At 62.2% G+C, this 55,178-nt stretch carries 55 protein-coding genes, 2 tRNA genes and 1 pseudogene (1 of these 58 cut by a window edge); 38 read left to right on the forward strand and 20 right to left on the reverse strand.

What is annotated here, in order from left to right:
* Positions 1 to 16 precede the first annotated feature (16 nt).
* From gyrA to ASD83_RS21090, 10 genes are all read left to right on the forward strand, one after another.
* Positions 17 to 2,740, forward strand: coding sequence for a DNA gyrase subunit A (gene gyrA, locus ASD83_RS02445; protein ID WP_156385856.1), 2,724 nt, complete (start codon positions 17 to 19; stop codon positions 2,738 to 2,740).
* A 135-nt stretch (positions 2,741 to 2,875) separates the two neighbouring features.
* Positions 2,876 to 3,493: a LysE family translocator gene (locus ASD83_RS02450; protein ID WP_056307612.1), complete on the forward strand. Its 618-nt coding sequence runs from the start codon at positions 2,876 to 2,878 to the stop codon at positions 3,491 to 3,493.
* Positions 3,493 to 3,987: a GNAT family N-acetyltransferase gene (locus ASD83_RS02455; RefSeq protein WP_056307614.1), complete on the forward strand. Its 495-nt coding sequence runs from the start codon at positions 3,493 to 3,495 to the stop codon at positions 3,985 to 3,987. Before ASD83_RS02450 ends, ASD83_RS02455 begins: the two co-directional genes overlap by 1 nt.
* 50 nt (positions 3,988 to 4,037) lie before the next feature.
* Positions 4,038 to 5,243 carry an MFS transporter gene (locus tag ASD83_RS02460; protein WP_056307616.1) on the forward strand — a complete coding sequence of 402 codons (1,206 nt, stop codon included), beginning with the start codon at positions 4,038 to 4,040 and terminating at the stop codon, positions 5,241 to 5,243.
* Positions 5,244 to 5,276: 33 nt separating this feature from the next.
* Positions 5,277 to 5,771: a pantetheine-phosphate adenylyltransferase gene (gene coaD / locus ASD83_RS02465; RefSeq protein ID WP_056307619.1), complete on the forward strand. Its 495-nt coding sequence runs from the start codon at positions 5,277 to 5,279 to the stop codon at positions 5,769 to 5,771.
* Positions 5,771 to 6,355: a peptidylprolyl isomerase gene (locus ASD83_RS02470; protein WP_056309801.1), complete on the forward strand. Its 585-nt coding sequence runs from the start codon at positions 5,771 to 5,773 to the stop codon at positions 6,353 to 6,355. Before coaD ends, ASD83_RS02470 begins: the two co-directional genes overlap by 1 nt.
* 227 nt (positions 6,356 to 6,582) lie before the next feature.
* A complete protein-coding gene (locus ASD83_RS02475) occupies positions 6,583 to 7,095 on the forward strand; it encodes a peptidylprolyl isomerase (RefSeq protein ID WP_056307621.1) in 513 nt (170 codons plus the stop codon).
* Between the two features lie 138 nt (positions 7,096 to 7,233).
* Positions 7,234 to 7,683, forward strand: a complete 450-nt coding sequence (locus ASD83_RS02480; RefSeq protein ID WP_156385703.1) for a DMT family transporter — start codon at positions 7,234 to 7,236, stop codon at positions 7,681 to 7,683.
* An 80-nt stretch (positions 7,684 to 7,763) separates the two neighbouring features.
* Positions 7,764 to 8,846, forward strand: coding sequence for a tRNA preQ1(34) S-adenosylmethionine ribosyltransferase-isomerase QueA (queA, locus tag ASD83_RS02485; RefSeq protein ID WP_056307623.1), 1,083 nt, complete (start codon positions 7,764 to 7,766; stop codon positions 8,844 to 8,846).
* Complete coding sequence (locus ASD83_RS21090; protein WP_056307625.1) at positions 8,843 to 9,469, forward strand: exopolysaccharide biosynthesis protein; 627 nt, start codon at positions 8,843 to 8,845, stop codon at positions 9,467 to 9,469. Before queA ends, ASD83_RS21090 begins: the two co-directional genes overlap by 4 nt.
* 109 nt (positions 9,470 to 9,578) lie before the next feature.
* Here ASD83_RS21090 and ASD83_RS02495 read toward each other — a convergent pair whose 3' ends face one another.
* Complete coding sequence (locus ASD83_RS02495) at positions 9,579 to 10,016, reverse strand: hypothetical protein (RefSeq protein ID WP_056307628.1); 438 nt, start codon at positions 10,014 to 10,016, stop codon at positions 9,579 to 9,581.
* Between the two features lie 169 nt (positions 10,017 to 10,185).
* Between ASD83_RS02495 and tgt the strand changes: the two genes are divergently transcribed.
* The 3 genes from tgt to map are packed head-to-tail and all read left to right on the forward strand — an operon-like array spanning position 10,186 to position 13,746.
* Positions 10,186 to 11,325 (forward strand): tRNA guanosine(34) transglycosylase Tgt, encoded by a 1,140-nt coding sequence (gene tgt, locus ASD83_RS02500; RefSeq protein ID WP_056307630.1) that lies wholly within the window; start codon positions 10,186 to 10,188, stop codon positions 11,323 to 11,325.
* Between the two features lie 21 nt (positions 11,326 to 11,346).
* Complete coding sequence (gene pgi / locus ASD83_RS02505; RefSeq protein ID WP_056309804.1) at positions 11,347 to 12,987, forward strand: glucose-6-phosphate isomerase; 1,641 nt, start codon at positions 11,347 to 11,349, stop codon at positions 12,985 to 12,987.
* 3 nt (positions 12,988 to 12,990) lie between these two features.
* On the forward strand, positions 12,991 to 13,746 hold the full coding sequence (map, locus tag ASD83_RS02510; protein ID WP_056307632.1) for a type I methionyl aminopeptidase: 756 nt from the start codon (positions 12,991 to 12,993) through the stop codon (positions 13,744 to 13,746).
* Between the two features lie 203 nt (positions 13,747 to 13,949).
* Here the strand turns inward: map and ASD83_RS02515 are convergent, their stop codons facing one another.
* The 4 genes from ASD83_RS02515 to ASD83_RS02525 all read right to left on the reverse strand — a co-directional run bounded on the left by ASD83_RS02515 (position 13,950) and on the right by ASD83_RS02525 (position 15,761).
* Positions 13,950 to 14,477: a hypothetical protein gene (locus ASD83_RS02515; RefSeq protein WP_156385707.1), complete on the reverse strand. Its 528-nt coding sequence runs from the start codon at positions 14,475 to 14,477 to the stop codon at positions 13,950 to 13,952.
* A gap of 61 nt (positions 14,478 to 14,538) precedes the next feature.
* A complete protein-coding gene (locus ASD83_RS20865; protein ID WP_156385708.1) occupies positions 14,539 to 14,694 on the reverse strand; it encodes a hypothetical protein in 156 nt (51 codons plus the stop codon).
* Positions 14,695 to 14,822: 128 nt separating this feature from the next.
* Positions 14,823 to 14,897: transfer RNA gene (locus ASD83_RS02520), tRNA-Lys, on the reverse strand.
* 108 nt (positions 14,898 to 15,005) lie between these two features.
* Positions 15,006 to 15,761 carry a hypothetical protein gene (locus ASD83_RS02525; protein WP_156385710.1) on the reverse strand — a complete coding sequence of 252 codons (756 nt, stop codon included), beginning with the start codon at positions 15,759 to 15,761 and terminating at the stop codon, positions 15,006 to 15,008.
* 140 nt (positions 15,762 to 15,901) lie between these two features.
* Here ASD83_RS02525 and glmU point away from each other — a divergent pair, with 140 nt between their 5' ends.
* Positions 15,902 to 17,263 carry a bifunctional UDP-N-acetylglucosamine diphosphorylase/glucosamine-1-phosphate N-acetyltransferase GlmU gene (glmU, locus tag ASD83_RS02530; protein WP_056307640.1) on the forward strand — a complete coding sequence of 454 codons (1,362 nt, stop codon included), beginning with the start codon at positions 15,902 to 15,904 and terminating at the stop codon, positions 17,261 to 17,263.
* Position 17,264: 1 nt separating this feature from the next.
* The gene (gene glmS, locus ASD83_RS02535) at positions 17,265 to 19,091 is read left to right on the forward strand and encodes a glutamine--fructose-6-phosphate transaminase (isomerizing) (protein ID WP_056307642.1); all 1,827 of its coding nucleotides are present in this window, start codon (positions 17,265 to 17,267) and stop codon (positions 19,089 to 19,091) included.
* Positions 19,092 to 19,223: 132 nt separating this feature from the next.
* Here the strand turns inward: glmS and recG are convergent, their stop codons facing one another.
* On the reverse strand, positions 19,224 to 21,332 hold the full coding sequence (recG, locus tag ASD83_RS02540) for an ATP-dependent DNA helicase RecG (RefSeq protein WP_056307644.1): 2,109 nt from the start codon (positions 21,330 to 21,332) through the stop codon (positions 19,224 to 19,226).
* A gap of 329 nt (positions 21,333 to 21,661) precedes the next feature.
* On the opposite strand from recG, the gene ASD83_RS02545 reads away from it, so the two are divergent.
* From ASD83_RS02545 to ASD83_RS02555, 3 genes are all read left to right on the forward strand, one after another.
* Positions 21,662 to 21,940 carry a succinate dehydrogenase assembly factor 2 gene (locus ASD83_RS02545; RefSeq protein WP_200946445.1) on the forward strand — a complete coding sequence of 93 codons (279 nt, stop codon included), beginning with the start codon at positions 21,662 to 21,664 and terminating at the stop codon, positions 21,938 to 21,940.
* Entirely contained in the window at positions 21,937 to 25,422 is a 3,486-nt protein-coding gene (gene mfd / locus ASD83_RS02550; protein WP_056307648.1) for a transcription-repair coupling factor, read from the forward strand. Before ASD83_RS02545 ends, mfd begins: the two co-directional genes overlap by 4 nt.
* Before the next feature lie 236 nt (positions 25,423 to 25,658).
* Entirely contained in the window at positions 25,659 to 26,390 is a 732-nt protein-coding gene (locus ASD83_RS02555) for an invasion associated locus B family protein (RefSeq protein ID WP_082560914.1), read from the forward strand.
* 208 nt (positions 26,391 to 26,598) lie between these two features.
* On the opposite strand, the gene ASD83_RS02560 is transcribed toward ASD83_RS02555, so the two are convergent.
* From ASD83_RS02560 to ASD83_RS02570, 3 genes are read right to left on the reverse strand one after another with little or no spacing between them, the layout of a single operon-like run.
* A complete protein-coding gene (locus ASD83_RS02560) occupies positions 26,599 to 27,762 on the reverse strand; it encodes an FAD-dependent monooxygenase (protein ID WP_056307651.1) in 1,164 nt (387 codons plus the stop codon).
* Positions 27,759 to 28,229, reverse strand: coding sequence for a DUF6691 family protein (locus tag ASD83_RS02565; RefSeq protein WP_056307653.1), 471 nt, complete (start codon positions 28,227 to 28,229; stop codon positions 27,759 to 27,761). The genes ASD83_RS02560 and ASD83_RS02565 overlap by 4 nt, the downstream gene beginning before the upstream one ends.
* Positions 28,229 to 28,681 (reverse strand): YeeE/YedE family protein, encoded by a 453-nt coding sequence (locus ASD83_RS02570; RefSeq protein WP_056307655.1) that lies wholly within the window; start codon positions 28,679 to 28,681, stop codon positions 28,229 to 28,231. Before ASD83_RS02570 ends, ASD83_RS02565 begins: the two co-directional genes overlap by 1 nt.
* Before the next feature lie 240 nt (positions 28,682 to 28,921).
* Here ASD83_RS02570 and ASD83_RS02575 point away from each other — a divergent pair, with 240 nt between their 5' ends.
* The 5 genes from ASD83_RS02575 to ASD83_RS02600 all read left to right on the forward strand — a co-directional run bounded on the left by ASD83_RS02575 (position 28,922) and on the right by ASD83_RS02600 (position 33,388).
* Positions 28,922 to 29,824: a TerC family protein gene (locus ASD83_RS02575; protein ID WP_082560915.1), complete on the forward strand. Its 903-nt coding sequence runs from the start codon at positions 28,922 to 28,924 to the stop codon at positions 29,822 to 29,824.
* The gene (locus ASD83_RS02580) at positions 29,821 to 30,792 is read left to right on the forward strand and encodes a quinone oxidoreductase family protein (protein ID WP_056307656.1); all 972 of its coding nucleotides are present in this window, start codon (positions 29,821 to 29,823) and stop codon (positions 30,790 to 30,792) included. The genes ASD83_RS02575 and ASD83_RS02580 overlap by 4 nt, the downstream gene beginning before the upstream one ends.
* Before the next feature lie 124 nt (positions 30,793 to 30,916).
* Positions 30,917 to 31,006 (forward strand) — tRNA-Ser (locus ASD83_RS02585).
* 824 nt (positions 31,007 to 31,830) lie between these two features.
* Positions 31,831 to 32,337, forward strand: a complete 507-nt coding sequence (locus ASD83_RS02595; protein WP_056307659.1) for a GNAT family N-acetyltransferase — start codon at positions 31,831 to 31,833, stop codon at positions 32,335 to 32,337.
* 226 nt (positions 32,338 to 32,563) lie between these two features.
* Positions 32,564 to 33,388 (forward strand): AraC family transcriptional regulator, encoded by an 825-nt coding sequence (locus ASD83_RS02600; RefSeq protein WP_056307661.1) that lies wholly within the window; start codon positions 32,564 to 32,566, stop codon positions 33,386 to 33,388.
* A gap of 172 nt (positions 33,389 to 33,560) precedes the next feature.
* Here the strand turns inward: ASD83_RS02600 and ASD83_RS02605 are convergent, their stop codons facing one another.
* On the reverse strand, positions 33,561 to 34,079 hold the full coding sequence (locus ASD83_RS02605; protein WP_162249115.1) for a GNAT family N-acetyltransferase: 519 nt from the start codon (positions 34,077 to 34,079) through the stop codon (positions 33,561 to 33,563).
* 132 nt (positions 34,080 to 34,211) lie between these two features.
* Between ASD83_RS02605 and ASD83_RS02610 the strand changes: the two genes are divergently transcribed.
* From ASD83_RS02610 to ASD83_RS02635, 6 genes are all read left to right on the forward strand, one after another.
* Positions 34,212 to 34,652: a VOC family protein gene (locus ASD83_RS02610; RefSeq protein ID WP_056307663.1), complete on the forward strand. Its 441-nt coding sequence runs from the start codon at positions 34,212 to 34,214 to the stop codon at positions 34,650 to 34,652.
* Positions 34,653 to 34,716: 64 nt separating this feature from the next.
* Positions 34,717 to 34,953 carry a hypothetical protein gene (locus tag ASD83_RS02615; protein WP_056307667.1) on the forward strand — a complete coding sequence of 79 codons (237 nt, stop codon included), beginning with the start codon at positions 34,717 to 34,719 and terminating at the stop codon, positions 34,951 to 34,953.
* 217 nt (positions 34,954 to 35,170) lie between these two features.
* Positions 35,171 to 35,347, forward strand: coding sequence for a hypothetical protein (locus ASD83_RS02620; protein ID WP_156385712.1), 177 nt, complete (start codon positions 35,171 to 35,173; stop codon positions 35,345 to 35,347).
* Positions 35,348 to 35,491: 144 nt separating this feature from the next.
* Positions 35,492 to 36,157 carry a 5-oxoprolinase subunit B family protein gene (locus ASD83_RS02625; RefSeq protein ID WP_056307669.1) on the forward strand — a complete coding sequence of 222 codons (666 nt, stop codon included), beginning with the start codon at positions 35,492 to 35,494 and terminating at the stop codon, positions 36,155 to 36,157.
* A complete protein-coding gene (locus ASD83_RS02630) occupies positions 36,158 to 37,066 on the forward strand; it encodes a biotin-dependent carboxyltransferase family protein (RefSeq protein WP_056307672.1) in 909 nt (302 codons plus the stop codon).
* Positions 37,063 to 37,887: a LamB/YcsF family protein gene (locus ASD83_RS02635; protein WP_056307673.1), complete on the forward strand. Its 825-nt coding sequence runs from the start codon at positions 37,063 to 37,065 to the stop codon at positions 37,885 to 37,887. Before ASD83_RS02630 ends, ASD83_RS02635 begins: the two co-directional genes overlap by 4 nt.
* A gap of 185 nt (positions 37,888 to 38,072) precedes the next feature.
* On the opposite strand, the gene ASD83_RS02640 is transcribed toward ASD83_RS02635, so the two are convergent.
* The 5 genes from ASD83_RS02640 to ASD83_RS02660 all read right to left on the reverse strand — a co-directional run bounded on the left by ASD83_RS02640 (position 38,073) and on the right by ASD83_RS02660 (position 43,326).
* Positions 38,073 to 38,825 carry an ABC transporter ATP-binding protein gene (locus tag ASD83_RS02640; protein WP_056309805.1) on the reverse strand — a complete coding sequence of 251 codons (753 nt, stop codon included), beginning with the start codon at positions 38,823 to 38,825 and terminating at the stop codon, positions 38,073 to 38,075.
* Positions 38,826 to 38,839: 14 nt separating this feature from the next.
* Complete coding sequence (locus ASD83_RS02645; RefSeq protein ID WP_056307675.1) at positions 38,840 to 39,604, reverse strand: ABC transporter ATP-binding protein; 765 nt, start codon at positions 39,602 to 39,604, stop codon at positions 38,840 to 38,842.
* A gap of 12 nt (positions 39,605 to 39,616) precedes the next feature.
* Positions 39,617 to 40,759, reverse strand: a complete 1,143-nt coding sequence (locus ASD83_RS02650; protein ID WP_056307677.1) for a branched-chain amino acid ABC transporter permease — start codon at positions 40,757 to 40,759, stop codon at positions 39,617 to 39,619.
* Position 40,760: 1 nt separating this feature from the next.
* Positions 40,761 to 41,792: a branched-chain amino acid ABC transporter permease gene (locus ASD83_RS02655; RefSeq protein ID WP_056307679.1), complete on the reverse strand. Its 1,032-nt coding sequence runs from the start codon at positions 41,790 to 41,792 to the stop codon at positions 40,761 to 40,763.
* 175 nt (positions 41,793 to 41,967) lie between these two features.
* Positions 41,968 to 43,326 carry a substrate-binding protein gene (locus ASD83_RS02660; protein WP_056307681.1) on the reverse strand — a complete coding sequence of 453 codons (1,359 nt, stop codon included), beginning with the start codon at positions 43,324 to 43,326 and terminating at the stop codon, positions 41,968 to 41,970.
* Positions 43,327 to 43,512: 186 nt separating this feature from the next.
* Between ASD83_RS02660 and ASD83_RS02665 the strand changes: the two genes are divergently transcribed.
* The 4 genes from ASD83_RS02665 to ASD83_RS02680 are packed head-to-tail and all read left to right on the forward strand — an operon-like array spanning position 43,513 to position 48,494.
* Entirely contained in the window at positions 43,513 to 45,135 is a 1,623-nt protein-coding gene (locus ASD83_RS02665; RefSeq protein WP_056307683.1) for a helix-turn-helix domain-containing protein, read from the forward strand.
* 55 nt (positions 45,136 to 45,190) lie between these two features.
* Positions 45,191 to 45,574 carry a response regulator transcription factor gene (locus tag ASD83_RS02670; RefSeq protein ID WP_056307685.1) on the forward strand — a complete coding sequence of 128 codons (384 nt, stop codon included), beginning with the start codon at positions 45,191 to 45,193 and terminating at the stop codon, positions 45,572 to 45,574.
* Positions 45,558 to 45,791, forward strand: coding sequence for a hypothetical protein (locus ASD83_RS02675; RefSeq protein WP_056307687.1), 234 nt, complete (start codon positions 45,558 to 45,560; stop codon positions 45,789 to 45,791). The genes ASD83_RS02670 and ASD83_RS02675 overlap by 17 nt, the downstream gene beginning before the upstream one ends.
* On the forward strand, positions 45,792 to 48,494 hold the full coding sequence (locus ASD83_RS02680) for a sensor histidine kinase (RefSeq protein WP_056307689.1): 2,703 nt from the start codon (positions 45,792 to 45,794) through the stop codon (positions 48,492 to 48,494).
* A gap of 148 nt (positions 48,495 to 48,642) precedes the next feature.
* On the opposite strand, the gene ASD83_RS02685 is transcribed toward ASD83_RS02680, so the two are convergent.
* Together ASD83_RS02685 and ASD83_RS02690 are read right to left on the reverse strand one after the other, a co-directional pair.
* Positions 48,643 to 49,437: an ion channel gene (locus ASD83_RS02685; protein WP_056307691.1), complete on the reverse strand. Its 795-nt coding sequence runs from the start codon at positions 49,435 to 49,437 to the stop codon at positions 48,643 to 48,645.
* Positions 49,438 to 49,494: 57 nt separating this feature from the next.
* Positions 49,495 to 50,271, reverse strand: a complete 777-nt coding sequence (locus ASD83_RS02690) for a FecR domain-containing protein (protein WP_162249116.1) — start codon at positions 50,269 to 50,271, stop codon at positions 49,495 to 49,497.
* 188 nt (positions 50,272 to 50,459) lie between these two features.
* Between ASD83_RS02690 and ASD83_RS02695 the strand changes: the two genes are divergently transcribed.
* The 4 genes from ASD83_RS02695 to ASD83_RS02710 all read left to right on the forward strand — a co-directional run bounded on the left by ASD83_RS02695 (position 50,460) and on the right by ASD83_RS02710 (position 53,755).
* Positions 50,460 to 51,203: a glycosyltransferase family 2 protein gene (locus ASD83_RS02695; RefSeq protein WP_056307696.1), complete on the forward strand. Its 744-nt coding sequence runs from the start codon at positions 50,460 to 50,462 to the stop codon at positions 51,201 to 51,203.
* An 89-nt stretch (positions 51,204 to 51,292) separates the two neighbouring features.
* Positions 51,293 to 52,816, forward strand: a complete 1,524-nt coding sequence (locus ASD83_RS02700; protein ID WP_056307698.1) for a flagellar hook-length control protein FliK — start codon at positions 51,293 to 51,295, stop codon at positions 52,814 to 52,816.
* Positions 52,813 to 53,115 carry an EscU/YscU/HrcU family type III secretion system export apparatus switch protein gene (locus tag ASD83_RS02705; RefSeq protein WP_056307700.1) on the forward strand — a complete coding sequence of 101 codons (303 nt, stop codon included), beginning with the start codon at positions 52,813 to 52,815 and terminating at the stop codon, positions 53,113 to 53,115. Before ASD83_RS02700 ends, ASD83_RS02705 begins: the two co-directional genes overlap by 4 nt.
* Before the next feature lie 76 nt (positions 53,116 to 53,191).
* Positions 53,192 to 53,755, forward strand: a complete 564-nt coding sequence (locus ASD83_RS02710) for a DUF2076 domain-containing protein (protein WP_244489084.1) — start codon at positions 53,192 to 53,194, stop codon at positions 53,753 to 53,755.
* Here the strand turns inward: ASD83_RS02710 and ASD83_RS02715 are convergent.
* A pseudogene (locus tag ASD83_RS02715) lies at positions 53,755 to 54,126 on the reverse strand (cell wall hydrolase); the annotation flags it as partial. The gene ASD83_RS02710 and the pseudogene ASD83_RS02715 overlap by 1 nt on opposite strands.
* A gap of 188 nt (positions 54,127 to 54,314) precedes the next feature.
* Entirely contained in the window at positions 54,315 to 54,638 is a 324-nt protein-coding gene (locus ASD83_RS02720) for a hypothetical protein (RefSeq protein ID WP_056307703.1), read from the reverse strand.
* 116 nt (positions 54,639 to 54,754) lie between these two features.
* On the opposite strand from ASD83_RS02720, the gene ASD83_RS02725 reads away from it, so the two are divergent.
* On the forward strand, positions 54,755 to 55,081 hold the full coding sequence (locus ASD83_RS02725) for a hypothetical protein (protein WP_056307705.1): 327 nt from the start codon (positions 54,755 to 54,757) through the stop codon (positions 55,079 to 55,081).
* Here ASD83_RS02725 and ASD83_RS02730 read toward each other — a convergent pair.
* Positions 55,071 to 55,178, reverse strand: partial view of a 5'-methylthioadenosine/S-adenosylhomocysteine nucleosidase gene (locus tag ASD83_RS02730; RefSeq protein ID WP_056307707.1) — the final stretch only. The gene runs 501 nt beyond the window's last position; the window shows 108 of its 609 coding nt (coding positions 502-609); its start codon lies off the right edge, out of view; it ends in the stop codon at positions 55,071 to 55,073. The genes ASD83_RS02725 and ASD83_RS02730 overlap by 11 nt on opposite strands.

Here is a 55,178-nt window from a genome sequence, read left to right on the forward strand (position 1 = left end):
AGGTGCAGCCGGCTCGATGCCAGGCGGCGACATCGCTCCGATCTATATCACCGACGAAATGCGCAAGAGCTACCTCGATTACGCCATGAGCGTGATCGTCAGCCGCGCGCTTCCCGATGTTCGCGACGGTTTGAAGCCCGTGCACCGCCGCATTCTGTTCTCGATGAGCGAGAACGGCTACGAGTACAACAAGCCCTTCCGCAAGTCGGCGCGTGTCGTCGGCGATGTGATCGGTAAATATCACCCGCATGGCGACAGCGCCGTCTATATGGCGCTCGTCCGCATGGCCCAGGAATTTTCCATGGGCGAGATGCTGGTGCAGGGCCAGGGCAACTTCGGTTCGGTCGACGGCGATATGCCGGCGGCCATGCGTTATACCGAAGTGCGCATGCAGAAGATCACGAACTTCATGCTCGATGATCTCGACAAGGACACGGTTGATTTCCGCGACAACTATGACGGTTCGGAACACGAGCCGACCGTCTTGCCGGCGCGCTTTCCGAACATGCTGGTCAATGGCGGCGGCGGCATCGCCGTGGGCATGGCGACCAATATTCCGACGCATAACCTCGCCGAGACGATCAATGCGGCGCTGGCGGTGTTGGACAATCCCAGTGTCACGACCGAAGAGCTGCTCGAGCACCTGCCGGGTCCGGATTTTCCGACCGGCGGCATTATTCTGGGCCGTGCCGGCATCCGGCAGGCCTATGAGACCGGTCGCGGTTCGATCATCGTGCGCGGGCGTTCCACTGTCGAAGAGGTGCGCAAGGAACGCGAAGCCATCGTCATCACCGAGATTCCCTATCAGGTGAACAAGGCTTCCATGGTGGAACGCATCGCCGAATTGGTGCGCGAAAAGCGGATCGAGGGCGTCGCGGATCTGCGCGATGAATCGAGCCGCGAAGGCATGCGCGTCGTTGTCGAGGTCAAGCGCGATGCGCTGCCCGAAGTGGTGCTGAACCAGCTCTACCGGTTCACGGCGCTGCAGTCCTCGTTCGGTTGCAACTTCGTGGCGCTCAATGGCGGCAAGCCGGAGCTGATGAATCTCAAGCAGATTCTCGATGCCTTCATCGCCTTCCGCAAGGAAGTGGTGACGCGTCGCGCCCGGTTCCTTCTGAACAAGGCCAGAGATCGCGCCCATATCCTGGTTGGTCTGGCTGTTGCGGTGGCCAATATCGACGAAGTTATCGCGCTCATTCGCACCGCGCCCGATCCGGCGACGGCGCGCGAGCAATTGATGACACGCCGTTGGCCGGCTGCTGATGTGGCGCCGCTGATTGCGCTGATCGATGATCCGCGTCACCGCATCAATGAGGACGGCACGTTCAACCTTTCGGAAGAGCAGGCCCGCGCCATTCTCGAACTGCGTCTGGCGCGTCTGACCGCGCTTGGCCGTGATGAAATCGGCGAAGAGCTCAATGGGCTCGGGGCCGAGATCGAGGATTATCTGGATATCCTGCGCTCGATCGACCGCGTGCGGCAGATCATTCGCGAAGAACTCGAAGCGGTGCGCGAGGAGTTTGGCTCGAAGCGCCGGACCGAGATCTCCGATCACGTCGCCGATTTCGACGACGAAGACCTGATCGCCCGCGAAGACATGGTCGTGACCGTCAGCCATGCCGGCTATATCAAGCGCGTGCCGCTTTCGACCTATCGGGCGCAGAACCGCGGCGGCAAGGGCCGTTCGGGCATGTCGACGCGCGAGGAAGATTTCGTGGCGCGGCTATTCGTCGCCAATACGCATACGCCGGTGCTGTTCTTCACCAGCCGCGGCATTGCCTACAAGCTCAAGGTTTGGCGCCTGCCGCTATCGGCGGCCAATGCCAAGGGCAAGGCGATCATCAATATCCTGCCGCTCGAGCAGGGTGAACGCGTCACCTCGATCATGCCGCTGCCAGAGGATGAAACCTCGTGGGGCAATCTCGACATCATGTTCTCAACGACGCGCGGCACCGTGCGCCGCAACTCGCTGGCCGACTTTGTCGAAGTGCGCCAGAACGGCAAGATCGCCATGAAGCTCGATGAAGGCGACGAGATCGTCGGGGTCGAGACGTGTACGGTCAACAATGACCTGCTTCTCACCACGGCTTTGGGTCAGGCGATCCGCTTCAAGGTGGATGATGTGCGCCTGTTCAAGGGCCGCGACTCCATGGGTGTGCGCGGCATTCAGCTGGCCGATGGCGACAAGGTCATTTCCATGGCCGTGATCAACCATTCCGACGCCGACGCCGAACAACGCGCTGCTTATCTCAAGATGAGCCGTGCGGTGCGCGGGGAAGCCGAGAGCGAAGAGCCGAGCACGGACGAGGCCGATGTGGTGGCGGGCGCGCTGAGCCCGGAACTCTATGCCTCTATGAGCGCGACCGAACAGTTCATTCTCGCCATTTCCGAGAATGGCTATGGCAAGCGGACCTCCAGCCACGAATACCGGATCACCGGGCGCGGCGGTAAGGGCATCGTCGCCATGGCGGTCAACAAGCGCAACGGCAATCTGGTCGCGAGCTTCCCGGTGGAAGACGAAGACCAGATCATGCTGATCAGCGATGGCGGCCAGACCATTCGCCTGCCGGTGGGCGGCGACAAGCCGATCCGCATCGTCAGCCGCGGCTCTCAGGGTGTTATCGTGTTCGATACGGCCGAGGACGAGAAGGTCGTGTCGGTGGAGCGCATCAGTGAACCTGAAGGCGAAGAGGGCGAGGGTGATGCGCCTGAGGCTCCGGAAACACCTTCCAGCGAATAATAAATAGAAGGGCGCCTCGGCGCCCTTCTTGTTTTTGGGTGGGTTGCTGACCATACAACCCCTTGCACTTTCTTCCGCGCGATGGCTTGCTTGCTGCCGGTAGGAGTCCATCGCCGGCTCCTGTGAGGAGCTGTCATGATCGACCCCGCAATCATTTTGCCTTACGTTCTGGCCTGCCTGCTGTTTTCCATCATCCCGGGGCCGTCGGTCTCCATCGTCATCGCCAATTCGCTGGCGGGCGGAACGAGGGCAGGGCTCTTCACTATTCTGGGCACTGAATTGGGCATGCTCAGCATGGTGCTCATTGTTGCCGTGGGCCTTGAGGCGGTGATGAATGTCGTTTCGGGCGCCTTCGAAATCATCAAGCTGGTGGGCGCCACCTACCTGATCTGGATCGGCTGGAAAATGTTCCGATCCTCCGGTCAGCTCAATTTCGCCAATGGCGTGCGCCTGCCGATCGGCCGCTATCTCTGGCAGGGGGCGCTGACCAATTGGGCCAATCCCAAGACGCTGCTGTTCCTTAGCGCCTTCCTGCCGCAGTTTGTCGACGTGAGCCGGCCCGCCTTCGGCCAGATCCTGATCCTTGGCCTTATCGTCATGGCCGTCGCGACCGCCAGCGACTGCATCTATGCTGTGGCGGCGGGGCGGGCGCGGCACCTGCTGACCGCGGCCCGTGTGCGGATGGTCAACCGGGTTTCCGGCGTCATTCTGATGGCCGGCGGGGTCTGGCTGGCACTGCAGAAGCGGGCCTGATGGGGCAAGCGACAGGGGACGATCGCGGGGCCGCCGTCGAAATCCATGATCTGCGCGCGGCCATGACGCATCGGTCCGTCGTGGCCGATCGCATCTGGCGCGCATGGTGGGAGCCTTATGGCGAGCCACTTTCGGACGTGGACGCTGCGCTCGATACCGTGCTGTCCGCAACGAAATTTCCATTTACGCTGGTCGCGATCCGGGGTGGCGCGTTTGCCGGGACGGCCACAAGCATCATGGCGGATATCGATGCCCGGCCCGGCCTCGGCCCATGCCTCGCGGCCCTGTGGGTCGAGCCGGAGGCGCGCGGCCACGGGGTGGCGGGAATGCTGATTTCCGCGGTTTTGGAGCTGTTGTCGATCCAAGGGTGTCGACAAGTGTACCTTTCGGCAAAGCCGCATTTGCGGGGCTTTTATGAAAAGAACGACTGGACACTGGTTGAGAGCAATATCGATGGGGACAAGCAGGACGTCTTTGTGCGCGCTTTGACTTGATTTACGAGCCGTGGCAAAGCTTTAGCAACTGACAGAGACCGGGATTGAGAATGAGCAAGGCAAACTACGCCGCGCTGTTGCGTCTGCCGATACCGCGTCGGCTCGCCGCTGCCAGCATTCCGGCGGATTTTGCCGATTGGCTCGACTATGCGGCGGTCGTGGCGCTGGTGGTTTTTGCCTGGGGCCAGGGGCCTTTTGCGCTGGCGATGTTCGCGCTGGCGCTGAGTTTGCCTTACATTCTGGTTGGCCCATTCGTGGCCGTGGTGGTCGATCGGGTGCCGATCCGTGCCGTGCTGGTGGTCAGCAATCTGGGGCGGGGGCTGGCGACGCTGGGCTTTGCCTTTGCCGGCGATACGAGCGTGCTGCTGGCGCTGGTTTTCCTGCGGGGTTGCATTGATTCCGCATTCACGCCGGCGCGGCAGGCGGCGATCCAGGCGAGTACGCCCGAAGAGTTGCGCGGCGTGGCGAACGGGCTGCATCAGGCGATCAACCAGACCTCCAAGATTGCAGGACCGGCTTTGGGCGGATTGTTGCTGGCCTTCTGGCCGGCGCAGAATATTTTCATGCTCAATGCCGGGCTGTCGCTGGTGGCGGCGCTGATTGCGGTGAGCGTGATATTGCCGCCGCGGCCGACCCCGAGCGAGGAGAGGGGCAAATTTTTTACCGAGTCGCTCAAGGGGATCGGTGAATTCAGGCGCAGCCGGCGGTTGATGGTGGCGCTGATCTTTTCGGCCTGCGCCTATTTTGCGTTCTTTCTCTATGACGCGCTGATTGCGCTGTTGGCGGAGGGATTTGGCTTTGGTGCCACAGCGTTTGGCCTCTCCATTTCGGCATCGGGGCTGGGTGGCCTTGTCGGGGCACTGGTGGCCGGGAGCATGGCGGGCAAGCGGCCGATGTTGACCATGTCGCTGGCGGCGGTGATTTCGGGCGTAACGACCTGTGCCGTCGCTCTTGCGGCGGTCATGGGCTGGTCCGTTCAATTGCCGGCATTCCTCCTGGTACTGTGTTTCATGGGCGGGGCGACCGCCTTCATGCAGGTGCCCTATCGCACCATCGTGCAGGCCGATGCGCCGCCCGATCGGATCGCGCGGGTATTTGCCGCGGGCGAAGCGGTGATCACCATGACCATGCTGTCCGCGCCGCTGATCGGCAGCTTCATTGCCAGCCAGTGGGGCACGCCAGTGGCTTTTCTTGCCGGCGGGGCCGTGCTGGTGCTGCTCGGGGCCGTTACGCTTGCCTCACATCGCGGCCCGTGACAAAAACCAAATAAATACAAGAGGGAGGGGCCGATGAACGGTCTGGTTGGGTTTTATCCCGGTTCGTTCGATCCGCTGACCAATGGGCATCTCGACGTGATCGAGCGGGCCTGCAAGCTGGTGGATGTTCTGGTGGTTGGGGTCGGCGTCAGCGCCACCAAGAAAAATCCAATGTTTTCGCATGCCGACCGGCACGCGATTTTGCAGCAGGTGTTGGGGCCGGTTGGCATTCGGACCAATACCGAATTCAGAATTGTCGATTTCTCGGGGCTAATGGTCAATGCGGCGCGCGAGCATGGCGCCAAGCTGATCATTCGGGGCCTCCGCGACACGACCGACTACAATTACGAAATGCAGATGGTGGGGATGAATGCGCAGATGGCGCCCGACCTGCAGACGGTTTTCCTGCCATCGAGCCCGCCCGTGCGGCATATCTCGGCCACATTGGTGCGTCAGATCGCCGAGATGGGTGGTGATATTTCCGCCTTCGTTCCGCCAATCGTCCTCAAGGCCTTGAAAGCATCATGATGACCTTTTCCCGCCGCCTGTTCTCCGGCCTCGCCATTGCCGCCCTTGCCCTCTCCGCCGTGCCGGCGATGGCGCAGACCGGCAAGCCGCATCTGATCCTGACGCTCGAAGACGGCACGGTCGATATCGAACTGCTGCCCGAACTCGCGCCCAAGCATGTCGAGCGCGTCATCGCGCTGACCGAAGCGGGCTCCTATGACGGCGTGGTGTTTCACCGCGTGATCGACGGTTTTATGGCCCAGACGGGCGATGTGCAGTACGGAAAGTCGGATTCGCCTGGTTTCAACCTGGCGCAGGCCGGCATGGGCGGTTCGGACCAGCCTGATGTCCAGGCCGAGTTCAATTCGGAAAGCTTCCAGCGCGGCGTGGTCGGCGCGGCCCGTTCGCAGGACCCGAACTCGTTCAATTCGCAGTTCTTCATCACCACGGGCGATGCCAGCTTCCTTGATGGCCAATATACCGTGTTCGGCAAGGTCGTGTCGGGCATGGAAGCCGTCGATGCGCTCGAAAAGGGTCCGCAGAGCGCCAATGGCGCGGTGGCCAATCCCGACAAGATCGTGGATGCGGCGATCGAATATAAGTAGGGGCGCGCTGGCGTTTGCCGGGTCACCCCCTCCCGGCCTCCCCCATCTATGGGGAGGTGTCGGGCCGGTGTATTGGGCAAGCAACCTGCCCCAAACTCGATACAGCACCTCCCCCTTGATGGGGGAGGCTGGGAGGGGGTGGAGCCACGTGCTCGATCCTCCAACCTTGCACTCCCCGCTCATTAGCCCTAAATCCGGGCCACTTCATTCTCAAGAAAGCGAAAATCATGGCCGATTACGCCGATCCCGAAAACACCCTCGTCATCGAAACCACCAAGGGCAATGTCGTCATCGCGATGCGTCCCGACTTGGCTCCCGGCCATGTCGACCACATCAAGAAGCTGGCCCGCGAAGGCGCATATGATGGCGTGGTGTTTCACCGCGTGATCGACGGCTTTATGGCCCAGACCGGCGACGTCAAGTTCGGCAATTCCACGACGCCCGACTTCAACCCCTCGCGCACCGGCACGGGTGGTTCGCAGTATCCAAACATCAAGCAGGAATTCTCGGCCGAGCCGCACGTTCGCGGCACCGCGTCGATGGCCCGTTCGCAGGATCCCAACAGCGCCAACTCGCAGTTCTTCATCTGCTTTGGCGATGCGCGCTTCCTCGACCGCCAGTATACGGTCTGGGGCAAGGTCATCGAGGGCATGGAATTTGTCGACCAGATCAAGCGCGGCGAGCCCGTCACCGATCCCGACAAGATGGTTTCAGTCAAAGTGGCTGCGGATATCGTCTAAGTCTTTGCTGGCGGCTACGGCCGCCAGCCTTTTGCTCGCCGCGCTGCGAGTGCTGGACCTGAGCGGTCCATCCGGGTGATCCTGACCCGCCGAGACGGCTGATTCCGTGCCTTCGCATTCAGGACCAAGATTTTGAAAATGGATACTCTGCTCTGGGCGCTGATGGGCGTCTTCGCGGGCGCTTGCATTGCCGTGCAGGCGCCGATCAATGCCAGCCTTGGCCGGGCGCTCGAAGTGCCGATTGCGGCGGCGGCTGTGTCGTTTCTCGCCGGCGGCGTGGTGCTCTGGGCGCTGGCGTTTCTCTTCAGCCATCTTAGCGCGACGCCGATCAATTTTGCGGCGCCCGCGCAATGGACGCTGGTGGCCGGCGGGCTGCTGGGGGCGTTTTATGTGTTCTCCAATATTACGCTGACGCCGATGGTGGGCGCGGCGGCGGTGATGGCGCTTTCGGTGGCGGGGCAACTTATGGCGGGGCTGGTGCTCGACAAGGTTGGCTTCATGGGCATGGCGGTGCGCGAGATCACCATGGGCCGCGTCGTTGGAGCGCTGTTGCTGATTGTTGGTGCGGTGATGATCCGGGTGCTTTAGGGCAACTTTGCTGCCTTTTCTCCGTTTCCGCTGGGCCTGCAATCTACGCATTCCGCAGAACTCATGCTAACGAGCCTTCCATGCGTGTTTCCGAATTCGACTTTGAACTGCCCGAAAACCTGATCGCCCTGCATCCGGCCGAGCCACGCGACTCGGCGCGCCTATTGCTGGTGCGTCCGGGCGAAGCGCTGGAAGACCGGCATATTCCGGACTTGTTGGAAATCCTGCAGCCGGGCGATGTGCTTGTCGTCAACGATACGCGGGTTTTGCCGGCGGAACTGCGAGGAACGCGGGTTCGGGGCGAGACGCGGGCCAATGTGTCGTTCAACCTCCACAAGCGGGTCGATGCCCATACCTGGCGCGCCTTTGCGCGGCCGGCGAAGAAGCTGGCGCTGCTCGACGAGCTGGAACTGGGCAATGGAGAGGCCGATGCGCTGAAGGCGCGGGTGGCCGGCAAGGGCGATACGGGCGAAGTGACGCTGGAATTCGCCCTCGGCGGCGCGCGACTCGATGAGGCGATCAAATCGCATGGCGCCATGCCGCTGCCGCCCTATATCGGAGCCAAGCGGGCGGTCGAAGAGCGCGACAAGGTGGATTATCAGACGGTTTATGCCGCCGAGGATGGCGCCGTGGCGGCGCCCACTGCGGGGCTGCATTTCACCGAAAAACTGCTGCAGCAATTGAGCGATCGTGGCGTGACCATGGAGCGCGTGACGCTTCATGTGGGTGCCGGAACGTTTCTGCCGATGAAGGTGGATGACACGGAAGACCATGTCATGCATTCGGAATGGGGCGATATCGACCAGGCGACCGTCGAGCGGATCAATGCCAAGCGGGCGCTGGGCGGGCGAGTGATTGCGGTCGGGACGACGAGTTTGCGGCTATTGGAAACGGCGTCGCGGGCAAGTGGACGGCTGCAGCCTTTCAGCGGCGACACGGATATCTTCATCACGCCGGGGTTCAAGTTCCGGACGGTCGATGTGCTGATGACCAATTTTCATTTACCGAAATCGACGCTTTTCATGCTGGTCAGCGCCTTTTCGGGGCTCGAGCAGATGAAGGCCGCCTATCATCACGCGATATCGAGTGGTTACCGGTTTTATTCCTATGGCGATTCTTCGCTGCTGTTCCGCGCGGGCGGAAACGAGGACGACGCGGCGTGAGCCGGGGCACACCGCCCATCGTTCGCTACACCAATCGGATCGTCCTGGGACTAAGGACTGTTGCTGCCAGCGGCGATGAAAAGCTGACGTTTCGGCGGCTGATCGAGGCGATGGGACCGGGCGCACATCGCCTGCTGATCCTGATGCTGACGCTGCTCAACATGATCCCTGGGCCACCGGGATTTGGCGGAACGATTGCCTGGACGACGTTTGCCGTGGCGCTGGCCATGGTGCTCGGAAAACCTATTCGGCTGCCCGGCATCATCGGCAATCGCAAGCTGCCGGTGACGCCGCTCCTCAAGGCGAGCGAGCAGGTGGTGCGGGTAACGGGGATTATCGCGCGGTTTTCGCGGCCGCGGATGCGATGGCTGACGGGCGCAGCGGCGACGGTTCCCTACGGCATTTTCACCATGGTGCTCAGCGTGGCGATGACGGTGCCGATCCCGTTTATCAACGCGGTGCCCAATGCCGGGCTGTGCGTGCTGGCGTTTTCGATGCTGAACCGGGATGGGGTAGGGGCGGTGATCGGGACGGTGATTTGCCTTGTGGGGTTGGGGATTGAGATCGCGCTGATTTTCGGGGCGGTCAATCTGGGGATGCATGCGGTCGAGGCGGTGTTTTAGGCCCTAGACCTCACCTCCACTCGCGCGACCTCGTGGTTCGAGGCTCCGCTGCGCTCCGCACCTCACCATGAGGTCTCTTGGAGTGGGCAGCGGAGCAAAAGAGAGATGCCTAAATCCCCGCTGCGTCGTGGAGTAGCGTGCCGGAAAAACCGCAGGAGGCGCCGTGGTATTCGAGGCAGCCGTCGCGCTCTTCGAGCGTTACGCCGCCTGCGCCGTCAAAGATGAGGCCGATTTCGCAATAGCGCTGGTTGAGCGGCGAGTCGTCTTCGGGATCGTACATTTCGTTTTCGACGAAGAAATTGCCGCCCTTCTTGTCGAGCAGAACTTCGCCATCGATGCCGCCGGCGCAGCCCATGAATTCTTCCTCTATGGGCACGACCGTGTTGATCGAAATGGAATAGCGATCATCTTCGATATGGGTGAGGTCGAGCGTCAAATCGCCTTCGCCGCTGCCGGTATACTGGCCTTCGATCGTGTTCACGTCCTCAGCAAAGGCGGGAAGGGCAGCGAGGGAAATTGCGGCGACGAGAAATGCGGTGCGGAACATAAGCGGCCTCAACAACGGAAAGTGATTTGCCGATAGGGGCAGGCGAGCGTGGCGAAAATCGGACTTTTACCACTGCAAGCCGCTCAATGCGCAGGATTTTTGGCATTGGTGGGCTGCGGACCCGCTGGGGCCTTTCTTCCGGCCGGGCAACCGGCTAGAAACCCGCCCCATGAGCACGACGACGAAACAGGTTACCTTCTCCCTTCTCGCAACCGACGGCGCGGCGCGGCGCGGCCGTATCGACACGCCAAGGGGCGAAATCAACACGCCCGCTTTCATGCCTGTCGGCACGGCCGGCACGGTGAAAGCCATGTATCCCGAGCAGGTGCGCGAGACCGGCGCCGATATTCTCCTCGGGAACACCTATCACCTGATGCTGCGGCCAGGGGCGGAGCGGGTGGCTTCGCTCGGCGGGCTCCATGATTTCATGGACTGGCAGCGGCCGATCCTGACCGATAGCGGCGGGTTTCAGGTCATGTCATTGGCCAAGCTGCGGAAACTCACCGAGAAGGGCGTGACCTTCAAATCGCATATCGATGGCTCGTCCTATGAGCTGACGCCAGAGCGGTCGATCGAGATCCAGACGCTGCTCGATAGCGATATCATCATGCAGCTCGACGAGTGCATTGCGCTGCCGGCGGAGCGCAAGGAAATCGAGCGGGCGATGGAATTGTCGCTGCGCTGGGCGGATCGCTCGAAGACTGCATTCAACAATCAGCAGAACCGGGCGCTGTTCGGGATCGTGCAGGGTGGCGACGATCCGGAACTGCGGGCGCGCTCGGCGGCGGGGCTGAAGTCGATCGGGTTCGATGGCTATTCGATTGGCGGGCTGGCCGTGGGGGAGCCGCAGGACGTGATGTTCCGCGTGCTTTCGGACATTACGCCGGAGTTGCCGACGGATCGGCCGCGCTATCTGATGGGCGTGGGCAAGCCGGACGATATTCTGGGCGGGATCGAGCGCGGCGTCGATATGTTCGACTGTGTGCACCCGACGCGCGCTGGCCGCCATGGCCATGCCTATACGCGCTTTGGCGTCATCAACCTGAAGAATGCGCGGCATAAGGATGATCCCCGGCCGCTCGACGAGCAATCGCCCAACCCTAATTGCCGGCGCTGGAGCCGGGCCTATCTCCACCATCTGGTAAGGACGGAAGAGATTTTGGGCGCAATGGTGCTTTCCCAGATCAACCTTGCCTATTATCAAGAGCTAACGGCGGGTACGCGGCAGGCTATCGAAGCCGGTCGCATGACCGATTTTGCGGCGGAAACGCGGGCTGCCTGGGCGGCCGGCGACCTGCCCATACTGTAAATTCACTTGGAGAAGACGCTGATGGCTAAGTCGGGGCGTAAGGCCGGTTTCGAAGCGCTGGGCAAGCTCAAGAAGGCAATCGAAGGCGCGCCGATGCGGCTGCTGTTTGCCGAGGACCCCAACCGCTTCCAGCGTTTTTCGGCCTCTGGCGCCGATATTCTCCTCGACTATTCCAAGAACCGGATCGACGAAGAGGTGATGGCTGCGCTGTTCGACCTGGCGCGCGCTGCCGGGGTCGAAGAGCGCCGCGCGCAGATGTGCGAAGGCGAGCATATCAACATCACCGAAGACCGCGCCGTCATGCACATGGCGCTGCGCTATCAGGGCGACAAGCCGGTTGAGGTCGATGGCAAGGATGTGATGCCTGATGTGCGGGCGGTGCTTGGGGCCATCGAGGCCTATACCAATGCCGTGCGATCAGGCGAAATTCGCGGCTTTGGCGGCGAGCAGTTTACCGATGTGGTCAATATCGGCATTGGCGGGTCCGATCTCGGCCCGGTGATGGTGACGCTGGCGCTCGAGCCATACACGCGGGCCGACCTGCGGGCGCATTATGTGTCCAATGTCGATGGCGCGCATATCCATGACATTTTGAAGCGCCTCGATCCCAAGAAGACGCTGTTCATCGTCGCCTCGAAGACGTTTACGACCGACGAGACGATGACCAATGCCAATTCGGCCCGCAAATGGCTGGCCGGTGCGCTGGGCGAAGAGGCCGTGCCGAGCCACTTTGCGGCGGTTTCGACCAATATCCCGGCCTGCGCCAAGTTTGGCATTCAGGAAGACCGGATCTTTGGGTTCTGGGACTGGGTTGGCGGACGCTATTCGGTCTGGTCGGCGATTGGCCTGCCGGTGGCTTTGGCCGTGGGCTACGAGAATTTCGCGAAGTTTTTGGCTGGCGCCGATGCGATGGACCGGCATTTCCTTGAAACGCCGCTGGAACAGAACCTGCCTGTCATCATGGGCCTCCTGGGCGTCTGGTACCGCAATGTCTGGGGTTTTTCGACCCATGCGGTGCTGCCCTATGACCAGCGGTTGAGCCGTTTTCCGGCCTATCTGCAGCAGCAGGATATGGAATCGAACGGCAAGTCCGTTACGCTCAACGGCAAGCCGGTCGGCTGGTCGACAGGGCCGATTGTCTGGGGCGAGCCGGGCACCAATGGGCAGCACGCGTTCTATCAGCTGATCCATCAGGGCACCGACGTCATCCCGGCGGATTTCCTGATTGCCGCGCAGCCGCATGAAAGCCTGCCGCCGCATCACGACAAGCTCGTGGCCAACGTCCTGGCGCAGTCCGAAGCGCTGATGCTGGGGAAGACCGAGGAAGAGGTCGTTGCCGAACTCAAGGCGCAGGGGCTCGACAAGGACAAGATCAAGGAGCTGACGCCGCACAAGGTGTTTCCGGGCAATCGTCCGAGCAATACGCTGTTCTACAAGCAGCTGACGCCGGAATTGCTGGGGTCGCTGGTGGCGCTCTATGAGCACAAGGTTTTTGTGCAGGGCGTGATCTGGAACGTCAATTCCTATGACCAGTGGGGCGTGGAGCTGGGCAAGCAGTTGGCGAAGGCGCTGCTGCCGAAGGTTCAGGGAGATCAGAGCGGGGAGGGGCATGATAGCTCCACGCAGGGTCTCCTCAAATTCTACCTCGCCAACAAGGCCTGAGAATTGACCATCACCACCGACGAGCAACTGGAAAAACTCAAGGCGATTGGCCGCATCTGTGCCGTGGCGCGCGACGCCATGGCGGCGGCCATGCGGCCGGGCATGACGACGCTGGAACTCGACGAGATCGGCGCGAAAATCCTCGCCGAGCATGGGGCACTGTCGGCACCGATCGTGACCTATGACTTTCCGGGGACGACCTGCATTTCGGTGAATGAGGAGATTGCCCACGGCATTCCCGGCGACCGGGTTTTGCGCGAGGGCGATCTCGTCAATATCGACGTTTCGGCTGAGCTGAACGGCGTTTTTGCCGATTGCGGCGCGAGCTATGTGTTGGGCAAGGGCGACAAGCGGCTCGATGCGCTCTGCCGCGATGGCAAGAAGGCGATGTGGGCGGGGATCAATGTGGTCAAGGCGGGCGTGCCGCTGGCCGATATCGGCACCGCCATCGGCAAGGTGGCCAAAAAGGGCGGCTACACGCTGATCCGGAACCTTGCGAGCCACGGGGTGGGCGATAGCCTCCATGACGAGCCGGGGGAAATTCCGACCTGGCCGGATCGTTCGGAGCGGCGGCGGATCGGGAATGGGCTGGTGTTCACCATCGAGCCGTTCCTGTCGCTGGGCGGGCAGATGGCGGCGCAGAAAAGCGAAGATGACGAGTGGACACTGATCGCCGAGCCGCTGGCGCCGTGCGTGCAATATGAGCACACGGTGGTGGCGACGCCGCGTGGGGCTGTTGTGGTGACGCTGGCGGCTTAGGTTCGTTCGGTGCAGTTTCCTCAGTAGCCCTCATGGTGAGGTGCTTTGCCCTTGCAAAGCCTCGAACTACGGGGGCGTGGCGCTGAGGCGTCGGGGCACGACCTCGGGGTTCGAGGCTTCACTGCGTTGCGCACCTCACCATGAGGTCTACTGAGTACATGAGGCCTACTGAGCAGGTGAGGTCTACTGGGACAATGACCCCGCTACAACCACACCAGCAGCATCGGGCCGATGAGCACGAGGCCGATGGCGATGATGAAGCGCAGGTTGCCCAATTGGCGCAGTGCGGGGACGCTGAGGGCGGTTGAGAGCAGGAAGTAGCCGACGAGCGCGATGAGCGCCGGGGCTATGCCGCTGGCGGTGAGCGGCGTGTTTTCGTTGAGTTGCAGATAGATCATGTGGCCGCCGGCAAAGCCGATCAGCGAGGTGATGACCACGGTCACGGCCTTGGCGGTGATCAGCAGGGCCATGTCGATGGTGTTGCTGGTGAGCGCCAGGGCAAGGCCGGTGGCTGTTACATGGACGGCGGCCAGGGTGGCGAAAACCTGACTTTGCGCCAAGAGGGGAATCAATTCGGGCGGCGCGAAGAGTGGCACGGCGCCGACCATGGGCAGGTTGGCTCCGTACTGCGCCATCAGAAAAATGACGTAGAGCATGACGAGAGTCGATGCGGCGAAGACAAGCGCGACCGCTGCGAGGACCTTGAGCAGGTCCATAGTATCCTGAGACACGTCGCCTCCTCACAATGCTGTTGGGTTGGATATTAGTTCGCCGGGTTGATTCTGACAGCAGTCAGACGCGGCGGCGGCCGGGCTGGGCGAGAATTCTCGTGACCGGGCGGCGCCGGCGAACGGCGACGGGCATCCGATACTCATCCGACAGCTCTGCCGCATCGGCCCGATTGTCGAGCTCGGCATAGGGATCGATGTCGGTGGAACAGGGTGACATGGTGCCAGAAACGGAAAATGGGTTGCCGGGGTCATGCCCAAGTCGTGTGGCAAGGTCAAGACAGCGGCCCTGCACAGGTCTGCATTCGGCGCAGCTGCCCGGTCTTGTCGGATGATGAAAGAGAAAAGTGGTACGCCGGGCGGGGGTCGAACCCGCGACCATTCGATTAAAAGTCGAATGCTCTACCACTGAGCTACCGGCGCATACTTTTTGTCTAACACCCTGCGGCGTTGGCGCGGAAAATAGTCAGGATAGTCCCGGAGTCAACCGATATTGCGCCGGGGCCGTCCAAGGCTGGGGAAGGACCCGTGCTAATTAATGGGCGCACCTGCAAAGCTCGTTGGCGAGCAGGCGATTTCCATCTGTTCGAGGCGCTGGCAGAAATCGCGCGCTTCGGACATTTGCGCGATAGGGCCGATGACGAGGCGCTGCTGATTGGCGCCTGTGCCTTCAGTCACCAGCGGCGACATGTCGATGACGAGCGAACCCAGGCGAACCTCGAGATTGCGCCACTGGGCGGCCGCCTGGCCGGATGCAAAGTTCGAGCCGACGGCGACTGCGTAGCCCACCTTGGCGCCGGACGAGGCGCTGGGCACGGCGATAGGCGCGGGCAAGGGTTGCTGCAGCGGCGACTGATGCACGACGACCGTACCGCCATCGGCTGCAAACTGCTGGCCGGCATTGCTAGTGATCGAAGCCGTGGTGACGGAACGATCGACCGAGCCGGTGACGGGGCGCATTTCGGCAAGGTTCGGCATGGAGACTTCCAGTGCGCCGACGCGCCGCACCACTTCATTGCCGGACTGTTCCTGCAAAGAGAAGCGGGTCGTCAGAATCTCATTCTGGCGGCGCAACTGCGCCGTTTCGGTGAGCAGCTCGGCAACCTGCTGGCGCAATTGGGAGAGCGATGCCGCGTCGCTTCGCGGCGAATGCAGCGTATTGAGGGCCGAAGAGGGGATGAGACCACTCACATTGGCCGCGAGGACAGCGATGCCGGCGCAGACAAGTGCGGCTATTCCCCAGACTTTGACGTCCGACTGCCGAAACTGTTCTGAATTCTGCACCAATTGTCCATCCTCGATTGCCCAACGAATCAAGGGCACTACGCTCTATTAGAATGTGTCATTGGTTATCTATTCACCAATGACATCGGCCATAAATTTGTGGCATTGGGCGAAGAAGAACCTGGCAAGCTGGAGTAACCGCGATGACAGAACTGCTTTCCATCATTCTTGCGGCCGGCGAGGGCACGCGGATGAAGTCATCCTTGCCCAAGGTTTTGCATCACGTCGGCGGCCTGCCTGTCGTCAGCCATGTGCTGCGGACGGCCAAGGCGGCGGGTTCGACCATTGCCGTGGTGGTCGGGCCGAACCACGAGGCCGTGGAAGAGGCCGTGGCCCGGTTTGAGGCCGATGCGCATATTTCTCAGCAGGTGGAGCGCAAGGGCACGGCTCACGCAGTGCAGCAGGCACGCGCGGCCTTCGAGGCGGCCACGGGCCATGTGCTGGTGCTCTTCGCGGATACCCCCCTCGTGACGGCCGAGACGATAGCGGAAATCGTCGAGAGGCTCGATAGCGGCGCCGATATTGTCGTGGTCGGGTTCAGGCCCGACAATCCCACGGGCTATGGACGGCTATTGACCGAAGGTGGGCGTGTGCTGGCGATCCGCGAGCACAAGGACGCGACCGAGGAAGAGCGCAAGATCGGCCTCTGCAATTCGGGAATCATGGGTTTCCGGGGCGAGACGCTTCGTTCCGTGATCGACCGGATCGGCAACGAGAATGCCAAGGGCGAGTATTATCTGACCGATGCGGTTGAGATTGCGGCGGGCGATGACCGGCGCGTCGATTTCATCGAGGCCGACGCCGGGGAACTGGTCGGGGTCGATAATCGCGTCAAATTGGCCGAGGCCGAGGCGACGTTCCAGGAATTCAAACGCATTGAGGCCATGGAAGCTGGCGTGACGCTGCGCGATCCCAAGAGCGTCTGGTTTTCGTGGGATACGGAAATTGGGCGCGATGTGACGATTTTCCCCAATGTGGTTTTCGGGCCGGGCGTCAGAATCGCCGACAATGTCGAAATTCGCGCCTTTTGCGACATCGAAGACGCCGTGATCGGCGAGGGTTCGAGCATCGGGCCGTTTGCGCGTATTCGCGGCGGGGCGGAGCTGGGGCCGGATGTGCACCTGGGCAATTTCGTCGAGGTGAAAAAGTCGAAGATCGGGGCCGGGACGAAGGCGGGGCATTTGAGCTATCTTGGCGACGCCGAGATTGGCTCAAAAACCAATATCGGCGCGGGCACGATCACCTGCAACTATGACGGCGTTAACAAGGATAAGACTGTTATCGGCGACAATGCCTTTATCGGGTCGCACGCCTCGCTGGTGGCGCCGGTAACGATCGGCAACGGCGCCTATACAGCCTCGGGTAGCGTGATTACCCAGGACGTGCCGGACGACGCGCTGGCCTTTGGCCGGGCGCGGCAGGAAAACAAGGCGGGCTATGCGCCCAAACTGCGCGAACTGGCGCTGGCCAAAAAGGCCGCCAAGCTCGCGGCCAAGGGGAAATAAGATGTGCGGCATTGTTGGAATTGTCGGTAACGAACCGGTTGCCGGTCGCCTGGTCGATGCGCTGAAGCGGCTCGAATATCGCGGTTATGACAGCGCCGGGGTGGCGACCCTCGAAAGTGGCGCCATTGCGCGGCGACGGGCCGAGGGGAAGCTCGGGAACCTCGCGACGCGGCTCGGGATGGAGCCGCTTGGGGGCAATATCGGCATCGGGCATACCCGCTGGGCGACGCATGGCGCGCCGACCGAGCAGAATGCGCACCCGCATGCGACCGAGCGCGTTGCCGTGGTGCATAACGGCATTATCGAGAATTTCCGCGAGTTGCTGGCCGATCTCGCTCAGGACGGATATTTGCCGCAGACGCAGACGGATACCGAATCCGTGGCGCTGTGGGTGAGCCGGGAACTGGCCAATGGCGCCGATCCGGAACTGGCCGTGGCCCGGACGCTGAAGAAGCTCAAGGGCGCCTTTGCGCTGGCGTTTTTGTTCAAGGGCGAGAATGGCTTGCTCATCGCGGCACGCCATGGTGCGCCGCTGGCCGTGGGTTATGGCACGACGGAAATGTATCTCGGGTCCGACGCCATGGCGCTGGCGCCGTTTACCTCGCGCCTGACCTATCTCGAGGATGGCGACTGGGCTGTCATTACGCCGGCCGGGGTGACCATTCGCGATGGCAAGGACGCGATCGTGCAGCGCGAACAGCTGCTGTCGCAGGCTTCGGCGCTGATGGTGGACAAGGGCAACCATCGCCATTTCATGGCCAAGGAAATCTACGAGCAGCCCGAAACGATTTCCCACACGCTCAGCCATTATGTGGACATGGGCGCGGAAAAGGTGGCGATCCGCGAGAGCTTGCCGTTTGATTTTGCTGATCTTTCGCGGCTGACCATGAGCGCCTGCGGCACGGCTTATTATGCCGGCGCGGTGGCAAAGTACTGGTTCGAGCGCTATGCGCGGCTGCCCGTGGATATCGATGTAGCGAGCGAATTCCGCTATCGAGAGCCGCCGCTGGAAAAGAACGGGCTGTCGCTGTTCATTTCGCAGTCGGGCGAGACGGCCGATACGCTGGCAGCTTTGCGCTATTGCGCGGGGCAGGGGCAGCATGTGGCCAGTTTGGTCAACACGGTTGAATCGACCATTGCGCGCGAATCCGGCGTGGTGTTTCCGATCCTTTGCGGTCCGGAAATCGGCGTTGCTTCGACCAAGGCGCTGACGGCACAGTTGACGGCGCTGGCGAGCCTGGCGCTGGCGGCAGGCCGGGCGCGCGGCGTGGTGAGCGCCGAGCAGGAAGCGGAACTGGTGCGGGCGCTGGTGGCGCTGCCATCGGCTGTGTCCGGGGCGCTGGGCGCGGAAGGGCAGATCGTTGATATTTCCAAGCGGTTGTCCAAGGCCAAGGATGTACTCTATCTCGGGCGCGGGCCGATGTTCCCGATCGCCATGGAGGGCGCGCTAAAGCTCAAGGAAATCAGCTATATCCACGCCGAAGGTTATGCGGCAGGTGAGCTGAAGCATGGGCCGATCGCGCTGGTGGACGAGGCCATGCCGGTGATCGTCGTGGCGCCGTCTGACGAGCTCGTGGACAAGACGCTGAGCAATATGCAGGAAGTTGCGGCGCGGGGCGGGAAAATCATTCTGATTACCGATCCCGAGGGCGCGAAGACTGTGGGGCATGGGGTGGCCGACATCATCGAAATTCCGCATGTGCATCCGTTTGTCGCGCCGATCTTGGCGACGATCCCGGTGCAGTTGCTGGCCTATCACACGGCGGTGTTCATGGGCACGGACGTGGATCAGCCGCGGAATTTGGCGAAGTCGGTGACGGTGGAATAGGGCTGGTGCGCACGCCCTCGTGGTTCGAGGGTCGCTGCGCTCCCACCTCACCATGAGGGCTTTGGGCCGATGTGCCAGTAGGCCTCATGGTGAGGTACGCCCCTTGGCGCCTCGAACCACGAGGGCGTGGCGCTAACCCGCCCGGATCAGCGGAATCGCCAGGTCTTTTCTGAACAAATACAACAGCGTACGGGCGGCTTCGCCTTCGTCGCCGGTGAGGCCGGGATTGCGCTGCATCAGCGCCTTGGCGTCGTCGTGGGCGAATTCGAGGAGGTGCCGGTGCACGTCGGGGACGGCGAGGCGGTAGCCGGGCATGCCGGATTGGCGTGTGCCCAGAATGTCGCCCTGGCCGCGGAGTTCGAGGTCGCGCTCGGCGATTTCGAAACCGTCTTCGGTGGATTTTATCGTTTCGAGACGGGCCTTTGCGGTTTCGCTGAGGGGATCCTTGTAGAGCAAGAGGCAGGCCGAGCGCTGGGAGCCGCGACCGACGCGGCCGCGGAGCTGGTGGAGCTGGGCGAGGCCGAAGCGTTCGGCGTGTTCGATGATCATGATGGTGGCGTTGGGGACGTCGACGCCGACTTCGATGACGGTGGTGGCCACTAGAAGCTTGATTTCATTGGCTTTGAAGCGCGCCATGACGTCCTGTTTGGCGGCGGCGGACATGCGGCCGTGGACGAGGGCGACTTCGAGGCCGAAGATTTTTTGGAGTTCGGCGAAACGATCTTCGGCGCTAACGACTTCCAGATGCTCGCTTTCTTCGACCAGCGGGCAGACCCAATAGGCTTGCGCGCCTTCGGCTAACCTTGAGTGCAGGCGGGCAATCACGCGATCGTAGTCGCCTATGGAAAGTACAGCCGTATCAATGGGTTGACGGCCTTTTGGCTTTTCGCGGAGGGTGCTGACGGCCATGTCGCCGAAGTGGGTGAGGACCAGCGTTCTGGGGATCGGCGTTGCGGTCATGACGAGGAGGTCGGTGTGGCGGCCTTTTTCGGAGAGGGCGAGGCGCTGGTGGACGCCAAAGCGGTGCTGTTCGTCGACGACGGTGAGGCCCAAGTTGTTGAATTCAATGCCGGATTGGAACAGGGCATGGGTGCCGACGGCTATGGTCGTGGTGCCGTCTGCGAGGCCGGCGAGAATGGCGCGGCGTTCGGCGGCGGGCATCTTGCCGGTGAGGAGGGCGCAGCCGAGGCCGGCGGCGTCGCAGATCGGCTTGATGGTCTTAAAGTGTTGTGAGGCAAGGAGTTCTGTCGGCGCCATCAGGGCGGATTGAGCGCCGCTTTCGGCCATGGCGGCCATGGCCATGAGGGCGACGACGGTTTTTCCGGAGCCGACATCGCCCTGCAAAAGGCGGGACATGCGCTCGGGCGCGGCGAGGTCGGCCATGATTTCACCGAGTGCAACCGTTTGCCCCTCGGTGAGGCTAAAGGGTAGCACACTGCTAACCTTTGACGTGACCGAACCGGTGAAAGTGCGTGCAATGCCGCGCTCGGAAATCATGGACGAGCGGAGCAGCTGCAGCGTGATCTGACCGGCGAGGTATTCATCATAAGCGAGGCGCTGGCGGGAGGGACCCCAGAGTTCGGCTTCGTCCGGATTTTCGGGCAGATGAACTTTTCGCATGGCCTCGGTGAAGGTCGGCCATTTGCGCTGGGACATCGTTTCGGCGTCGATCCATTCGGGGAGAACGGGGATGGACTCGACGGCTTGGCGGACGAGTTTGGCGAGAGCTTTTGAGCTGAGGCCGTTGGTCAGCGGGTAGACCGGCTCGACCAGCGGCAGGGTGGCGAATTTGTCTGGCTCTACGATGTAGTCGGGGTGCGTGATCTGCTTTTCGCCGTTGAAGAAGTCGATCTTGCCCGAGACGTAGCGCTCTTCGCCGACGGGGAGCGCCTTTTCGACCCAGCCGCCTTGGGCGCGGAAAAAGACAAGGCTGATGTCGCCGGTTTCGTCATGGGCGAAGACGCGGTGCGGAATGTGCTCGCGGCCACGCGGCGGGGGCTGGTGGCGGTCGATGTGGAGTTTGAGCGTGACGATCTGGTTGAGATAGGCTTCGGCGATGCCGACCTGACGGCGACGATCCACCGTGCCGGAGGGCATGTGCATCAGGATGTCGAGGACGATGGCTTCCTGCCCCTCGGGCGCGCCGAAGAAGCGCGTCAGCAGCGCGGCGAGCTTGTCGCCCACGCCTTTGATGGAGTGGAGCGAGCGGAACAGGGGCTGGAGGGTTTCGGGACGCGACAAGGGTGATTCTCCTGCGCGCGAGATTAGTTGGGCGCATTCTTCTCAACAACCACAGGCGCCCCCTTCTCCCCTTGAGGGAGAAGGTGCCCGAAGGGTCACCGAATTCGCATTTGCGAATTTTGGTCGGGATAAGGGGTACTCTTGCCGTATAGTCACTCGCTCCTCTGCGGAGGAGAGAATACCCCTCACCCTGATTTTCTGCTGAACGCAGAAAATCTGTCCCTCTCCCTCAAGGGGCGAGGGAAGGGGTGGTGAGTGGGGTGACAACGATATTCAACCCGCGTAAGACATGTCCAAATCGGGAACAAACTTGAATCATGGATGTCGAAATGACGGCCGGTGAGGACATTGCTATTCGGCGCAAGCGGTTGCGGTATCGCGCTTGGCACCGGGGGACCAAGGAGATGGACCTGGTGCTGGGGCCGTTTTGTGATGCCAATATCGAGGGGTATGGCGTTGCCGAACTCGACCGGCTCGAAGCGCTGATGAACGAGGAAGATCCGCCGCTGCTCAAATGGGTGATGCGGCAGGAAGAGCCGCCGGTCCATGTCGATCGGGCTTTTCTCGATCTGGTCGTCGCCGATCATCAGGCGCGGATCGAAAAATGAATGAAATGACCGGGCTGCCGGCGATCCGGACGATTTCCAATGTGCCCGACGGCATGCAGCCCATGGCGCTGGCGCGGCTGATCGAGCAGCGTTTGAAGGATGCGCCGGATGACGCGGCGAGCCTGGTGTTCGTCGCGCGCGACGGGCGGCGGATGCAGCGCATGGCCGAGGTGCTCGGCGCCATGCTGCCGGGGCACACGATCCTGACGCTGCCGGCCTGGGACTGCCTGCCCTATGACCGCGTTTCGCCCAATAACGTCACCATTGCAGCACGGATGAACACGCTGGCGGCGTTGACCAGCGGGGCCAAGGGCGCCATTGTGCTGACGGCGGTCAATGCGCTGATCCAGAAGTTGCCGCCGCGCGATATGGTTGAAACCATGTCGTTTTCGGCGGCGATTGGCCGGGTGGTCGATAGCGAAAAGCTGATCGTCTGGGCTTCCAACAATGGCTATCTGCGCGTGCCGACCGTGAGGGAAAGCGGCGAATATGCGGTGCGCGGCGGGCTGGTGGACCTCTATCCGGCAAGCGCGGAGGTGCCGCTGCGCTTCGACTTTTTCGGTAGCCAGCTTGAATCGATCCGGACGTTCGATCCCGACAGCCAGCGGACCACGGGGACGCTGAAGCGCATTGCGCTGACGCCGATGAGCGAAGTCGTGCTCAACGAAGAGACCATTCGGCGCTTCCGGCAGAATTACACGGCGGCGTTTGGTGGCAATACGGTCGACGACACGCTTTATGCCTCGGTGAGCGGCGGGTCGCGCTATTCGGGGACGGAGCATTGGCTGCCGTTCTTCTACGACCATATGGACCGGCTTTCTGATTATGCCGGCGACGCGCCATTTGTGTTCGACGATCAGGCCGCGGAGGCTTTTGCCGAACGCGCCGAGCAGATCGCGGACTATTATGAAGCGCGCGAAACGGCGCGGCAGGCAAAGCCGGTGGCTGGGGCAGGGGCGCCCTATAAGCCGATCAAGCCGGAGCTGCTCTACGATCTCGATGTGCAGCCGCAGACGCTGGCCGGGGCTTCGGTGATCCAGCTTTCTCAGTTCCTTTCGCCGAGCGCCAAGAAGGGCGACGATTGGGGCGGGCATATTGCGCCGAGCTTTGCGGCGGAGCGGTTGGCTTCGGACGTCAATCTGTTCCAGGCGGTTGTCGATCGTCTCCTGGCGGAGCGGCGCGAGGGGCGGCGGGTGATTGTCGCCTGCTGGAGCGCGGGCACGCGCGACCGCATGGCCCAGGTGTTGAAGGACCATGGGCTGACCAATCCGCGTATGGCGGAAAACTGGCGGGATGCCGAAACGACGAGCGCGGCAACGACCTCGCTGGTGGTGCTGCCGCTCGAAACCGGCTTTGAGACTAAGGACCTGATGGTCCTCTCCGAGCAGGACATTTTGGGCGAACGCATTCTGCGGCCGCAGCGGAAGAAAAAGGCTTCGGACGCGCTGACCGAGGCGGCTTCGCTGTCGGCCGGCGATCTCGTGGTGCACGTCGATCATGGTATCGGCCGGTTCGTGGGCCTCAAAGTGATCGAGGCCGGTGGCGCGCCGCACGAATGCGTCGAGCTGCAATATGCCGGCGATACCAAGCTCTATCTGCCGGTCGAGAATATCGAACTGCTGACCCGTTACGGGTCGGATGACTCGTCTGTCATGCTCGACAAGCTGGGTGGTGTCGCCTGGCAGGCGAAAAAAGGAAAACTCAAGAAGCGCATCCGCGAGATGGCGGAGCAGCTTATCAAGCTCGCGGCGCAGCGCTTGCTGGTCAAGGCCGATGTCATCGACATCAATGCCGGGGCCTATGACGAATTCGCAGCGCGCTTCCCCTATGAGGAAACCGAGGACCAGCTTACGGCCATCGAAGCGGTGTTCGACGACGTTACCTCGGGCAAGGTCATGGACCGGCTGGTGTGTGGCGACGTGGGCTTCGGCAAGACCGAAGTGGCGCTGCGCGCGGCCTTTGCCGTGTCGCTGAGCGGCAAGCAGGTTGCTGTGGTGGTGCCGACGACGCTGCTGGCGCGGCAGCATTTCAAGACGTTCTCGGAGCGCTTCAAGGGCCTGCCGGTGCGTGTGCGTCACGCCTCGCGCATGGTCAGCGCCAATGAATTGAAGGCGACCAAGGATGGACTGGCCGATGGGCAGGTCGATATCGTTGTCGGCACGCATGCGCTGCTGTCGAAGACCATCAAGTTCCATGACTTGGGACTGCTTATCATCGACGAAGAGCAGCACTTTGGCGTGGGCCACAAGGAGCGACTGAAGGAACTCAAGGCCAATGTGCATGTGCTGACGCTGACGGCGACGCCGATTCCGCGCACGCTGCAACTGGCGCTGACCGGGGTGCGCGATCTTTCACTGCTGGCGACGCCGCCGGTCGATCGCCTCGCCATCCGCACGTTCATTTCGCCCTTCGATCCGCTCTCGATCCGCGAGGCGCTGCTGCGCGAAAAGTATCGCGGCGGGCAGAGTTTTTACGTCGTGCCGAAAATCAAGGATCAGCCTGACATTGCCGAATTCCTGCGCCAGCAGGTGCCGGAAGTTTCCTATGTCGTTGCCAATGGGCAGATGCCGCCGGGGGAACTCGACGACATCATGAACGCCTTTTATGACGGCAAATTCGACGTGTTGCTGGCAACGACGATCGTCGAATCCGGGCTCGATATTCCCAATGCCAATACGCTGATCGTGCATCGGGCCGATAATTTCGGCCTGGCGCAGCTTTATCAGATCCGTGGGCGCATCGGGCGGGCTAAGCAGCGCGCCTATGCCCTGTTCACGGTGCCGGCTGACAAGAAATTGACCGATACGGCGGAGCGGCGGCTGGGCGTGCTGCAATCGCTCGAAAGTCTGGGGGCCGGTTTCCAGTTGGCGAGCCACGATCTTGATATTCGCGGGGCGGGGAACCTCCTTGGCGACGAGCAATCGGGCCATATTCGCGAAGTGGGCTACGAACTTTATCAGGCCATGCTCGAAGAGGCCGTGGCGGCGCTACGGAACGGGGAGGCCGAATACGAGGATCGCAACGAGTGGAGCCCGAGCATTTCGCTGGGCATGCCGGTGATGATCCCCGAAAACTATGTGCCCGATCTGACGCTGCGCATGCAGCTTTATCGCAAGCTCGGCGATCTCACCGATATCCGCGACATCGATGCGGCGGGCGCGGAATTGATCGATCGATTCGGGCCTTTGCCCGAGGAGGTCGAGGCACTGCTCAAGGTGATCCTCGTCAAGTCCTTGTGCCGTCAGGCAAATGTCGAAAAGGTCGATGCTGGACCGAAGGGCGCGGTGCTGACGCTGCGCAACAGCGAATTCCCCAATCCGGTGGGTCTGGTGAAGCTCGTGAGCGATCCGGCCAACCAGGTTCGCATCAAGCCCGATCAGAAACTCGTGTTCGCGCGCAATTGGCCGACGCCGGAAACGAGGCTCAAGGGCGCGGCCGCGATCCTTTCGAAACTGGCGAAATTGGCCGAGGCGGGCGCTTGAAAAAGGCTAAAGGGCGCCGCGCACTAACGGATTTGCGCTGCGCACAATAGTTTGGGGCTTTGATGGAGAAATCGGGACCGGGTTTCTCAAGACGTGCTCTATGTTGCGCAGGGGCCTCATAATATTTTGGCAAGGGCTTCCGGTCATGTTATTGCCCGAATTGCGCCCTTGAAGGGCGGGTAAGTTTCTAGGTGGCGGAGTGCCGCCGAGACCGCCAAGGAAGGCAAGGACACTCTATGAAATTCAGGAAACCCCTCGTTGCTGGTTTGACAGCAGCTGCTCTGCTGCTCTCGCCGCTCTCGGCCTTTGCTCAAGAGACCCCTGCACCGGCCGCTGAGGCTCCCGCTGCCGAAGCGCCTGCTGCCGGCGCCGCTGCGACCCCGGCCGCTGCCAACCCTGCGCAGAACTGGCTGAAGGTCTGCGATCCGCTGCCCGATGGGCAGAAGGCTTGCATCATGCGCCAGGTGGTTTTGGCCAATGGCCAGTTCCTCGGTTCCTTCCTGCTGCGCGACGATCCAGGCCAGGAATCGCGCCTGCTCGCCGTTGCTGCCGTGCCGCTTGGGGTTTTGCTGCCTTTCGGCCTGACCTGGCAGATCGACGGCGCCAAGCCCGTGCGCGTGCCCTATATGATCTGTGACCCGACCTCGTGCGCCACCCAGCTGGTGATCAACGAGCAGTATGTGAACTCGCTCAAGGGCGGCAACAAGCTGACCCTGACCGCGAAGAACCGCCAGAACCAGGATCTGACCATCGAGATCAACCTGTCCGGTTTCACTGCCGCCTATGACAGCGACACGGCGATGACTTTCGAGCAATTCCAGCAGGAAACCTCGGGCGAGAACGCCCTTGAGCAGGTTCTGCAGGATCGCGCCGAACAGCTCCGCAAGGACCTGACCGAGCAGACCGGCGCTCCGGCGGCCGATGCTCCGGCTGCGGACGGCGCCACGCCGGCCCCTGCCGCGCAGTAAGGTTTTCGCAGGTTTGAATTGAAAAGGGCGCGGCTGAGGCTGCGCCTTTTTTTTTGCCGAGTAGCCCTCATGGTGAGGTGCTTTGCAAAGCAAAGCCTCGAACCACGAGGGCGGGCGAGTGGAGGCCTTGTGCCACGACCTCGCCCTTCGAGGCTACGCTGCGCTTCGCGCCTCAGGATGAGGTCTACTGGGCGGGTACAGGGTAAACCTAGGCCGACCGCTGGCCCATGCCGATGGAGAAGGCCTGACGGCGCAGCGATGGCATCAGTTTGAGGGCCCAGAGGCCGCCGGCGCGGAGGGCTTGGGTCGGGAGCATTTCGCCGAGGAGCGAGCGGAAGAGCGTGTCGACCATGGTGCCGGTGCGCGAGAGGTCGGCGGCGCGGCGGTCGGCATAGGCTTTGCTGGCGCTAGCGGCCCAATCGGGGGCGGTGCGGTCGGCTTCGGCGAGAACGGCGACGAGGTCGGCAACGTCGCGGAGGCCGAGATTGAGGCCCTGGGCGCCGATGGGCGGGAAGGCATGGGCGGATTCGCCCACCAGCACCGTGCCATCGTGGCCGGCTTCGGTGACCGTGAGCACGCTCAATGGGAAGATGAAGCTGGGAGAAGCGAGCTTGATGCTGCCGAAGAGGTTTTGCGAGCGGGTGCGGAAAGCGGCGAGGAGGGCTTCGGGGCCGCCGGCCTGGGTTTGGCGGAGCACCGATTCCTCGTCGATCCAGACGAGATTGGCGCGGTTACCACCGGCCGGAACCAGGGTGAAGGGACCGTGGGGATAGTGAAACTCGATGGAGGTGCCGCCGATGGAGCGGCCGAGTTCGAGATCGCAGACGAGGGCGGATTCCTCGAATTTGTGCTCGCGGGCGGGGAGGCCCGCTTCGGTACGGATCAGGGACTTTTTGCCGTCGGCGCCGACGATGAGGGGCGCGGCGACGGTGGCGCCGTCGCTTAGCGTCAATATGCCGAGGTTGTTTTCTCTGACATATGCGGTAACGGCGGCGTTGCGGGTGGTGAGACCGGTTGTGGGCGCGGCGGACTGGAAACGCTCGAGGAGCGTCGCATTGGCAAAATTCCAGCCGAAGGCGTCGAGGCCGGCTTCCTTGGCGTCGAAGAGGGTTTCGGGCGCGCGGATGAGGCGGGGCGTGGCGTCGATGATGCGGATGGCGGTCAACGGGTGGCCGGTGCTTTCCGGGCTGTCGATGAGTCCGGAGGACAGCAGGAAATCGACGCTGGGCATCATCAGGGCCGACGTGCGGCGATCGGGCGGGGCCGTGGGCGCGAGGTGCAGGGTTTCGTAGCCGGCGCGGGCGAGGCTCACGGCGGCGGCGAGGCCGGCGAGGCCACCACCCACGACGATGATATCGGTGTTCTCAGTCATTTGGCATCCGCAAGGCGTTTGGAATGGCCGCTGGGCACGATGAGGCTACCGGCATAGGAGCCGGCGACGAGGGCGGCAAGGAAAAGCCAGATCCCGTCCGGCGGGAAGGCCAGGAGCGCGATGGCCGGGCCGGGGCAAATGCCGGACATGCCCCAACCGACGCCGAAGAGCGCGGCGCCACCGACGAGGCGGGCATCGATGCGCTTATATTCGGGCTCGTGGAATTCGGTGTCGAAAAGCGGCGCCGGGCGGCGGCGGCCGATGCGCACGGCGATGAACATGACGAGAATGGCCGGGACGATGACGAAAGCCAGGCTCGGGTCCCAGCCGCCGGTGGGAATGGCGGTGAAATCGAGGAAGCGCAGGACTTTTAGGGGATCGACCATTTGCGACACATAGAGGCCGGCGCCGAAGAGGAGGCCGCTGAGGGCTGATGTCGCGAGATAGGGCGGACGCAGGTTGGCCATCAGACGATCCCCGTCACGGTTACGGTGAGGATGGCGACGCCGAAGAATACCGCAACGGCAACCGCAGAGCGCCGCGAGAGGCGCGCGAGGCCGCAGACGCCATGGCCCGAGGTGCAGCCATTGCCGATCTTGGTGCCAAAGCCGATAAGGAGGCCGGCGACGATCAGCCAGACGGGTGGCGGCACGCCCCAGGCGGCAGGCGGGGGCACAAGCGCGGCCGGTTCGACGCCGCCGACACCGAGCGCGGGGAAAAGCCGGGACGCCGCCCAGGCGCCGGCCACCAGCGCAACCAGAAACACCAGCCGCCAGACGACGGTCTGCGCGGGCGGCAGCAATTGCCCGAAGATGCCGGAGATACCGGCGAGGCGGCCATTGCCGAGCCAGAGCACGGCCGCGGCGAGGCCGATCAGGCTGCCGCCAAGCGCGGCGGAAAGAGGCGTGAAGGATTCCATCAAGGGACTCCGGCCAAGAAAACGGAACCAGAGCCTAGCACTGGCCATTCACGGCATACCAGCCTCCGATCCGGAGAACCATTTCACGCCTTGCCGCAGGGAAAGAAAAAGCTGCCATAGGAGTGCGAAAGCCGAAATGGAAGGGGGCAGGGCGCTTGTCTTTGCGATCAGGCCCCCTCCACAATCGCAAAAAAGACAATAGACTCGCGCGCAACGAGAATTTCCATTACGGAATCCACCATGCTTGAGCTTCTCTACGATCCCAATGTCTGGGTCGCCTTCCTCACCCTGACGATCATGGAGATCGTGCTGGGCATCGACAATATCGTGTTCATTTCGGTGCTGGTGTCGCGCCTGCCGCGCGAGCAGGCGGAATTTGCAAGAAAACTCGGTATCGGCCTGGCGCTGGTGTTCCGCATCATTCTCCTGCTGCTGATCAGCGTGATCGTGCAGCTCAAGGAGCCGGTGTTTACCGCTTTCGACCATGCCTTCTCGTGGAAGGACATCATTCTCATCGCCGGTGGCGCCTTCCTGATCTACAAGGCGACCCATGAAATGCATGCGGCCATCGAAGAGCCGCACGAGGCTGGCCTCAAGGAGGCTGCCAAGGCGAGCCTCCAGGCTATCCTGTTGCAGATCGTCGTCATCGACGCGGTATTTTCCATCGACTCGATCATTACCGCCGTGGGCATGGTGCCGGCGGATCAGGTCGGGGTGATGATCGCCGCCGTGATTGTCGCCGTTGCCGTGATGTTCTTCGCCTCCGGCCCGATTGCCAAATTCGTGGCCGATCACCCGACCACGAAGATGCTGGCGCTGGCCTTCCTGTTGCTGATCGGCGTGACGCTGGTGGCCGACGGGCTCGGTCTGCACATTCCCAAGGGCTATATCTATTCGGCCATGGCCTTCTCGGTGCTGGTGGAGGCGGTCAACATCCTTGCCAAGGGCCGCAAGCTGCGCGCTTCGGGCGGGGGCACGGGCAAGAATCAGATGACGCCCTTTACCGGCGATACGGGCTCGGTGTCGGCAGCGGCAGGCGTTGCCGCTGTGAGTGGCGCAAAACCCCGCCCCAAGACACCGGCGGCAAGGCAAGCGCAGTCGCGGCCCAAATCGGCGCCGCGCAAGCCGAGGGCGCCCAAATGACCCGCGTCGTTGCCATCAACCAGACCGGCGGCCCGGAAGTGCTGTCGGTCGAGGACTGGCCGGTGAAGGAGCCGGGTCCGGGGCAAGCGCTGATCGAGCAAAAGGCGATCGGCCTCAATTTCATCGACACCTATCAGCGCTCGGGGCTTTACCCGCAGCCGCTGCCCTTCGTGGGCGGCAATGAAGGGGCCGGCGTCGTTCGTGCTGTTGGACCCGGCGTAACCGCGGTCAAGGTTGGCGATCGGGTTTGCTATCAGGGGCAGGTGGGTGCCTATGCCGCTGAGCGTCTGGCGGCGGTCGAAAAGCTCATTCCCATTCCCGACGGGGTCGATGACGAAACGGCGGCGGCGGTCGTGCTCAAGGGGCTGACTGCCTACTTCCTGCTGTTCAAGACATGGCCGGTTGAGGCCGGGCAGACCATTCTTTGGCACGCTGCGGCGGGCGGAACCGGCCTCATTGCGACGCAATGGGCCAAGGCGCTGGGCGCGACGGTGATCGGCACGGCGGGCGGGGCGGCAAAGGTCGCGCTCGCCAAGGCGCATGGCTGCGATCATGTGATCGATTACCGCGCCGAGGATTTTCCGGCGCGGGTGCGCGAGATCACCGGGGGCAAGGGCGTCGATGTCGTCTATGACGGCGTCGGCAAGTCAACGTTTGAGGGCTCGCTCGACTGCCTGCGGCCGCGTGGGCTGCTCGCCAGTTTCGGTAATGCCTCGGGCGTGGTTTCGATTCCCGACCTGACCGTGCTGTCACGAAAAGGCTCACTCTATGTGACGCGACCGACCGGTGGCCACTATTTCACCAAGCGCGAGGATCTGCTGGAGGGCGCCGAGGCGCTGTTCGGCGCGATCAAATCGGGGGCGATAAAGGTCGGGATCGGCGCTCGGTTCAAGCTGGAAGAGGCCGAAAAGGCGCATCGGGCCCTTGAGGGACGCGAGACGACCGGCTCGGTGGTGCTGACGCCGTAGCGAAGGTTGCGGGGGAAACATGCTTCATTTCAGTACTGACGGTGGGGATGAACGGGGAGCAACAAGCAACGTCGGCGCGTCGCCACTGGACAGCGCTAAAAGCCGACGCTAAAGGCAGTGCCACGGGTAGGTGGCAGAGCGGTTGATTGCTCCGGTCTTGAAAACCGGCGAAGGTGAAAGCCTTCCGGGGGTTCGAATCCCTCCCTACCCGCCATCTCCGCTGATTGCACGCTATGGCACTGTATTGCTGCCGATCACCGCATTCCGCGGGGTGAGAGAGCAAACTGCCGGTTCTACGCTATAGCCCGATATAATCTTGAGAGCAGCGACGGCGGCATCCAGCCCAATGCGGTTGTAGTTGATCCATAAGGCACAATTCAAAAGCGGCCGTACACCGATTTGGTTGGGGGCTGCCTGGGTGGCCATATCTCAAGTGTTTGTCTTGCGTTGTCGTAGCCATGGGATCACGGCGTCAGCCTCCCGCTCGCAATCGTCCAGCGTGCTGAAGAGGCCGGATACTTCGGTGATTGACCAGTACCCCTCGTCATACAGGCCTTCTTCTATTTCAGCCGGGTGCCACCACCGCCGAACGATGTAGCGATGAAGATCCCCCGCGAGAGACTTCTGAGAAACAATTTCCGTGAAGCCCTCAGGGCTTTCAGGGCCTCTGATGGCCCGTATGTCTATCCACTCGGCCAATGTGTCCTCAAACGCTATCACGGCTCAACATCCCGCGCGGCAAACCATAACCTCAAGATGCGCGGATGTCGTCCCGCTCTCGTCTTTCGACAGCGCTGTTGGTCAGCTTCTCACGCCCTTCGGCTCTTTGCTCATGCCTAAATTTTAGAGGGCTATAGCGTAGGCGTAGTTCTGCGTTTCGTCGGTGTCAGCCCGCCATCTCCGCTGATCGGCCTCTATGGCTCGTTTTTGCCGCCGATTACCGGGCGGCACGCCGCCCTAGGCATGACATGCGGATTTTCAAAGCTGACCGCTTTGTTGGGCCTGTGCTAATCTTGGACCAACTGCGGAGAATGGCCCATGATTGTCTTTCGACAAGCAGAACAGCATGATGTGGCACGGCTCCGTGACTTAGCCACCGAAACGTACGTGACCGCTTTCGGGCACTCGTTTGAGCCATCAAATCTGGCTGCGCACCTTGCCAACAACCTGTCCGTTCCGTGTTTCGAGAATATCCTTCACCGGGACGTTGTGCTGGTTGCCGTACAGGACGACGCGTTTGTAGGCTTCCTTCAGTTCGGACACTATGAAGGCGGTAAAGCCTGGGAGATCCGGCGGGTCTACGTGCAATCGAGATCGCAAAATGCGGGAATCGGTCAGCGACTGATGGAGCAGGCGCTTCGTCGTCCTGAGCTGTCCAAAGCAGAAGACATTTACCTCGACGTTTGGGAAGAGAACGTGGCAGCGCAAAGGTTCTATCGCCGTTTCGGCTTCTGTCCCATCGGCAAACGCGAGTTTCGTGTAGCAAGCGGCGAAGTGACGGGCAGTGATCTGATCATGCTGCGGCGCAAATCCAGAGCGGCATGAAAGCCGCACGTTCACCAAGCGGCACGGCCCAGCGCCGATTCTACGCCATAGCCCGATAGAGATGGCTGGAACCGACCCCACTTCGGCCATGCCGTCCCTTAGTTCGCTGTCCCGGAAGCGGACCTAATCTCACGCCGCACCCCGGCAGATCCAATAAAGTCAAATGCGATCAAGCGCGTCTCCATCCGGGCAGGCATTTGGACGGCGTGAACGAGAAGGAGCATTCATGCCGGTTTTGGATCGGGTGATCTGGCAGATCGAAGTGGACCTAACTTCAGAAGTGACGCTTCAGTCGCTTTCAGAGCGGTGCGCCGTCAATATCCACCACATGTGCCGGGTTTTTCAGCTCGCTACATCCATGACGATCATGTCCTACGTTCGAGCGCGCAGGCTCTCCAATGCAGCGCGCGCGATCACCAGCAGCAACCAAAGCATACTCAATGTGGCGTTGGACGCTGGCTATGGGTCTCACGAGGCGTTCACACGTGCCTTTGCAAGCTATTTCGGCATCACGCCACGTCAGCTTCGCAAGGAACAACCAACTGTAACCCTTAGCCTTATGGAGCCGTACGAAATGAATAAAGAAATGATCGTGCCGGTCAGTGCACCCCGCAAAGAGCACCGCTCTGCATTCCGTGTTGTCGGCTTCGGCGCCGATTGTTCGTTTGCGCAGACCGGCGCCATTCCCACTCTCTGGCAGTCATTCAATCCCCGGGCCGGCGACGTCAAGGGCGCTGTCACTGGTGCGGCCTATGGCGTGTGCTGCCTGGCCGATCAGGCCGGTAACTTCCGCTACATTGCAGGCGTGGAGGCCACGGGACCGACGGCCGGCATGGAAGCGGTTGACCTGCCTTCGCAGCTCTATGCGGTGTTCACGCATAGCGGTCATATCTCCGACCTGCCCAAGACAGCTTATACGATCTGGAACAAGTTTTTGCCCGAAGCGGGAATGGAACCCGCCAAGGCACCAGACTTTGAACGATACGACAACCGGTTTGACGGAGAAACCGGGCGCGGAGTCGTAGAGATATGGGTGCCAATTGTCTCCTGAAGGTTCGCTCAGGGGTGGGGCGAGGGCCGGAATATGCTCTGGAGCTTGAAACCCTTCCAAGCTGGCAGCTTTTCAACGGTCGAGTTGTAAAGCCGCCGGTCTGTTCCCCACCCCAAGCAAGCCGCAAGCTCTTTCGTCAATTTGGAGGGCGGGCGGCACGGCCCGGCTGGCTTCATGTATTGCCGGGCCAGAATTGCTCTGGGCGCAGGCGCGCCATCAGAAATATGTCTACCGCGCCGGAGTTCCTCATGCGGGCGCGGAGCTTTCGTCCTTCATCCACAAAGCCGAAGCGTCGGTAAAGCGCTATGGCCTTGTGATTGTCCGAGTGGACGCTCAGTTCGATACGCAGGACGTTGCAGGCATCGGCGGCCGCGATCGTGTCCACCAAAAGCTGCTTGCCAATGCCGCGGCCGCGCCACTCTGCGACGACACCCATGCCGAGTTCGCCCACATGGCTTTCGTGCCGCCCGCTGGCGCGGACGATGTCGCACCATCCGACAACACCGTCTTGTTCGCTGATCGCCACAAGCTGCGGGTTTTGACTCTCGATGTTTTGACGCACGAAACTCGCCACGGCGTCGATAGGAGGGGCGGCGTCGCTTCGCAGGAAGCTCGACTCGCGAGCGACGGAATCGAGAGCGGCATGAAAGCCGCCGATATCGTTCTCGGTTATAGGCCGAACCTGCACCATGAATTTGTCCCCCATCCCTCGACCCGATCGTTACACTACTGGCGCGGCTTCTCAAGCGGCCAACATAAGGTGGCCCAACTCGCGTGGTTCTTTATGAATTGAGGAACGGTAGGGCGCTCGGAGATTGGACCTATGGCTGTCAAACGGATGGATAATGTCGGGATCGTCGTCGATGATCTCGAGGAGGCGATCGCGTTCTTTGGCGAGATCGGACTTGAGCTTGAGGGGCGGGCGATGGTCGAGGGTGAGTGGGCGGGACGCGTCACGGGCCTCGGCGATCAGACCGTCGAAATTGCCATGATGCGCACGCCGGACGGCCACAGCCGGCTCGAACTGTCCCGCTTCATCATGCCTGAAGTCGTTGAGGACCATCGGAATGCCCCGGTCAACGCGCTGGGCTATCTTCGGGTCATGTTTGCCGTGGACGATATCGACGAGACGCTGGCAAGGCTGCGTCAGCGCCAGGCGCAACTGGTTGGCGAGGTCGTTGACTACATGAACGTCTATCGGCTCTGCTACATCCGCGGGCCTGGTGGGCTGCTGATCGGGCTTGCGCAGGAACTCGGCTCTTGAGCGGGCAGGCGCGATCAGGCTATGAGGCGGCTGACAACGTTTCGTCAGCCCAAGGAAAGCACGCATGAGCCGCAAGGAATTTGACGCATCGCGCATGCGGCGCATGAAACGCACGGCAGCGCGTTATGACCTGACCATTCTGACCGCAGAGAAACTGAAGGTTTTGGGACAGCCGGGCGGCCACGCCCTGCGGCACGATAAGACCTTCAAGATCGTCTATGGTGATGTGCCCAAACCATTTTCCGCGTCGCTCGACGATATCGAGAAATATCTCGAAAAGCTTGAGGCGGGGGAAGCGTAAGCGAGGCTGACCTTTCTGGCAACCTTGCGAATGACCCGTGCTGGTACATTCCGTTATTTATTCCGTAACAGGAATCGGCTCACACTGGTCTCGTAAGCTCCCTAGAGAAGTTCGTCGTCTCTGAAGCGCTGAACGGTCTCTAGGTTCTTGGATCGCGTTTTCGATTCTCAAGTGGTTCGCCACTTTGCCTCGAAACGCTCTATTGGAGGCGCGCACAGTGTTTACCTTGATCAACGCAGACGCCGACGAAGACGACGCCGAAATCACCGATCCCCAGGAAATCGCAGAATTGTTTGCGGCCATCGCGGCCGTGGCAATCGAAACCATTGGCGCGGCCAATGTGCGCGAATTGTTCGATGCGGTCGTTGAGCAGGAGGGTCGCGATCCCAATTAGAGCTTTTATTCCATTATTCTGTGGGCAGTGCTGAGACGCTGTCCGCCATCCGGCGCTGATTGCCGAACCCGCATTCTGCCTTGACGAAGCATTTTGGGTCCGCGAGGACTTGGCTTCGCCAGGGCAATTTTTTTGGGGGATACAATGGGCCAAATGCAAATCCTGCCGGAACGGCCCATGGTGCAGACGCTGGGCGACAGCGCCATTCTCGTGCGCTTCGGCAGCCGTCTCGACGAAAAAGCCAATCGCCGGGCCATCGGCTTTGCGGCAGCGCTCGAAAGCGAGCCAATCGCTGGTATTATCGAGATCGTGCCGAGCCTTGTTTCGGTGCTGCTGCGGTATGATCCACTCGCTTCACGACATCAGGATATCGAGGGCGAAATCCGGCTGCGGCTGCATGGGACGCAGACGGAGCGGACGGGGGCCGTGCATCGGGTTGGGGTGCGCTTTGGGGGCGAGGCGGGGCCGGACCTTGAAGAGGTGGCGGGGCTGCTGAAGCTTTCGCCGGACGCGTTCATCAGGCAGCACAATGCGGCGCCGTTGCGCGTGCTGGCGACCGGGTTTGCGCCGGGCTTTGTTTATTGCGGGTTTCATCGGGAAACGCTGACCTTGCCGCGGCGGGACAAGGTGCGGCCGCGGGTTGCGGCGGGGAGCGTGCTGTTTGCCGCGGGGCAGACGGCGATTGCGGCCACTGATATTCCGACCGGATGGCATGTGATCGGGCATACCGATTTTTCCAATTTTGCGCCCGAAGCGACGCCGCCGACCCGGTTGCGGGCGGGCGATAGCGTTGCGTTCGAGGTGGCCTGAATGGTGGCGACATTTGTGATCGAGCGGGCGGGGCCGCTGACAAGCATTCAGGACGCGGGGCGGTTTGGTTTCCTCGCCCATGGCATCAGCGCGTCGGGGCCAATGGATGAATCCGCGTTTCGGCGGGCGGGGCGGTTAGCCGGGAGCGGCGCGGGGGCGGGGGCGGGGATCGAGTTTTCCATGCTGGGGCTCGATCTGGTTATCGCTGAAGGCGAGGTCATGGCTGGCTGGGACGGGGGCGTGTTCGAGGTTTTGGTCAATGGGCAGCGGCGGGAGTGGCCGGGCTCTGCGCGACTGGGTGCGGGGGATCGCCTGAGCATTTTGGCCGGTACCGGTGGCAATTACGGCTATCTGCGCTTTGGCGGCGAGATCGACGTTCCGCTTGTGATGGGAAGCCGGGCGACCAGTTTGCGGGCGCGGATTGGCGGGCTGGATGGAAGGGCGCTGCGGGCAGGCGACAGATTGGCGATCATTGGGGATGGAGAGGCGCCGGCAGCGGTTGCGCCGCGCCGGAGGGCTGACGGGCCGATCCGCTTCGTCTGGGGGCTGCACGCGGAGGTTTTTGAGGCGGGGTTGCGGGAGAAATTCGTAACCAGCGCATTTCGTATTTCTTCGATGATGGATCGAATGGGCGTACGGCTGCGCGACGAGGCGCGGGTCTTTGCCGAGGCGCGGATCTTGTCGCTGGTGTCGGACCCGGTGGTTGCCGGCGATATCCAGATTCTGGGGGATGGAACGCCGATCGTCTTGGGACGCGATCATCAGCCGACGGGCGGCTATCCGCGCATCGGCACGATCATTTCGGCCGATCTCGATCGCTTTTTCCAGTTGCGGCCCAATGCGGAGCTTGTGTTCGCGCCGGTGGGAACGGATCATGCGCAGGCTTTGTTGCGGAGCGAAATTGCATGACCAGCATAGATCTCAACGCCGATCTTGGCGAAGGCATGGGCACGGACGACGATCTGCTTGATATTGTGTCGAGCGCGTCGATCGCCTGCGGCGGGCATGCGGGAGATGCGCAGACGATCCGGCATATCCTGAAACTGTGCAAGGCGCGGGGCATTCGCGCCGGCGCGCATCCGGGCTATGCGGACAAACCGCGGTTTGGGCGGTTTCGGCTGGTGATGCCGCTCGATCAGTTGATCGGGCAGGTGCGCGACCAGATGTTTCTCATTCGGCACATCGCAAGCGAAGTGGGCGTGCCGCTGTCATATGTGAAATTGCACGGGGCACTGGCCAACCAGACGGCGGAGGAACTGGCCATGGCGGTCGCCGTTTTTGCCGCCGTTCAGGCGGTGGACCGGAAAATGGCGGTGCTGGCGCTCGACAATAGCGAACAGGTGCGGGCGGCCAAGGCTGTGGGCGTGCCGCTGATCCGCGAGGCCTATGCCGACAGGGCCTATACGGCCGAGGGACTGCTGGTGCCACGGGCCGCGGAGGGCGCGGTCATTCACGATACGGATACGGTGATCGAACGATGTCTGCGGCTGGCGCAGAAGGGGGAGATCGTGGCGATCGACGGGACGGTGCTGAAATCGGGCGCGCGGTCGATTTGCCTCCATGGCGACACACCGGGCGCGGTCGATCTGGCGCGGGAATTGCGCGATGCGCTGGAAGGCGAGGGGATCGTCATAGCGGCGGAACCGCCTGAGGGGGATTTACCCTGGGCCTCTCAAGGGGGAGAGGGTGAAATCGGCGAAATGCCTTTGGGTTTGAAAGACCCAGGGTAGCTCGGGACGGGGCGCGTTCGTGCCGCCGTAATTGATCAAGTAGTCCTCGGTGAGGTGCGCAGTGCAGCGCAGCGGAGCCTCGAACCACGGGGACGTGGCGTTGAAATATCGGGGCACGTCCCCGTGGTTCGAGGCTTTGCTCTGCAAAGCACCTCACCATGAGGGCTACTGGTGGTTTTTGCTTGTTAGATCGCCAAGTATTCGTGGCGTAGCTCCGTATTGTCGAGCACCTCCTTGGCGGTGCCGGCGAAGACGACTTCGCCGGTGTCGAGGATGACGGCGCGGTCGGCCAGTTTCAGCGCGGCGACCGCGTTTTGCTCGACGATGATGGTGGTGATCCCGAGCGGCTTGATAGAGTGCAGGATGCGCTCGATTTCGTGCACGATGACCGGCGCGAGGCCCTCATAGGGTTCATCGAGCAGCAGGAGCTTCAAGTCGCGGGCGAGGGCGCGGGCGATGGCGAGCATCTGCTGTTCGCCGCCGGAAAGGGTGACGCCGTCCTGAGTGCGGCGTTCGGCGAGGCGGGGAAAGCTCTCGTAGATCTGTTCGAGGCTCCAGCCATTGCCGGGAGCGACCTTGGCGAGGGCGATGTTTTCCTCGACGGTCAATCCCTGGATGATGCGGCGGTCTTCGGGCACGAGCTGGATGCCGGAGCGGGCGGCCTCAAAGCTTTTCATCTGGTGGATGGGCATTCCATCGAGCCAGATTTCGCCCTGCCGCATCTGCGGATTATCGGTGCGGGCGATGGTGCGCAGGGTCGAGGTTTTGCCCGCGCCATTGCGGCCGAGGAGGGCGAGGATTTCACCCTGGCGCACGTCGAGCGAGACGCCCTGCACGATATAGCTCTCGCCATAATAGGCGTGCATGTCGCGCACCGAGAAGAAGGGGCGGGTGGTTTCGATATTGGCGGCGTGGCTGACGGTGGTTTCGGTTGTCATGGCGATGGAACTCATCAATGGGCTCCTCCGAGATAGGCTTCCTGCACTTTGGGATTGCCGCGCACTTCGTCGGGCGAGCCATCGGCGATGATGCGGCCCTGGGCGAGCACGGAAATCTTGTCGGCCAGCGAGAAAACGACGTGCATGTCGTGCTCGATGATCACCTTGGTCATGCCGCGGCTTTTGATCTTCTTGAGAAGCTCGATGGTGGTGTTGGTGTCGTGGCGGCTCATGCCGGCGGTGGGCTCGTCGAGCAGCAGCAGGCGCGGATGCTGAATGAGGCACATGGCCAGTTCCATGCGGCGCTTGTCGCCACGGCTGAGGCTGCCGGCGAGCATTTCGCGGCGGCCGAGCATGCCGACGTCTTCAAGCATGTGTTCGGCTTCAGCGCGAATGCCGGTTTCGCTGTCGAGCGCGCGCAGCATGTTGAGAGTGAACATGCCGTCGCGCTTGGCGAGGGCGGGGATCATGACATTGTGGAGGACCGACAGGTCGGCAAAGATTTCCGGCGTCTGAAAGACGCGGGCAATGCCGAGCTGGTTGATCTGGTACGGTTTGCGGCCGGTCAGCACGGTGCCATCAAAGACCACCTGACCACTCGTCGGTGCCAGTTTGCCGATGATGACATTGAGCAGGGTCGATTTGCCGGCGCCATTGGGGCCGATGATGGCGTGGGTCTTGCCCTCTTCGACTTGCAGATCGATGTCGGCGAGGGCGTGCAGGCCACCGAAGCGCTTGTGAACGTCTGCGACATGCAGGACGACGTTGGATTTTTCCATTTTCTTCTCGTCCTACTCTGCGGGTTGCGTGCGAGCGCTGGTCTTGGGGCTGGAGGAGCCGGAGCGGCGGAAGAGCGCGGCGAGCCGCCGGACGCCTTCCATGATGCCGCCGGGCAGGAAGATCACGACGATAACGAAGGCAAGGCCAAGGGTCAGGTGCCAGCCATCGCCCACGAACTTGCTGGTGATCTTGACCACGACATCGGACACGCCATCGGGCAGGAAGCTCCAGAAGCGGGCAAGGATATTGTCGTTGAGCGCGGAGAGGATGTTTTCAAAGTATTTGATGATCCAGGCGCCGATGACCGGGCCGACCAGCGTGCCGACGCCGCCGAGAATGGTCATCAGGACGACTTCGCCCGAGGCGGTCCACTGCATGCGCTCGGCGCCGGCCAAGGGATCGGTGACGGCGAGGAGGGCACCGGCAAGGCCGGCATACATGCCCGAGATGACGAAGGCCGAGAGCGCGTAGGGGCGGGTGTTGAAGCCGGTGAACTGCATGCGCGTCTGGTTGGATTTGATGGCCTTGAGCATCATGCCGAAGGGCGAACCGGCAATGCGCTGGGCGATGAAGAAAGCAAGGATCAGGAAGCCGGCGCAGAAATAGAAGCCGGCATAGCCGCCGAGCTGTTGGCCGAAGAGGGTCGGCACTGGCTGGCCGACAAAGGTCTGGCCCATGGCGGCGTCGAGCACGCGCGGATCGGCCAGCGTCAATTGCAGGCCGGTTTCGCCATTGGTGATGGGCGTCAGCACCGAATAGGCGAGATTGTAGCTCATCTGCGCGAAGGCGAGCGTCAGGATCGAGAAATAGATGCCCGAGCGGCGAAGGCAGAGGAAGCCGATGACGAGGGCGAAGAGGCCCGAGATCACCACGGCGAAGATCATCGCCGGGATGGCATCGAGGGTGAGCAGCTTGAAGGACCAGACGGCGGCGTAGGAGCCGACGCCGAAGAAGGCGGCGTGGCCGAAGCTGAGATAGCCGGTGAGGCCAAAGAGGATGTTGAAGCCGACGGCGAAGATGCCGAAAATCATGAAGCGCTGCAGGAGATCTGGGTAACCGGCGCCGAAGGGCGCCAGCCAGATCGGCATGGCGAGCACCACAATTGTGAAGCCGAGGAGCAGGAACAGGTCTTTGCGGGACATGAAAGTGGTCATGTCAGGCCTCCATCACGCCGCGCCGGCCCATCAGGCCACGGGGACGAACCAGAAGAATGATGACGGCGACGAGATAGATGATGATCTGGTCGATGCCGGGGAAGATGGCTTTCACCTGGTTCATCGAGGCGAAGGACTGCAAAATGCCGAGGAGGAAGCCCGCGGCGACGGCGCCCGGCAGCGAGCCCATGCCGCCGACCACGACGACCACGAAGGAGAGGACGAGGAAGTCCATGCCGAGGTGGTAATTTGGCGGCAGGAGGGGCGTGTACATGACGCCCGCCATGCCGGCGACGACGGCGGCGAGGCCGAACATGATGGTGAAGCGGCGATCGATATTGATGCCGAGGAGCCCGACGGTTTCACGATCCGCCATGCCGGCGCGGACGACCATGCCGAAAGTGGTGAATTGCAGGAAGGCGAAGACGCCACCGATGACGACACCGGCAAAGACGAAATAGATCAGGCGCCAGACCGGATAGGTGATGACATTGGCCTGCATGCCGAGAAAGGCGCCGATATCGGCGGCGCCGCGCAGATCGGTCGGCATGGGCTGGGGAATGGGATTGGGTCCGAAAACGGACTTGATGACTTCCTGCGCGACGATAGCAAGGCCGAAGGTCACGAGGATCTGTTCGGCGTGGGTGCGCTTGTAGAAGTGCTTGATGATGCCGCGCTCGAGCGCGATGCCGACCAGGAGCATGATCGGGATGGTGATGATGATCGAGACCGGTACGGAATAATTGACCAGCACCGCGCCAAAATCGCCGAGCCAGGCCTGAACCAGAGGCTCGCGCACTTCGAGCGGCGCGCCCCAGGGCGAGAGCTTTTCGGGGTCGAGGGTCACGGTTTCCATGGTGAGAAACATGCGCACGGTGACGGCGCAGAAGGCGCCGAGCATGAACAGCGCGCCATGGGCGAAATTGACGACGCCCAAAGTGCCGAACACCAGGGTGAGACCAAGGGCGATCAGCGCATAAGCAGCGCCTTTATCGAGGCCGTTGAGAAATTGCAGAAAGATGACTTCGAACATCGGATGCTCCGTTCTTCACCTCTCCCTCGGGGGAGAGGTCGGCGCGAAAGCGCCGGGTGAGGGGGCCTTCCCGGCGGAGAAAGGCCCCCTCACCCCAACCGCAACTCGCCAATGCGAATTCGGTGTAACCCTCTCCCCCAAGAGGGAGAGGGGGCGGCTCAGCGTGCGTGACGTCTTACGCGCACATCGGGACCGGTTCTGCCGGCCCGAGGTCGCCACCGAAGATGGCCGGATCATAGGCCACGGTATCGCGGTCGATTTCCTGCACCACGTTCAAGACGTCGAATTCGCTGGTCGGGCTTTCATTGCCCTGCACCACGAGAACCGACTTGATGCACTGGTGGTCTTCGGCGCGATAGAGCGTCTTGCCATTGCCCATGCCGTCGAATTCGTGACCTTCCAGTGCCTTGATGACTTCGGGCGGATAGAAGGTGCCGGCGCGTTCCACGGCGTCCGCATAGAGCAGCGCCTGAACATAGGCGGTGTGTGCAGCCTGGGACGGCGGGGAGCCATAGGCGGCGCCGAACGACTTGGTGAAGGCGATGGAGCCGGGGTCCTGCAGGTTCCAGTGCCAGTTGGATGTCCCAAAGATGCCCTTGACGCTTTCGCCGGCGCCCTTGGCCATCAGCTCGGAGATGAGCGGGGTGACGATCTGGAAATCCTTGCCATTGGCCTGGCGGTCGCGCATGCCGAACTGCACGGCCTGGGTGAGCGAATTCACCATGTCGAGGCCGTAGTGGTTGAGGATCAGCACGTCGGCGCCGGAATTGAGGATCGGCGTCAGGTACTGCGAATAGTCGGTGGCGCCGAGCGGCGTGCGCACGGCTGCGGTCGTCTTCCAGCCGAGGGCTTCGGTTGCGGCCTTGATCGATTCTTCCTGGGTCCAGCCCCAGGTGTAGTCAGCCGTCAGGTGATAGGCCTGGCGATCATTGCCATAGGACTGGCCGAGAACCGGGGCGAGGCCGATGCCGGACTGATAGGCGTTGAAGAAGTGGCGGAAGCCGTAGCGGCGCTTGTCCTTGCCGGTCGTATCGTTGGAATGGGTGAGGCCCGCCATGAAGATGACGCCCATTTCCTGGCAAAGACCCTGCACGGCGATGGCTTCGCCCGAGGACGAACCGCCGGTGATCATGATGGCGCCATCGCGCTCGATCATGCGGGTGGCGCCGGCGCGGGCCACATCGGACTTGGTCTGGCTGTCGGAGGACACATACGTGACCTTCTTGCCCAGGATGCCGTTGCCCTTGAGGGCGGTCGGGGTAAGGACGTTGACGAGCCCGCCGTCGCCTTCGCCATTGATATGGGCGATGGCCAGTTCATAGGCCTTCTGTTCGTCGGCGCCTTCTTCGGCATAGGTGCCGGTCAGCGGCAGGTTGAGGCCGAAGACGACGGTGTCGCCCGTCGGATTGTTGCAGAATTCCTGGGCCCAGGCGCCCTTGGTGAATACGAGAGGGGCGACGCCGGAACCGATGATGCCGGCCATGCCGGTCTGCAAGACACGGCGCCTCGACAAGCCACGCTTCAAAATAGTCATTGATCTCCTCCTATGCGCGGGCAGCCGGTACATTGCCGGAGCCTCGACGCTGCCTAATATTTGCCGGATTTGAAAACGACGGCAATATCCCATTGTAATTCAACGATAATTCTGTAAATTATTGTTCTTGATCGAGCGCGATCTAGTAAATTCGTTTGCAATCGTGGTTTCGGGGAGGAAACGGCAATGCGGGCGCCCATCGGGTTTCGCATCTCCAACCGCCGGAAATCGCTGAAGATTTCGCAGGCCGCACTGGCGCGGCTGATCGGCATTTCGCCGAGCTATCTCAATCTGATCGAAAACAACAAACGCGACATCGGCGGGGCCTTGCTGCAGCGCGTGGCGCATCATCTGCAGATCGAGACGGCGGACCTGACAGGGGATGACGAGCAGAAGCTGCTGCAGGATCTTGAGGAGGCCTATGCCGATCCGGTGGTCGAGTCGCTCGATTTTCAGCCCGATGAAAGACGGCAATTGGTAGCGCAATATCCGGCCAGTGCGGGGGCCATTGCGCGGCTGCACCGGGCCTATGCCAATGCGGTGGCGAGCGCCGACAACTATGCCGACCGGCTGCGGTCAGATCCGCTACTGAGCCAATTGCTGCACCAGATCCTTTCGGGGATCACCGCCGTGCGCTCGAGCGCAGAAATTCTGGAAGACGTGCCTGATCTTGATGAGGCGGAACGCAAGCAGTTTCTCGGGGCCATTGGGCGGGAGGCGCGGGCGCTGAGCGATGTGGCGCGCAGCCTGATCGGACAGTTCGACAGCAGCAGCCGGGTGGCAGGCAATGTTTCGGCGATGCGCGAAATCGATGATCTCATCATCGAACAGCAGAACTATTTTCCGCAATTCGAGCGGGTGGCCGAGGATTTGCGGAGGGAGTTGGATACGCGGGGCACTTTCGGGCCGGCGCTGCTGGTCGAGGAGTTGGAACGGCGCTTTGGGGTGCGGACGCAGATTGGCGGATCGTCGGGGATAGAGGACTTTCCGGGGCAGTATCGGTTTGATGCCGGCGAGCGGGTCATGTGGCTGCAGGGTTCGACGACGCTCGCCACGCGGCAGTTCCAGCTCGCCCGGCTCCTCGGCGAACTGACCGCCGCCGATGTGATGCGCGAGACGCTCGACGCGGCTACGCTGACCAGCCCGACGACGCGGCGGTTGGCGGCGCGGGCCATGGGGTCGTACCTCGCCGGGGCGATTGTCTTTCCCTATTCGCGCTTTCTCGCCGAGGCCGAGGGGCTCGCCTATGACATCGATCAGCTCCGGCAGATTTTTAACGGCAGTTTCGAGCAGGTGGCGCACCGGCTGGTGTCGCTGCGGCGGCCGGGCGAGGAGGGGATTCCCTTCGGGTTTCTGCGCTCGGACCCCGCGGGGCGACTGACCAAGCACTTTCCGCTGCCGGGGCTGCTGCTGCCCAATTCGGGACATGCCTGTCCGCTCTGGTCGATCTATGGCGCATTCCGGCAGCCGGAAACGCTGTTGCGGCAGGTGGTGCGGTTTTCCGATGGGTCGCGCTATCTGTTCCTCGCGCGGTCGCTGCAAAGGCGGCCGGGGTCCTATCGTGAACCGGCGACGCATATTTCGATCATGCTGGCCTGCGATGTGCTCCATGCCGACCGGACGGTCTATGCTTCGGGGCTCGATCTCGACGATCGCGAGGCCGATGTGCCGGTCGGGCCGACCTGCCGGCTCTGTACGCGGCGGGACTGTCCGGCGCGGCAGGAGGAGATGCTCACCCCTGATGGTCCGCGTTCGGTAACGCGCCTGCCGTTGATCCCGCAAGAATTCGGCCTTGGCGATTCCGGCTGATTGGGTTTTAGTGTGCGCGTCTGCGGAGGGGAGACCGCGGGCACTGGGGGGAGATTTGGCTATTGATATCCTGATTGCCGAGGACGAGCCGTCTATTCTGGAATCGCTGGATTTTATCCTTCGGCGTGCCGGCTGGACTATTAGCTCGGTGACTGATGGCGATGCCGTGCTGGAGGGCGTGCGGCGTCTCAAGCCGCGGATGCTGGTGCTCGACGTCATGCTGCCCAAGCGCAGCGGGTTCGATATTCTGAAGCACCTGCGGGCCGATGCGGAGACGGTGAACCTGCCCGTCCTGATCCTGACGGCCAAAGGCCAGCAGCAGGATCGGCGCATCGCCGAAGAGCTTGGCGCCAATGGGTTTGTCACAAAACCCTATTCGAATGCCGAGGTGGTGGGCGCGGTGCGGCACCTGTTGGGCGAAGATGCCGGAGCGGCGTAAGATTGTCGGCGGCATGTTCCTGCTGACGACGGCCGGCCTGTTGCTGCTGGTGCCGCCGCTGGTGCACATCTTCAATCACGATTTCACCGTCTTCGGCGTGCCGCAGATCGTCTTTTATCTGTTCGGCGTGTGGCTGGCGCTGATTGTGGGGACCGCCGTGCTAACGAGCCGGCTGCCTCCCGAGCGGCCAGCCAATGGCGAGGAGGGCGAGAGCTAGATGCTGTCGGCCGATTTCGTTATCGCGACCGCCGTGGCCTATGTCGGCCTGCTCTTCGTGCTGGCCTATTTTGGCGACCGGCGGGCGCGGGCGAAGCCGAAATCATGGCTCAACTCTCCCGCGGTCTACACCCTGTCGATCTCGGTCTATTGCACCAGTTGGACCTTTTACGGTGCCGTGGGAAATGCTGCCCGTAGTGGATTGGAATTCCTTACGATTTACCTTGGTCCGACAATCGTTTTTGTGGGCTGGTATTTCCTGCTGCGCCGCCTTGTGCGGATCAGCCATCTCTATCGCATCACGTCCGTGGCGGACCTTTTGTCCTCCCGTTTCGGCAAGTCGAGCCGGCTGGGTGTGCTCGTCACCTGCATCGCCGTGATCGGCATTGCGCCCTATATCGCGCTGCAATTGAAGGCGGTCACCTCGTCGATCCAGGCCGTCGCCGGATCGTCGGAATTCGGGCAGGGAAGCCTCAAGGGCATTGACGATGTCGGGCTGGCGCTGGGCGTCGCTGCCGGCATGGCGCTGTTCACCATCCTTTTCGGCACGCGGCATGTGGATGCCAAGGAGCAGCATCACGGCGTCGTCGCGGCCATCGCCTTTGAAGCCGTCGTAAAGCTGACGGCTCTGGTGGCCGTGGGCGTCTTCGTCGTCTTCATCGGGGGCGGGTTCGAAGGGATTTTCAGCCAGGCGGCGGCTAAGGGTATCGTCATGGATACCGCCGTAAGCTTTGATAGCCGCTGGCTGACGACGCTGGCGCTGTCGATTGCCGCCATCGTCTGCCTGCCGCGGCAGTTTCAGGTGACGGTGGTCGAGAATTCCGACGAGAACCACCTGCGCATCGCCGGTTGGGCATTCCCGGCCTATATGCTCCTGATGAGCATCTTCATCCTGCCCATCGCCATTTATGGGCTGACGGTGATGCCGGAGGGCTCTAATCCCGACATGTTCGCGCTGACCCTGCCTTTGGCGGCGGGACAAAACGGGCTGGCGCTTTTTGCGTTCATCGGGGGCTTTTCGTCGGCGACGTCGATGATCATTCTTGAATCCATCGCGCTCTCGATCATGGTGTCGAACCACATCATCATGCCGCTAGTGCTGCGTTTCAGCCCGCCGCAATATGGGGACGGGCAGGGGGTGAGCCGGGTGCTACTGGTGGCGCGGCGGTTTTCGATCATGCTCATCCTGTCGCTCGGTTTTTTCTACTTTTTCTTCACGCGAGACTCCGACGCGCTGGCGCCGATCGGGCTGATTTCCTTCACCGCCATCGCGCAGTTTTTTCCGGCCTTGCTGGCGGCGATTTTCTGGAAGGACGCTTCGCTTAAGGCCGTGTCGATGGCCATATTTCTGGGCTTTGTCTTTTGGGCCTGGTGCTGTTTCCTGCCCTCGTTCGATTCCGTGTCGCCGGCGGTTTCGCTGCTGTTGCAGGAGGGGCCCTGGGGCATTTCCTGGCTGCGGCCAGAGGCCATGTTCGGGCTCGAAGGCTGGGATCCGCTGGCCCATGCCGCGTTCTGGAGCCTTTCGGTCAATATTCTCACGCTGACGCTGGGTTCACTGGTGACGACGCCATCGGCGCTGGAGCGCATTCAGGCGACGGCCTTTGTCGATGTGTTCCGCCGCTCGAACCTGCCTCAGCGCAATTTTGCGCCGGGGTCGGCCACCGCCAACGATCTATATTTCGTTGCCGAGCGCGTGCTAGGCGAGCAGCGAGCGGCGGCGTTGTTTGAATCGGCGGCGCGCGATAGCGGGGTTGATCCCATCGGGTTCGAGCCGACGCCGGAATTCGTCGGGCGGCTGGAGCGCGAATTGGCGGGCTCGATCGGCGCGGCTTCGGCCCATGTCATGCTCTCGAAAGTGGTGGCCGGCAGCGATGTGTCGCTCGAAGAGATGATGCAGATGGCTGACGAGACCCAGCAGGTCATCGTCTATTCCCAGGAGCTGGAGAAAACCTCGGCAGAACTGCGGCTTACCGCGCAAAAGCTCGAAGACGCCAATGTTCAGCTGCGCGAACTCGATAGCCAGAAGGACGAATTCCTGAGCCAGGTGAGCCACGAAGTGCGCACGCCGATGACCTCCATCCGCTCATTCTCTGAAATCCTGCTCGATGGCCACGCGCTTGATGACACGCAGCGCCAGCGTTTCGTATCGACCATTCATCAGGAAAGCTTGCGGCTGACCAAGCTGCTCGACGAAATCCTCGACCTCTCGGCGCTGGAGCGGGGCGAGCGTAATTGGCAGAGCGGACCTGTCGATGCCGATGCGGCGCTCGACCGGGCGCTTTCGGTCTGCGACGCACTTCTGCGGCAGAAGGGTATGCGCGTCGATCACGGCGAACGCGCCGGGCGCACCATGGTCGAGGGCGATCCGGACAGGTTGTGCCAGGTGTTCATCAATCTCATTTCCAACGCGGTGAAATACAATGACGCCGCCGAGCCGGTGGTGCGGATCACCTCGGCGCTGAAATCGGGCAATTTCGTCGTGGAAGTGGCCGATAATGGTCCCGGCATTGGTAAGGGCGAGCGCCAGCTGATCTTTGAAAAATTCTCGCGGGGGCGAACGGGCGCCATCGATCAGACCGGCGCCGGGCTGGGACTGGCCATCAGCCGCCAGATCGTCAAGCGCATGAAGGGTACGCTGGACCTTGCGCCGAGCCCCTTGCCGGGCGCCTGCTTCAGGCTGCGATTGCCGGTTATTCGGGGTTGAAGCGTTCTGTTGGTCGATACTTTTTGGGCGTCCTGGCACCCGACGACTGTCATCCCGGCGCAGGCCGGGACCCATCTCGAGATCTCAGGATGGGCCCCGGGTCGAGCCCGGGGTGACATCGAATTTTGGAAGGCAACGGAGGGACGCCTTACCCTTCACCCTCGTCCGGGATGTTCAGAATATGGCCGCAGGCCTTGCAGTGGACGGCGTCGGGTTCGTGCTTGGCAAGGCCGCATTGGGGGCAGGGGAAGTGTACCTTGGCGGGCCGGAAGATCAGTTGCGCCAGGCGCACGAAGAGTGAAATGCCCATCAGCATGACCGCTATGGAAACGAGCTTGCCGAAAGTGCCGGGCAGGGTGATGTCACCAAAACCGGTCGTGGTCATGGTGGCGACGGTGAAATAGAGCGCATCGACATAGCCGCCGATCCCGCCCTCGCTATCGGCGAAGGCGGTGTAGACAAAGCCCGTGACCACGAAGACGAATACCAGGAGATTGAGCACCGCCTGAATGGTTTCCTTGTAGGCGCCGAGCCGGTGCTTGATCAGCGGCCGCCAGATGATGGTGGATTTGCTGATCGTCCAGAGGCGCAGAATGCGCAGGAAGCCGAGGTTAAACAGCCAGGTTGGCGCCAACAGCGTGATCAGGATGAAGATGTCGATGACAACGGGAAGCTGCCGCAACCAGCGCACGATGTCGGTGGAGGCCAGGGCGCGCGCGACGAGCTCGATAAACAGCAAGGCGGCGATCGAATAGTCGATCCAGAGAAAATATTCGCGCCCCTTGAGCAGCGGACTGGCGATGAAAAAGGCGATGATCGACAGGTCAACGATCAGCACCGCGGCCTGGAAGCGGAGGGCGAAGGGCGCCTGGGAGTGGTAGAGAATGCGCAGCCGCTTGCGTAGCCGCGCCAACCATAGGGGTCCGTCGGCCTTTTCGTTCACTTCCGGTTCTGTTGAAGTCAGAGCCCGTTACCTCGCGTTGTGCGCTTCATGCCCTGGCTAGTTCTTTCCCGGCGTGACACGCGTCGTGGTCGTCGTCGTCGTGGTCGGCGTTGACGGGTCGCCGCCGCCCGGCGTGGTCAATGTTTCAGGAACACCCTGCTCCTGCCGCGGTTCCGTGCACTTGCCGGCGCCGCTGACGCGGAATTCGCCGAGGAGCGGGGTCTGGAAGCGGGCATAGCGGAAGGCGCCGCTCAGTTGCGGGTGGAGGGGGTCGCGGTGGTTGATCAATTGGGACACGCTGGCGTCGACCGTGCCGAGATCGCAGCGCGAAATCAGTTCCTGACATTGGCCGGAGGTGGAGCAGAGGCGCACCGCGCCTTCGTAAAGCATCAGGTCGGTGCGCGGGCGGCTGACGTTGAAATCGAACTTGGTGCCGCGCACGGCAATGGAAGCAGTGGGTGTCGTGATCGAATAGGCCGATTTCGGACTATGGCCCGAAATGAAGCGGAAGCTTCCGGCCAGCGCATTGATGGCGAATTTGTCGGCGGTCTGGCCGTTGAAGAGATAGGCTTCAATGACGAGGGCGCTGCCGGGCCCCACGACCAGCCGCGTCTGATCGGAAAAGACGATCTGCACCTGGCCGGAAGGGCCGGTAACGACCTGTTCGCCCAGCGAAATATCGGCGCCGACGGCCAGAATGCGGTCGGTTCCGGAGAAGCGCACCAGCGCATCGGGATCGACACCAACCGCGCGGCCCTCGGCCGCCTGAGCCGAACCGGCGAACAACAGGCTGGCGCAAAAAAGAACGGCAGCATTCAAGGCAAGTCGACGCATGACGTTCTCCGCGCTGGAACAACTTTCAACTACGCCGGGATCTCCCGCTATAGGCAACCTATAGCAAGCGGCGCACAAGATGGAAACTTGACCATCCCGCCTGAACCGGGCCTGAAGGTTGCCGCCAGGAAGATGTCGCGCTATGAGCAGCGCCACCCAAGCGTCGGCCGACCGGCAGAAGGAAAACAATGAAGCTGGCATTCGTCATCCCCGCCTATAACGAAGAGGCGCTGGTCGGAAAGTGCCTGGAATCGGTGCTCGCCGAAATCCAGCGGTCCGGCGTGCCGGCCGACGTGATCCTGGTCAACAATGCTTCGACCGATCGCACCGGCGAAATCGCCCGCAGCTTTGCCGGGGTGCGCGTGGTGGATGAGCCCAAGAAGGGGCTGGTCAACGCGCGCGATGCCGGCTTTGCCGCAAGCGAAGGCTTTGACCTGATCGCCAATATCGACAGCGACACCCTGGTGCCGGAAGGCTGGCTGACGACGGTGATGAAGGAGTTCAACAAGGACTCCAAGCTCGTCTGCCTCAGCGGCCCCTATATCTACTATGATATGGCGCCCCATAATCGCCTGATGATCTCGGGTTTTTACGGGCTGACCTATCTCATTTACCTGCTCAACCGCTTCGTGCTGCGCGTCGGCTCGGTAGTGCAGGGCGGCAATTTCGTCTTCAAGCGCGATGCCTGGGTCAAGGTGGGCGGCTATGACCGAACCATCGAATTCTTCGGCGAAGACACCGATGTCGCCGTACGCCTGTCGCGCGTCGGCGGGGTCAAATGGACCTATGCGCTCAAGATGAAGACCTCGGGCCGCCGGCTCGAAAAGGAAGGCGTGTTCAAGACCGCGGCGACCTATACGCTCAACTTCTTCTGGGTCACCTTCCGCGGCAAGCCGGCGACGATGGACTACAAGGACGTTCGCAAGGATTGATCGCCCGGTTTTCCGGTAGTTCTCTACATTTTGAAGAATCACCCATAGGATCGATTCTGGCCGCATGATGCGGCCGGGATTGGCTGTGGATGACGATTGCCTCGCATTTTCCCGTTGTATCACCGGCCGAGGCCCGTTCGATGCTGCGGGCGCTTGCTTTGGCGCCGGGGCAGATCGTCGAGGGGCGCGTGCTGGGACCCGCTCCGGACGGCGCAACGCTGGTGCAGGTTGGCCGGCAGGCCATGTCGCTGTCTTTGCCCAATACCACCCCAATCGGCACGCTACTTACCCTTGGCGTGCAGCAGGGCGATGGGCATCTGCGGCTGGCGCTGATCGATAGCCGTCCGCCGGCCTCGGTTGCACCACAGCAATTGCCGGCAACCAGCGTCGAGATTTCGCAGCGCCCTGCAATGCCACAGGGTCCACTCACATATGGTCCGCCCGCAGGGGTGGCTGGAGCCGCTGCGCCGCCGGTGGCCGCGACGGGGCTAGCCGCGGGCATTGCGGCCCCGGTTGCCGCGTCAACTGCGGCACGCGCGCCTTCTAGCCAGGCCAGCCCTCCGATCATCGCGCCCCCCAGCGCAGCGGTGGCGCCGTCCGGACCCGCCATCCAGCGTCAGGGCGGGGCGCCTTATGGCATGACCGGGCTGGGCTCCAACCCGACAGGCTCGTCGCCAGTCGCAGCGCCGGTGCAGCCCGCGTTGCCGGGGCCACAGGCGGCAGCTTTGGCGCAAATGGTGCAGCAGGCGCTGCCGGGCCAGGGCAGTATCGGCGCCCTCACCAGCATGCTCGCCGCGGCCGTGGGCCGGGCCGGTCTGCCAGAGCCGGTGCTGAAGGCGGCGCGGCAGATTCTCGACAACCAATTGACTGCCCCAAACGGCAAGGTCGATGCGGGGGCGCTGAAATCGGCGCTGCGCGGCTCCGGTATTTTTCAGGAGGCGATGTTGGCGCAAGGCTCGCCGGCCGCCGCGGGTGCCGATACCAAATCGGGACTTCTGGCCATGCGGCAGGGGCTGGCCCAATGGCTTGGCAGCCAGCCGCAGATTGCCCAGATCGCACAAATTCCGCCGCCGCTGCGCCACGTGCTGCCGCGGGCAAAATTGCCCGATGTGCCGCAGCTGGACTTTCCCGAGGAGGCGGAGGACGTCGGGCGGCTATTGCTCGAACGCACGGAAAGCGCGCTGTCGCGGCTGCGGTTGCATCAGCATGCTTCATTGCCCGAGGCGCAGCGGGGCAATGAAAGCCAATGGAACATGGATCTGCCCATTGCCGTGGGGCTGCATCAGGCCGTGCTGCACCTGCAAATCCATCATGATGGCGGGGGCGAGGCCAATGGCCCCGAGGACCGGGGCTGGCAGGTGCGGTTTGCAACCAATTTGCCGGACCTGGGCGAGGTCGGCGCGCAGGTTTCGCTGCGCGGACAGACGACCGGGATCATGCTCTGGGCCGATCGTGACGACACGGCCAAGGCATTTTCGGACAATATCGAGGAATTGCGCGCCAGCCTTGAAGCTGTGGGTCTGAAGCCCGGTGCGCTGGTCGTTCGCCACGGAGCACCGGGGGAAACAGCTGCCCCCACTGCCACCGGCCACTTCGTGGATGCGACGCGATGATGGATGAACCGAAGGTGACGCCGCTGGCCGTGGCACTGCAATATGACAAGCAAAGCGATCAAGCGCCGCGCATCGTCGCCAAGGGCAGAGGCCTGATTGCCGAGCAAATCCTTGCCATTGCGAGCGAAAACGGCATCGTTATCGAGGCCAATCCGATCCTCGCCGAGGCGCTGAGCCATGTGGAGGTGGACGACACTATTCCGGTGGAACTGTATGAGGCCGTCGCGGCGGTGATCGGCTTTGTGCTGCGGCAAAGCGAGGTTAGTGGCTGGAAACCGGACGAGCCCGAGCCACAATGAAACCATGTGACCGCGGCGCCGCGCCATTGCATCGCCGCCAAAGCCTCCCCATGTCCAATCTCAGACGAGGGAGACCATGATGATCAGACCCGAAGACGAACGCGCCATCGATGATCTGTTCGAGCGGCTGCACAATGTCGAGCGCAACAGCGCTCCGCGTGATGTCGAGGCTGAGCGCCTCATTCGCCAGCGCCTCGCCGAAAACCCCGCTGCGGCCTATTATATGGCCCAAACCATCATCGTGCAGGAAGCCGCGCTTCGCGAAGCGCAGCAGCGGATCGAGGCGCTCGAGGCCCGACAGGGGCAGGGCGGCTTTCTGGGCGGTATTTTTGGCAATGAGCGCCCGGCGCCGCAACGTGCGCCGCAGCGCGGCCCGTGGGGTGAGCGTGCCGAAGAAAGCGATCAATACGATCGCCGCCGGTCAGCCGGGGGCGGTGGTTTTCTTGCCGGCGCAGCGCAGACGGCGCTTGGCGTAACCGGCGGATTACTGCTCGGCAGTGCTCTGGCTGGCCTCTTTACCGGCGATGCGCAAGCAGCGGAGGCCGAGGCGCCGCCTGAGCCGGCACCCGAAGACCCCGGCATCGATGATGGCGGGGATTGGGGTGGTGGTGGTGACTTCGATATCGGCGGCGATTTTTAGCGGGTTCGCTTCTCGTAAAATTCGTTGCCGCCGGCTTCGAGCACGTAAAACATGTTGTCATAGGGGAAGCGCAGGCCGGCCGTATGGAAATGCTGGGCATTTTGAACACCCGGATGGCGGGCACCGCGCAACACCTGATCGGCGACCTGCGCGGCGAGAACGGCACCGCTATCGGTCATCGGCTTGGTGAGAACACCCTGGGCAAACTGGTTTTTCTGGCCGACGACGCCGCAGACCGACTTGGGGTAGCGCCCATCATAGAGCCGGTTCATCACGACGGTGCCAACCGCGAGCATGCCGTCAGGACTGGACCGATTGGATTCGAAATACATGGCCCGCATCAGGCATTCCTTCTCGCTCATCTGGGCCATGCCGAAATTGATGCCAAGAAAACTGCAGCCGGCAAGGCTGGTGGCGACAACGGCGAGAGCCGAAATTTGAAGGGCGAGGCGGGCAAAGGGGGCCACGGTGCATCTCCGGAGTGTTGCCGAGTTGCGGCTTGGTCCGAAAATGCGCCGACAGCCTTAAAGAAAGCCTCAGAAGGAGGGTTAAGAGATTGCTAGCGCCGACGAGCAAGGAGACTGGCCAGCAGCGCCACCGTGCCGATCACAGCGATTACGGGAACGGGATCGCGCTGGACGGCGCGGGCGCCCTGAACCGCCTTGCGGCTGGCAATGCCGGCAAGCCAGGCGCCCTGCCGGGCCGCATCGTGGCTCCAATCGGAAATGGTATCGCCGAAATCACCGGCAACATCACCGGCATTATGCGACAGCGCGCGGCTGATGTGCCTTGTCTGGCGGCGCAATTCACCGATCTGGGCGGCAAGGGCCTCAAGGGGGTCATGTTGACGGCGGCGGGATGTGAACAGATCTTCAAGACGCATGGGATACTCCCTGGTTATGGGCGCAACGCCATTGGCCGGACACAAGTTCCGTACACAATCAATGACTTCGACCTCACAGTCAGGGGCCGAGAGCTAGGGAGCCGTATGGTTTCGACATGAGCAAGCACGCACAACGTCTCAATCGGCTGTTCGACAAGCTCGAGCGCAAGATTCCAAGCATGGCAGGCAGCTGGCTGGCCCGCCTGCGCCGGCCGGAAGCGCGCTGGATTCGCATCCCGCTCGGCATCCTTCTGGTGCTCGGGGGCATTTTCAGCTTTTTGCCGGTTCTGGGCATCTGGATGCTGCCGCTCGGATTGCTCCTGCTCGCGGTCGATCTGATCTTCCTGCAGAGCCCGGTGAACCAGGCGATCCTGCGCGGCAGCCGCAAATGGACCACCTGGCAGCGCAAGCGCCGCGATCGCAAGAACACGCCTAAGGCGTGAGGTCGATTTCGCCTGCGGCATAGGCCGCCTCGACACGATCCACGGCTTCGGCCAGCCGCTCGTCGATGATGTGCAGATATTGCGTCCAGTCCTCGAT

The sequence above is a fragment of the Devosia sp. Root685 genome (genome assembly GCF_001427875.1).
Lineage (GTDB): Bacteria > Pseudomonadota > Alphaproteobacteria > Rhizobiales > Devosiaceae > Devosia.

What these genes read in the sequence shown, in the direction of transcription:
- ASD83_RS02605 (WP_162249115.1), bottom strand. Translation starts at nt 34,079, where the DNA reads ATGGTGCAGGTTCGGCCTATAACCGAGAACGATATCGGCGGCTTTCAT.
- ASD83_RS02690 (WP_162249116.1), bottom strand. Translation starts at nt 50,271, where the DNA reads ATGCGTCGACTTGCCTTGAATGCTGCCGTTCTTTTTTGCGCCAGCCTG.
- ASD83_RS02665 (WP_056307683.1), top strand. Translation starts at nt 43,513, where the DNA reads ATGCGGGCGCCCATCGGGTTTCGCATCTCCAACCGCCGGAAATCGCTG.
- ASD83_RS02570 (WP_056307655.1), bottom strand. Translation starts at nt 28,681, where the DNA reads ATGGAATCCTTCACGCCTCTTTCCGCCGCGCTTGGCGGCAGCCTGATC.
- ASD83_RS02705 (WP_056307700.1), top strand. Translation starts at nt 52,813, where the DNA reads ATGATGGATGAACCGAAGGTGACGCCGCTGGCCGTGGCACTGCAATAT.
- ASD83_RS02675 (WP_056307687.1), top strand. Translation starts at nt 45,558, where the DNA reads ATGCCGGAGCGGCGTAAGATTGTCGGCGGCATGTTCCTGCTGACGACG.
- ASD83_RS02650 (WP_056307677.1), bottom strand. Translation starts at nt 40,759, where the DNA reads ATGACCACTTTCATGTCCCGCAAAGACCTGTTCCTGCTCCTCGGCTTC.
- ASD83_RS02455 (WP_056307614.1), top strand. Translation starts at nt 3,493, where the DNA reads ATGGGGCAAGCGACAGGGGACGATCGCGGGGCCGCCGTCGAAATCCAT.
- ASD83_RS02560 (WP_056307651.1), bottom strand. Translation starts at nt 27,762, where the DNA reads ATGACTGAGAACACCGATATCATCGTCGTGGGTGGTGGCCTCGCCGGC.
- queA (WP_056307623.1), top strand. Translation starts at nt 7,764, where the DNA reads ATGCGTGTTTCCGAATTCGACTTTGAACTGCCCGAAAACCTGATCGCC.
- ASD83_RS02470 (WP_056309801.1), top strand. Translation starts at nt 5,771, where the DNA reads ATGACCTTTTCCCGCCGCCTGTTCTCCGGCCTCGCCATTGCCGCCCTT.
- ASD83_RS02720 (WP_056307703.1), bottom strand. Translation starts at nt 54,638, where the DNA reads ATGCGTCTTGAAGATCTGTTCACATCCCGCCGCCGTCAACATGACCCC.
- ASD83_RS02555 (WP_082560914.1), top strand. Translation starts at nt 25,659, where the DNA reads ATGAAATTCAGGAAACCCCTCGTTGCTGGTTTGACAGCAGCTGCTCTG.
- tgt (WP_056307630.1), top strand. Translation starts at nt 10,186, where the DNA reads ATGAGCACGACGACGAAACAGGTTACCTTCTCCCTTCTCGCAACCGAC.
- ASD83_RS02700 (WP_056307698.1), top strand. Translation starts at nt 51,293, where the DNA reads ATGACGATTGCCTCGCATTTTCCCGTTGTATCACCGGCCGAGGCCCGT.
- coaD (WP_056307619.1), top strand. Translation starts at nt 5,277, where the DNA reads ATGAACGGTCTGGTTGGGTTTTATCCCGGTTCGTTCGATCCGCTGACC.
- glmS (WP_056307642.1), top strand. Translation starts at nt 17,265, where the DNA reads ATGTGCGGCATTGTTGGAATTGTCGGTAACGAACCGGTTGCCGGTCGC.
- ASD83_RS02695 (WP_056307696.1), top strand. Translation starts at nt 50,460, where the DNA reads ATGAAGCTGGCATTCGTCATCCCCGCCTATAACGAAGAGGCGCTGGTC.
- ASD83_RS02630 (WP_056307672.1), top strand. Translation starts at nt 36,158, where the DNA reads ATGGTGGCGACATTTGTGATCGAGCGGGCGGGGCCGCTGACAAGCATT.
- ASD83_RS02635 (WP_056307673.1), top strand. Translation starts at nt 37,063, where the DNA reads ATGACCAGCATAGATCTCAACGCCGATCTTGGCGAAGGCATGGGCACG.
- ASD83_RS02645 (WP_056307675.1), bottom strand. Translation starts at nt 39,604, where the DNA reads ATGGAAAAATCCAACGTCGTCCTGCATGTCGCAGACGTTCACAAGCGC.
- ASD83_RS02495 (WP_056307628.1), bottom strand. Translation starts at nt 10,016, where the DNA reads ATGTTCCGCACCGCATTTCTCGTCGCCGCAATTTCCCTCGCTGCCCTT.
- ASD83_RS02565 (WP_056307653.1), bottom strand. Translation starts at nt 28,229, where the DNA reads ATGGCCAACCTGCGTCCGCCCTATCTCGCGACATCAGCCCTCAGCGGC.
- ASD83_RS02710 (WP_244489084.1), top strand. Translation starts at nt 53,192, where the DNA reads ATGATGATCAGACCCGAAGACGAACGCGCCATCGATGATCTGTTCGAG.
- ASD83_RS02475 (WP_056307621.1), top strand. Translation starts at nt 6,583, where the DNA reads ATGGCCGATTACGCCGATCCCGAAAACACCCTCGTCATCGAAACCACC.
- glmU (WP_056307640.1), top strand. Translation starts at nt 15,902, where the DNA reads ATGACAGAACTGCTTTCCATCATTCTTGCGGCCGGCGAGGGCACGCGG.
- ASD83_RS02595 (WP_056307659.1), top strand. Translation starts at nt 31,831, where the DNA reads ATGATTGTCTTTCGACAAGCAGAACAGCATGATGTGGCACGGCTCCGT.
- ASD83_RS02615 (WP_056307667.1), top strand. Translation starts at nt 34,717, where the DNA reads ATGAGCCGCAAGGAATTTGACGCATCGCGCATGCGGCGCATGAAACGC.
- ASD83_RS02680 (WP_056307689.1), top strand. Translation starts at nt 45,792, where the DNA reads ATGCTGTCGGCCGATTTCGTTATCGCGACCGCCGTGGCCTATGTCGGC.
- ASD83_RS02480 (WP_156385703.1), top strand. Translation starts at nt 7,234, where the DNA reads ATGGATACTCTGCTCTGGGCGCTGATGGGCGTCTTCGCGGGCGCTTGC.
- ASD83_RS02655 (WP_056307679.1), bottom strand. Translation starts at nt 41,792, where the DNA reads ATGTTCGAAGTCATCTTTCTGCAATTTCTCAACGGCCTCGATAAAGGC.
- ASD83_RS20865 (WP_156385708.1), bottom strand. Translation starts at nt 14,694, where the DNA reads ATGTCACCCTGTTCCACCGACATCGATCCCTATGCCGAGCTCGACAAT.
- ASD83_RS02450 (WP_056307612.1), top strand. Translation starts at nt 2,876, where the DNA reads ATGATCGACCCCGCAATCATTTTGCCTTACGTTCTGGCCTGCCTGCTG.
- ASD83_RS02545 (WP_200946445.1), top strand. Translation starts at nt 21,662, where the DNA reads ATGACGGCCGGTGAGGACATTGCTATTCGGCGCAAGCGGTTGCGGTAT.
- ASD83_RS02660 (WP_056307681.1), bottom strand. Translation starts at nt 43,326, where the DNA reads ATGACTATTTTGAAGCGTGGCTTGTCGAGGCGCCGTGTCTTGCAGACC.
- pgi (WP_056309804.1), top strand. Translation starts at nt 11,347, where the DNA reads ATGGCTAAGTCGGGGCGTAAGGCCGGTTTCGAAGCGCTGGGCAAGCTC.
- ASD83_RS02725 (WP_056307705.1), top strand. Translation starts at nt 54,755, where the DNA reads ATGAGCAAGCACGCACAACGTCTCAATCGGCTGTTCGACAAGCTCGAG.
- ASD83_RS02460 (WP_056307616.1), top strand. Translation starts at nt 4,038, where the DNA reads ATGAGCAAGGCAAACTACGCCGCGCTGTTGCGTCTGCCGATACCGCGT.
- ASD83_RS02600 (WP_056307661.1), top strand. Translation starts at nt 32,564, where the DNA reads ATGCCGGTTTTGGATCGGGTGATCTGGCAGATCGAAGTGGACCTAACT.
- mfd (WP_056307648.1), top strand. Translation starts at nt 21,937, where the DNA reads ATGAATGAAATGACCGGGCTGCCGGCGATCCGGACGATTTCCAATGTG.
- gyrA (WP_156385856.1), top strand. Translation starts at nt 17, where the DNA reads ATGCCAGGCGGCGACATCGCTCCGATCTATATCACCGACGAAATGCGC.
- ASD83_RS02625 (WP_056307669.1), top strand. Translation starts at nt 35,492, where the DNA reads ATGGGCCAAATGCAAATCCTGCCGGAACGGCCCATGGTGCAGACGCTG.
- ASD83_RS02580 (WP_056307656.1), top strand. Translation starts at nt 29,821, where the DNA reads ATGACCCGCGTCGTTGCCATCAACCAGACCGGCGGCCCGGAAGTGCTG.
- ASD83_RS02575 (WP_082560915.1), top strand. Translation starts at nt 28,922, where the DNA reads ATGCTTGAGCTTCTCTACGATCCCAATGTCTGGGTCGCCTTCCTCACC.
- ASD83_RS02610 (WP_056307663.1), top strand. Translation starts at nt 34,212, where the DNA reads ATGGCTGTCAAACGGATGGATAATGTCGGGATCGTCGTCGATGATCTC.
- ASD83_RS02640 (WP_056309805.1), bottom strand. Translation starts at nt 38,825, where the DNA reads ATGACAACCGAAACCACCGTCAGCCACGCCGCCAATATCGAAACCACC.